The organism is Paenibacillus thermotolerans, from assembly GCF_028745515.1.
GTDB lineage: Bacteria > Bacillota > Bacilli > Paenibacillales > YIM-B00363 > Paenibacillus_AE > Paenibacillus_AE thermotolerans.
The window spans coordinates 115,344-173,014 of the sequence record NZ_JAQZSG010000001.1 but is presented as its reverse complement, the minus strand read 5'-3'; the positions used below and the strand labels follow the sequence as shown (position 1 = coordinate 173,014).

At 53.9% G+C, this 57,671-nt stretch carries 59 protein-coding genes and 1 tRNA gene (1 of these 60 only partly in view); 48 read left to right on the top strand and 12 right to left on the bottom strand.

Annotation, left to right across the window (positions count from 1 at the left end; all coding sequences use genetic code 11):
• The 26 genes from PT964_RS00820 to PT964_RS00695 all read left to right on the top strand — a co-directional run.
• Positions 1-1,358, top strand: the 3' portion of a protein-coding gene (locus PT964_RS00820; protein ID WP_274361402.1) for an FtsK/SpoIIIE family DNA translocase. The gene continues 1,279 nt to the left of window position 1, outside the view; the window shows 1,358 of its 2,637 coding nt (coding positions 1,280-2,637); the start codon falls outside the window, past its left edge; the stop codon is at positions 1,356-1,358.
• Positions 1,359-1,450: 92 nt separating this feature from the next.
• Positions 1,451-2,221 carry a spore cortex-lytic enzyme gene (sleB, locus tag PT964_RS00815; RefSeq protein ID WP_274361401.1) on the top strand — a complete coding sequence of 257 codons (771 nt, stop codon included), beginning with the start codon at positions 1,451-1,453 and terminating at the stop codon, positions 2,219-2,221.
• A gap of 95 nt (positions 2,222-2,316) precedes the next feature.
• A complete protein-coding gene (gene yfmF, locus PT964_RS00810; RefSeq protein ID WP_274361400.1) occupies positions 2,317-3,603 on the top strand; it encodes an EF-P 5-aminopentanol modification-associated protein YfmF in 1,287 nt (428 codons plus the stop codon).
• A gap of 3 nt (positions 3,604-3,606) precedes the next feature.
• Entirely contained in the window at positions 3,607-4,887 is a 1,281-nt protein-coding gene (gene yfmH / locus PT964_RS00805) for an EF-P 5-aminopentanol modification-associated protein YfmH (protein WP_274361399.1), read from the top strand.
• 7 nt (positions 4,888-4,894) lie between these two features.
• Positions 4,895-5,644 carry an elongation factor P 5-aminopentanone reductase gene (gene ymfI, locus PT964_RS00800; RefSeq protein ID WP_274361398.1) on the top strand — a complete coding sequence of 250 codons (750 nt, stop codon included), beginning with the start codon at positions 4,895-4,897 and terminating at the stop codon, positions 5,642-5,644.
• A gap of 88 nt (positions 5,645-5,732) precedes the next feature.
• The gene (locus tag PT964_RS00795) at positions 5,733-5,981 is read left to right on the top strand and encodes a DUF3243 domain-containing protein (RefSeq protein ID WP_274361397.1); all 249 of its coding nucleotides are present in this window, start codon (positions 5,733-5,735) and stop codon (positions 5,979-5,981) included.
• Positions 5,982-6,160: 179 nt separating this feature from the next.
• Complete coding sequence (locus PT964_RS00790) at positions 6,161-6,925, top strand: YmfK family protein (RefSeq protein WP_274361396.1); 765 nt, start codon at positions 6,161-6,163, stop codon at positions 6,923-6,925.
• Positions 6,926-6,943: 18 nt separating this feature from the next.
• On the top strand, positions 6,944-7,852 hold the full coding sequence (locus PT964_RS00785; RefSeq protein ID WP_274361395.1) for a helix-turn-helix domain-containing protein: 909 nt from the start codon (positions 6,944-6,946) through the stop codon (positions 7,850-7,852).
• A gap of 75 nt (positions 7,853-7,927) precedes the next feature.
• Positions 7,928-8,098, top strand: a complete 171-nt coding sequence (locus tag PT964_RS00780; protein ID WP_274361394.1) for a hypothetical protein — start codon at positions 7,928-7,930, stop codon at positions 8,096-8,098.
• A 126-nt stretch (positions 8,099-8,224) separates the two neighbouring features.
• A complete protein-coding gene (locus PT964_RS00775) occupies positions 8,225-8,713 on the top strand; it encodes a YajQ family cyclic di-GMP-binding protein (RefSeq protein ID WP_274361393.1) in 489 nt (162 codons plus the stop codon).
• 135 nt (positions 8,714-8,848) lie between these two features.
• The gene (rimO, locus tag PT964_RS00770) at positions 8,849-10,180 is read left to right on the top strand and encodes a 30S ribosomal protein S12 methylthiotransferase RimO (protein WP_274361392.1); all 1,332 of its coding nucleotides are present in this window, start codon (positions 8,849-8,851) and stop codon (positions 10,178-10,180) included.
• Between the two features lie 2 nt (positions 10,181-10,182).
• The gene (gene pgsA, locus PT964_RS00765; RefSeq protein ID WP_274361632.1) at positions 10,183-10,758 is read left to right on the top strand and encodes a CDP-diacylglycerol--glycerol-3-phosphate 3-phosphatidyltransferase; all 576 of its coding nucleotides are present in this window, start codon (positions 10,183-10,185) and stop codon (positions 10,756-10,758) included.
• Positions 10,759-11,000: 242 nt separating this feature from the next.
• The gene (locus PT964_RS00760) at positions 11,001-12,251 is read left to right on the top strand and encodes a competence/damage-inducible protein A (protein WP_274361391.1); all 1,251 of its coding nucleotides are present in this window, start codon (positions 11,001-11,003) and stop codon (positions 12,249-12,251) included.
• Positions 12,252-12,434: 183 nt separating this feature from the next.
• Complete coding sequence (gene recA, locus PT964_RS00755; RefSeq protein ID WP_274361390.1) at positions 12,435-13,490, top strand: recombinase RecA; 1,056 nt, start codon at positions 12,435-12,437, stop codon at positions 13,488-13,490.
• Positions 13,491-13,565: 75 nt separating this feature from the next.
• Positions 13,566-14,246, top strand: coding sequence for a RecX family transcriptional regulator (locus PT964_RS00750; RefSeq protein ID WP_274361389.1), 681 nt, complete (start codon positions 13,566-13,568; stop codon positions 14,244-14,246).
• Positions 14,247-14,476: 230 nt separating this feature from the next.
• Positions 14,477-16,021, top strand: a complete 1,545-nt coding sequence (gene rny, locus PT964_RS00745; protein WP_274361388.1) for a ribonuclease Y — start codon at positions 14,477-14,479, stop codon at positions 16,019-16,021.
• Positions 16,022-16,081: 60 nt separating this feature from the next.
• On the top strand, positions 16,082-16,885 hold the full coding sequence (locus tag PT964_RS00740) for a TIGR00282 family metallophosphoesterase (RefSeq protein WP_274361387.1): 804 nt from the start codon (positions 16,082-16,084) through the stop codon (positions 16,883-16,885).
• A 138-nt stretch (positions 16,886-17,023) separates the two neighbouring features.
• Positions 17,024-17,284, top strand: coding sequence for a stage V sporulation protein S (locus PT964_RS00735; protein ID WP_006286829.1), 261 nt, complete (start codon positions 17,024-17,026; stop codon positions 17,282-17,284).
• 92 nt (positions 17,285-17,376) lie between these two features.
• Entirely contained in the window at positions 17,377-18,339 is a 963-nt protein-coding gene (locus PT964_RS00730; protein WP_274361386.1) for a dipeptidase, read from the top strand.
• A 189-nt stretch (positions 18,340-18,528) separates the two neighbouring features.
• Positions 18,529-20,265: a 2-oxoacid:acceptor oxidoreductase subunit alpha gene (locus PT964_RS00725; protein WP_274361385.1), complete on the top strand. Its 1,737-nt coding sequence runs from the start codon at positions 18,529-18,531 to the stop codon at positions 20,263-20,265.
• 3 nt (positions 20,266-20,268) lie between these two features.
• Positions 20,269-21,135 (top strand): 2-oxoacid:ferredoxin oxidoreductase subunit beta, encoded by an 867-nt coding sequence (locus PT964_RS00720; RefSeq protein WP_274361384.1) that lies wholly within the window; start codon positions 20,269-20,271, stop codon positions 21,133-21,135.
• Between the two features lie 89 nt (positions 21,136-21,224).
• Complete coding sequence (pduL, locus tag PT964_RS00715; RefSeq protein WP_274361383.1) at positions 21,225-21,794, top strand: phosphate propanoyltransferase; 570 nt, start codon at positions 21,225-21,227, stop codon at positions 21,792-21,794.
• Positions 21,795-21,938: 144 nt separating this feature from the next.
• Positions 21,939-23,426 (top strand): tRNA (N6-isopentenyl adenosine(37)-C2)-methylthiotransferase MiaB, encoded by a 1,488-nt coding sequence (gene miaB, locus PT964_RS00710; RefSeq protein WP_274361382.1) that lies wholly within the window; start codon positions 21,939-21,941, stop codon positions 23,424-23,426.
• 15 nt (positions 23,427-23,441) lie between these two features.
• Positions 23,442-23,891, top strand: coding sequence for a YlbF/YmcA family competence regulator (locus PT964_RS00705; RefSeq protein ID WP_274361381.1), 450 nt, complete (start codon positions 23,442-23,444; stop codon positions 23,889-23,891).
• A gap of 275 nt (positions 23,892-24,166) precedes the next feature.
• The gene (rsgA, locus tag PT964_RS00700; protein WP_274361380.1) at positions 24,167-25,231 is read left to right on the top strand and encodes a ribosome small subunit-dependent GTPase A; all 1,065 of its coding nucleotides are present in this window, start codon (positions 24,167-24,169) and stop codon (positions 25,229-25,231) included.
• A gap of 62 nt (positions 25,232-25,293) precedes the next feature.
• Positions 25,294-26,385: an undecaprenyldiphospho-muramoylpentapeptide beta-N-acetylglucosaminyltransferase gene (locus PT964_RS00695; RefSeq protein WP_274361379.1), complete on the top strand. Its 1,092-nt coding sequence runs from the start codon at positions 25,294-25,296 to the stop codon at positions 26,383-26,385.
• Here PT964_RS00695 and PT964_RS00690 read toward each other — a convergent pair.
• The 3 genes from PT964_RS00690 to PT964_RS00680 all read right to left on the bottom strand — a co-directional run bounded on the left by PT964_RS00690 (position 26,339) and on the right by PT964_RS00680 (position 28,422).
• Entirely contained in the window at positions 26,339-27,625 is a 1,287-nt protein-coding gene (locus PT964_RS00690) for an MFS transporter (RefSeq protein WP_274361378.1), read from the bottom strand. The two genes, PT964_RS00695 and PT964_RS00690, sit on opposite strands and share 47 nt — an antisense overlap.
• A 152-nt stretch (positions 27,626-27,777) precedes the next feature.
• Positions 27,778-28,032, bottom strand: coding sequence for a hypothetical protein (locus PT964_RS00685; RefSeq protein ID WP_274361377.1), 255 nt, complete (start codon positions 28,030-28,032; stop codon positions 27,778-27,780).
• Between the two features lie 3 nt (positions 28,033-28,035).
• Positions 28,036-28,422, bottom strand: coding sequence for a DUF1540 domain-containing protein (locus tag PT964_RS00680; protein ID WP_274361376.1), 387 nt, complete (start codon positions 28,420-28,422; stop codon positions 28,036-28,038).
• Positions 28,423-28,557: 135 nt separating this feature from the next.
• Here PT964_RS00680 and PT964_RS00675 point away from each other — a divergent pair, with 135 nt between their 5' ends.
• On the top strand, positions 28,558-29,529 hold the full coding sequence (locus tag PT964_RS00675; protein ID WP_274361375.1) for a C40 family peptidase: 972 nt from the start codon (positions 28,558-28,560) through the stop codon (positions 29,527-29,529).
• A gap of 38 nt (positions 29,530-29,567) precedes the next feature.
• Positions 29,568-30,389, top strand: a complete 822-nt coding sequence (locus tag PT964_RS00670) for an MBL fold metallo-hydrolase (RefSeq protein ID WP_425262650.1) — start codon at positions 29,568-29,570, stop codon at positions 30,387-30,389.
• A 13-nt stretch (positions 30,390-30,402) separates the two neighbouring features.
• Here PT964_RS00670 and gluQRS read toward each other — a convergent pair whose 3' ends face one another.
• Together gluQRS and PT964_RS00660 are read right to left on the bottom strand one after the other, a co-directional pair.
• The gene (gluQRS, locus tag PT964_RS00665; protein WP_274361373.1) at positions 30,403-31,365 is read right to left on the bottom strand and encodes a tRNA glutamyl-Q(34) synthetase GluQRS; all 963 of its coding nucleotides are present in this window, start codon (positions 31,363-31,365) and stop codon (positions 30,403-30,405) included.
• A 97-nt stretch (positions 31,366-31,462) separates the two neighbouring features.
• Positions 31,463-31,539, bottom strand: a tRNA-Asp gene (locus PT964_RS00660).
• Positions 31,540-31,701: 162 nt separating this feature from the next.
• On the opposite strand from PT964_RS00660, the gene PT964_RS00655 reads away from it, so the two are divergent.
• The 11 genes from PT964_RS00655 to PT964_RS00605 all read left to right on the top strand — a co-directional run bounded on the left by PT964_RS00655 (position 31,702) and on the right by PT964_RS00605 (position 44,229).
• Complete coding sequence (locus PT964_RS00655) at positions 31,702-32,868, top strand: alpha-hydroxy-acid oxidizing protein (RefSeq protein WP_274361372.1); 1,167 nt, start codon at positions 31,702-31,704, stop codon at positions 32,866-32,868.
• Positions 32,869-32,964: 96 nt separating this feature from the next.
• Complete coding sequence (tlp, locus tag PT964_RS00650; RefSeq protein ID WP_274361371.1) at positions 32,965-33,186, top strand: small acid-soluble spore protein Tlp; 222 nt, start codon at positions 32,965-32,967, stop codon at positions 33,184-33,186.
• A gap of 377 nt (positions 33,187-33,563) precedes the next feature.
• The gene (locus PT964_RS00645; RefSeq protein ID WP_274361370.1) at positions 33,564-34,736 is read left to right on the top strand and encodes an acyl-CoA dehydrogenase family protein; all 1,173 of its coding nucleotides are present in this window, start codon (positions 33,564-33,566) and stop codon (positions 34,734-34,736) included.
• Between the two features lie 101 nt (positions 34,737-34,837).
• Positions 34,838-35,152: a pyrimidine/purine nucleoside phosphorylase gene (gene ppnP, locus PT964_RS00640; RefSeq protein WP_274361369.1), complete on the top strand. Its 315-nt coding sequence runs from the start codon at positions 34,838-34,840 to the stop codon at positions 35,150-35,152.
• A gap of 229 nt (positions 35,153-35,381) precedes the next feature.
• The gene (locus tag PT964_RS00635; protein WP_274361368.1) at positions 35,382-36,434 is read left to right on the top strand and encodes a YheC/YheD family endospore coat-associated protein; all 1,053 of its coding nucleotides are present in this window, start codon (positions 35,382-35,384) and stop codon (positions 36,432-36,434) included.
• 19 nt (positions 36,435-36,453) lie between these two features.
• Entirely contained in the window at positions 36,454-37,593 is a 1,140-nt protein-coding gene (locus PT964_RS00630) for a glycosyltransferase family 4 protein (protein ID WP_274361367.1), read from the top strand.
• Between the two features lie 180 nt (positions 37,594-37,773).
• Complete coding sequence (locus PT964_RS00625; RefSeq protein ID WP_274361366.1) at positions 37,774-38,745, top strand: alcohol dehydrogenase catalytic domain-containing protein; 972 nt, start codon at positions 37,774-37,776, stop codon at positions 38,743-38,745.
• A 167-nt stretch (positions 38,746-38,912) separates the two neighbouring features.
• On the top strand, positions 38,913-39,788 hold the full coding sequence (gene rarD / locus PT964_RS00620) for an EamA family transporter RarD (protein ID WP_274361365.1): 876 nt from the start codon (positions 38,913-38,915) through the stop codon (positions 39,786-39,788).
• Positions 39,785-42,292, top strand: coding sequence for an ATP-dependent helicase HrpB (gene hrpB, locus PT964_RS00615; RefSeq protein WP_274361364.1), 2,508 nt, complete (start codon positions 39,785-39,787; stop codon positions 42,290-42,292). Before rarD ends, hrpB begins: the two co-directional genes overlap by 4 nt.
• Positions 42,293-42,571: 279 nt before the next feature.
• Positions 42,572-43,846: a serine--tRNA ligase gene (gene serS / locus PT964_RS00610; RefSeq protein WP_274361363.1), complete on the top strand. Its 1,275-nt coding sequence runs from the start codon at positions 42,572-42,574 to the stop codon at positions 43,844-43,846.
• Positions 43,843-44,229, top strand: a complete 387-nt coding sequence (locus PT964_RS00605) for a globin domain-containing protein (RefSeq protein WP_274361362.1) — start codon at positions 43,843-43,845, stop codon at positions 44,227-44,229. The genes serS and PT964_RS00605 overlap by 4 nt, the downstream gene beginning before the upstream one ends.
• A gap of 39 nt (positions 44,230-44,268) precedes the next feature.
• Here PT964_RS00605 and PT964_RS00600 read toward each other — a convergent pair whose 3' ends face one another.
• Complete coding sequence (locus PT964_RS00600) at positions 44,269-45,798, bottom strand: carboxypeptidase M32 (RefSeq protein WP_274361361.1); 1,530 nt, start codon at positions 45,796-45,798, stop codon at positions 44,269-44,271.
• A 143-nt stretch (positions 45,799-45,941) separates the two neighbouring features.
• On the opposite strand from PT964_RS00600, the gene PT964_RS00595 reads away from it, so the two are divergent.
• Both PT964_RS00595 and PT964_RS00590 read left to right on the top strand, forming a co-directional pair.
• Positions 45,942-47,318: a S41 family peptidase gene (locus PT964_RS00595; RefSeq protein WP_274361360.1), complete on the top strand. Its 1,377-nt coding sequence runs from the start codon at positions 45,942-45,944 to the stop codon at positions 47,316-47,318.
• A gap of 28 nt (positions 47,319-47,346) precedes the next feature.
• Entirely contained in the window at positions 47,347-47,868 is a 522-nt protein-coding gene (locus PT964_RS00590) for a GNAT family N-acetyltransferase (protein ID WP_274361359.1), read from the top strand.
• 41 nt (positions 47,869-47,909) lie between these two features.
• Here the strand turns inward: PT964_RS00590 and PT964_RS00585 are convergent, their stop codons facing one another.
• Positions 47,910-48,143, bottom strand: coding sequence for a hypothetical protein (locus PT964_RS00585; RefSeq protein WP_274361358.1), 234 nt, complete (start codon positions 48,141-48,143; stop codon positions 47,910-47,912).
• 53 nt (positions 48,144-48,196) lie between these two features.
• On the opposite strand from PT964_RS00585, the gene PT964_RS00580 reads away from it, so the two are divergent.
• Positions 48,197-48,394, top strand: a complete 198-nt coding sequence (locus PT964_RS00580) for a YwbE family protein (protein WP_274361357.1) — start codon at positions 48,197-48,199, stop codon at positions 48,392-48,394.
• Between the two features lie 3 nt (positions 48,395-48,397).
• Here the strand turns inward: PT964_RS00580 and PT964_RS00575 are convergent, their stop codons facing one another.
• From PT964_RS00575 to PT964_RS00565, 3 genes are read right to left on the bottom strand one after another with little or no spacing between them, the layout of a single operon-like run.
• Positions 48,398-48,613 carry a hypothetical protein gene (locus tag PT964_RS00575; RefSeq protein WP_274361356.1) on the bottom strand — a complete coding sequence of 72 codons (216 nt, stop codon included), beginning with the start codon at positions 48,611-48,613 and terminating at the stop codon, positions 48,398-48,400.
• 11 nt (positions 48,614-48,624) lie between these two features.
• Positions 48,625-49,140 (bottom strand): hypothetical protein, encoded by a 516-nt coding sequence (locus PT964_RS00570; protein ID WP_274361355.1) that lies wholly within the window; start codon positions 49,138-49,140, stop codon positions 48,625-48,627.
• Positions 49,121-49,609 carry a hypothetical protein gene (locus PT964_RS00565; protein ID WP_274361354.1) on the bottom strand — a complete coding sequence of 163 codons (489 nt, stop codon included), beginning with the start codon at positions 49,607-49,609 and terminating at the stop codon, positions 49,121-49,123. The genes PT964_RS00570 and PT964_RS00565 overlap by 20 nt, the downstream gene beginning before the upstream one ends.
• Before the next feature lie 171 nt (positions 49,610-49,780).
• Here PT964_RS00565 and PT964_RS00560 point away from each other — a divergent pair, with 171 nt between their 5' ends.
• From PT964_RS00560 to PT964_RS00550, 3 genes are all read left to right on the top strand, one after another.
• Positions 49,781-50,488, top strand: a complete 708-nt coding sequence (locus tag PT964_RS00560; protein WP_274361353.1) for an ABC transporter ATP-binding protein — start codon at positions 49,781-49,783, stop codon at positions 50,486-50,488.
• Positions 50,472-51,800 (top strand): ABC transporter permease, encoded by a 1,329-nt coding sequence (locus tag PT964_RS00555; protein ID WP_274361352.1) that lies wholly within the window; start codon positions 50,472-50,474, stop codon positions 51,798-51,800. Before PT964_RS00560 ends, PT964_RS00555 begins: the two co-directional genes overlap by 17 nt.
• 94 nt (positions 51,801-51,894) lie before the next feature.
• Positions 51,895-53,889 carry an elongation factor G gene (locus PT964_RS00550; RefSeq protein ID WP_274361351.1) on the top strand — a complete coding sequence of 665 codons (1,995 nt, stop codon included), beginning with the start codon at positions 51,895-51,897 and terminating at the stop codon, positions 53,887-53,889.
• Positions 53,890-53,891: 2 nt separating this feature from the next.
• Here the strand turns inward: PT964_RS00550 and PT964_RS00545 are convergent, their stop codons facing one another.
• Complete coding sequence (locus PT964_RS00545; RefSeq protein WP_274361350.1) at positions 53,892-54,119, bottom strand: hypothetical protein; 228 nt, start codon at positions 54,117-54,119, stop codon at positions 53,892-53,894.
• A 116-nt stretch (positions 54,120-54,235) separates the two neighbouring features.
• On the opposite strand from PT964_RS00545, the gene PT964_RS00540 reads away from it, so the two are divergent.
• Both PT964_RS00540 and PT964_RS00535 read left to right on the top strand, forming a co-directional pair.
• Entirely contained in the window at positions 54,236-54,721 is a 486-nt protein-coding gene (locus PT964_RS00540; protein ID WP_274361349.1) for a cytochrome c biogenesis protein CcdC, read from the top strand.
• A 19-nt stretch (positions 54,722-54,740) separates the two neighbouring features.
• Positions 54,741-55,526 carry a trypsin-like peptidase domain-containing protein gene (locus PT964_RS00535; protein ID WP_274361348.1) on the top strand — a complete coding sequence of 262 codons (786 nt, stop codon included), beginning with the start codon at positions 54,741-54,743 and terminating at the stop codon, positions 55,524-55,526.
• 72 nt (positions 55,527-55,598) lie between these two features.
• Here the strand turns inward: PT964_RS00535 and PT964_RS00530 are convergent, their stop codons facing one another.
• Entirely contained in the window at positions 55,599-56,336 is a 738-nt protein-coding gene (locus PT964_RS00530) for a C40 family peptidase (RefSeq protein WP_274361347.1), read from the bottom strand.
• A gap of 157 nt (positions 56,337-56,493) precedes the next feature.
• Here PT964_RS00530 and PT964_RS00525 point away from each other — a divergent pair, with 157 nt between their 5' ends.
• On the top strand, positions 56,494-57,573 hold the full coding sequence (locus PT964_RS00525) for an acyltransferase (RefSeq protein ID WP_274361346.1): 1,080 nt from the start codon (positions 56,494-56,496) through the stop codon (positions 57,571-57,573).
• Positions 57,574-57,671 lie beyond the last annotated feature (98 nt).

Below are 57,671 nucleotides of genomic sequence, written 5' to 3'. Positions count from 1 at the left end.
ATCAGCAGGCGAGGGAAAACGCCCGCAAGCTCGAGGCGACTTTGGAGAGCTTCGGGGTGCGTGCCAAGGTTCTACAGGTTGTCCGCGGACCGGCCGTTACCCGCTACGAAATCCAGCCGGACATCGGCGTCAAGGTAAGCCGGATCGTATCGTTAACGGACGATATCGCGCTTGCGCTTGCCGCGAAGGACATTCGGATGGAGGCGCCGATCCCCGGCAAATCGGCAATCGGCATCGAGGTGCCGAACACCGAGGTTTCGGTCGTGTCGCTTCGCGAAGTGATGGAGACGTCCGCCTTCCGTGAATCGGACTCCCGGCTTACGATCGCGCTGGGGCGCGACATTTCCGGGCAGCCGATCGTAGCCAATCTTGCCAAGATGCCTCACTTGCTTGTGGCGGGGGCTACCGGCTCGGGTAAATCGGTCTGCATCAACGGGATCATAACGAGCATTCTGTATAAAGCAAAGCCGAACGAAGTGAAGTTTTTGATGGTCGACCCGAAGATGGTCGAACTGAACGTATATAACGGCATCCCGCATTTGCTGGCGCCGGTCGTGACGGATCCTAGACGCGCTTCGCTGGCGCTCAAAAAGATCGTCGTCGAGATGGAGAAACGATACGAAGCGTTCTCGAAGTCGGGTACCCGAAACATCGAGGGCTATAATGCGCAACTGGTCGAAAAAGGCGAAGAGCCGCTGCCTTACATCGTCGTCATTGTGGACGAGCTTGCCGACCTGATGATGGTTGCCGCCGGGGATGTAGAGGATGCGATTTGCCGCTTGGCGCAAATGGCCCGCGCGGCGGGCATCCATCTCATCATTGCGACGCAGCGTCCGTCCGTAGACGTCATTACGGGGGTTATCAAAGCGAACATTCCGTCCAGAATTGCCTTCGGCGTATCCTCCCAGGTCGATTCCCGTACGATTCTCGATATGGCCGGCGCTGAGAAGCTGCTCGGCCGAGGGGACATGCTGTTCATGCCGGTCGGAGCCTCGAAGGCTATGCGCGTGCAGGGAGCGTTTTTGTCGGACAACGAGGTGGAGGCGGTCACTGCGTTTTGCCGCGACCAAGAGAAGGCGCAATACAACGACGAGCTCGTCCCGGAAGTCAACGACTCGGCCGACGAGCAGGAGGAGCAGCTGGACGAGCTGTTCGATCAGGCGGTAGGCATTGTGCTGGAAGCGAAGCAGGCGTCCGTGTCGCTGCTGCAGCGGCGCATGCGCATCGGTTATACGAGAGCGGCGCGGTTGATCGATCAGATGGAATTCAAAGGCGTCGTCGGCCCATATGAAGGCAGCAAGCCGAGAGAAGTGCTCATGTCTTACGAACAGTACCGCGGCGGCCGGATGAGCTCCTAGCCGAGACGGAATCGGCTGCATAGAAAAAATTCACCTTTCTCATACTAAATGCAAGAATGCCACTTCTTGCAGAGAAAGGTTGAATACGACGTATGCGAACCCGACTTATCATTATTACCATTTGCCTCGTCGTCGGACTCGCCTTCACCCTTCAATGGAAAATAACGGAACAAAAGCAAGGGGTCGAGGAGACGTTCAGCAAGACGACTCTTAAATACGGCGCCGTCGGCCAGGACGTCAGAGAGCTGCAGGGGCGCTTGAAGTTCCTTGGCATGTACGGCGGCGCGGTAGACGGAGATTTCGGTTACAGGACGCTTACGGCCGTCAAGAGATTTCAAGGCGAATTCGGCATGACGGTGGACGGCGTCGTCGGCGCGAAGACGAAGCTTAAGCTGTATAACGCAACGAAGCACTGGAGACCGGGGATGGAGGGCGGCGGAACGACCGAAACCGCCAAATCGACTCCGGCGAAACCGGCAAACATCCCGGCATCGTCCCACAGAGGATATTCGAGCAACGAACTGCGGATGATGGCCAACGCCGTTTACGGCGAATCGCGAGGCGAGCCTTACCTCGGCCAGGTAGCGGTGGCGGCGGTCATTCTGAACCGGGTCGAACACGCGAGCTTTCCGAATACGCCTTCCGGCGTCATATTCCAGCCGGGCGCCTTCACGGCAGTCGCGGACGGTCAAATTTGGCTGGAGCCGAACGCAACGGCCAAAAAAGCCGTCCAGGATGCAATTAACGGCTGGGATCCCACAGACGGCTGCATCTACTACTTTAACCCGGCGACCGCCACTTCCAAATGGATTTGGAGCCGGCCGCAATACAAAAGGATCGGCGAACACATTTTTTGCAGATAAACCTCGGGGAAGAAGCAACCGCTCCGGTTGCTTCTTTTCCTATTCTTGGAGTTATCGGATATAATATAAGAAAATGAATTGGAAGGGGCTACCGTATGAGCGCAACCTTGTTTGAGCGGGACACGGTGAAGGGTATCCGGCTTCACGTTCTCCCAACCGATCGGTACAAAACTACGGCCATATCCGTCTTTATCGGGCATTTGCTGGAGGAAAATACGGTAACGCCGATTGCGGTGACGCCGTTCGTGCTGCGCAGGGGCACCGCCCGTTATCCGGAAACGAAGCAGTTTCGCGAAGCGTTGGACCTGATGTACGGCGCAGGCTTCGGCTTCGATATTTACAAACGGGGCGACTATCAGATCGTCAACTTCCGAATGGATGTCATTCAGGATGAGTTCGTTTCTTCCGGAACGTCTTTGCTGAAAGAAGCGTTGACGTTTTTCGGCGAGACGCTGACAAAGCCGGTGCTGGAAAACAACCGGTTCCGCGAGCGCTATGTGGAAGCGGAGAAGGATACCGTCCGCAAGAAGCTTGAAGCGATCGTTAACGACAAGGCGCGGTACGCAGCCGAACGCTGTATCGAAGAGATGTGCAAGGACGAACCGTATCGCCTGCATCCGCTAGGCACGAAGGAAGGACTCGAGTCCATAACGCCGGAGTCGCTTTACTCGATATACCGCGCCTGGCTTAGCGAAGCGCCGATCGATCTGTACGTCGTCGGAAACACGTCCCTTGAAGAAGTGAAGGCGCTTGTCGAGAACGTGTTTGCTTTCGAGCGGAGCACCGTCGCCAGCGACAAGTATTCGTTCACCCGCCGCGAGAAGCAGGTCGCTGACATTCATACCGTCGTCGAGCGAATGGAGGTCGGCCAAGGGAAGCTCAATATGGGTTTGCGCGTCCCAACATCGTATGGGGATGCAAATTATGCGACCGCTCTTGTCTATAACGGAATTCTCGGAAGCTTTCCGCATTCGAAGCTGTTCACGAACGTTCGGGAGAAAGCAAGCCTCGCTTATTACGCTTCCTCAAGACTTGACGGCCACAAGGGCATCCTGACGATTCAATCCGGAATCGAGATTGCCAATTACGAGAAGGCCGTCGATATCATTAAAGCGCAGCTTGCCGCGATGAGGTCGGGCGAAATCAGCGAGCTGGAAATGAGCCAAACGAAGGCGATGATCGGCAACCATTTGAAGGAACTGAACGATAACGCCTACGAGACGATCGCTTTCGACTTTAACTCCGTGCTTTCGGGCAAGGAACGGACGGCCGAGCAGCTGTGGAGCGAAGTGAGTTCCGTATCCGTCAATGACATTGTTCAGTTCGCACCGGGTGTGCAGCTGGATACGATTTATTTCCTGCGCGACCGGAAGGAGGCGTAACCTATGCAAAAACACGAATACCCGCATGTGAAAGAGACGGTCTACTCCGAGACGCTCGACAACGGACTAGAGGTTTATATTTTGCCGAAGCCGGGATTTACGAAGACGTACGCCACGTTTTCCACGAAATACGGTTCCATCGACAATCACTTCGCGGTCGCGGGCGAAGAGCCTGTCCGCGTTCCGGACGGCATCGCGCATTTTCTCGAGCATAAGATGTTCGAAGAGCCGGAAGGCGACATATTCGCGAAGTTCGCTTCTTTAGGCGCCTCTGCGAATGCTTACACGAGCTTTGACCGCACCGTCTATTTGTTTTCCGCCACAGGCAACATTAAGGAAAATGTGAAGACGCTGATCGATTTCGTGCAAAATCCGTATTTTACGGACGAGAACGTCGAGAAGGAAAAAGGAATTATCGGCCAAGAAATAAAGATGTATCAGGATAACGCCGACTGGCGCGTTTATTTCGGCCTGATCGAGGCGTTGTACCACGTTCATCCGATCCATATCGATATTGCGGGCACGGTGGAGTCGATCGGAGAAATTACGAAAGAAACGCTGTACCGCTGCTACCATACGTTTTATCATCCGACCAATATGTCCTTGTTTATTGTCGGAGGCGTCGATCCCGAAGAGATGATGGAGCTCGTCCGCAGCAATCAAGCGGCGAAACGGTTCCCGCCTCAAGGAGAAATTCGCCGAATTTTCGATGAGGAAAAGCTTGAAGTGAAGCATGTGCGCAAGGAGATCAACCTGCCGGTTTCTCTCCCCAAATGCTTGTTCGGCATTAAAGAAGCGGCTCCGAATATGAAAGGCGAGGAGCTGCTGCGCAAAGAAATCGTTACGAAGCTGCTGTTCGATATCCTGTTCAGCCCAAGCTCGGAATTATACCAGAAGCTGTACGACGATAAACTCATTACGGACAGCTTCGGGGCGGAGTACAATTGCAGCGAACAGTACGCGTTCTCGATCTTCGGCGGCGATACGCACGACCCGGACCGGCTTATCGAGACGGTACGAGGAGCAGTGGATGAAATGAAGCAGAAGGGGATCGATTCCGACGTCTTCGAAAGAACCCGAAATAAGAAGATCGGCAGCTATTTCCGGATGCTGAATTCGCCCGAGGCGATTGCAAGCGAGTTTACGAAGCACCGTTTCCGCGGGACGAATCTGTTCGACATGCTGCATTTGTATCAAAATGTGACCGTCGAAGAAGCGGAGGCGCGTTTTAAGGAACATTTTCAATGGGAGCGGATGTCGGTTTGTATCGTAAAAAGCGAGTGAAGTCTTCATGCTGAAGCCGTTGCGCGATACCACCGTGTTGGTCACAGGGGGAAGCCGGGGCATCGGAGCCGCGATCGCCGAACGGTTTGCGACGGTGGGCATGAAGGTGGCAATTCATTATTTGGAGTCGCACGAGTCCGCTAACGAAACGGCGAGGCGCTGCCTGCGTCACGGCGCCGAGGTGCTGACCGCGACGGCGGATTTGCGGTCCAAGGAACAAATTTTGAGAATGAAAGAAAAGCTGGAAAAGCACGGCATGGTCCCGGATATTCTCGTCAACAACGCCGGCATCGCTCATTACGGCATGCTGTCCGACGTATCCGAGGAGGAATGGGATCAGGTCATGAACGTAAACTTAAAGGGAATGTTTTTGACGACGCAGGCGTTTATGCCGAGCATGATCACGCAAAAATACGGAAGAATCGTCAACGTATCGTCCGTGTGGGGAATTGCGGGGGCATCTTGCGAGGTCGTGTACTCCACGGCTAAAGGGGGCATGAACGCATTTACGAAGGCGCTCGCGAAGGAGCTCGCTCCCTCCGGCGTTACGGTAAATGCGGTCGCGCCCGGCCCGGTCGAAACGACGATGATGGAACGGTTCGAGCCTGCGGAGAAACACGCGATCGCCGAAGACATTCCCGCCGGCCGCTTTGCACATCCCGAAGAGATCGCATCGCTCGTTTATTTTTTGGCATTGCCGGAATCGGGCTATATTACCGGCCAAATCATTTCCCCTAACGGCGGATGGCTTACGTAACGCGGCGTCAAAGCGCCAAAAGCGCATAATTTTCTCCTCGGCCGCGAATATTAACAATGCACACACACTGCCTGAGGAGGAGAATACATTGACGCAAACCGTATTGAGCACTTACGATAAGTGGAAGCAATTTTTGGGCGAACGTGTGAAAAATGCGCGTTCGGCAGGCATGAGCGATACGACAATCCAGAAGCTCGCAACCGACATCGGCGACTTCTTGGCAAACAAGGTGGATCCGAAAAACGACGAGGAGCGTGTGCTTCGCGAGCTGTGGGCCGTCTGCGACGAGAACGAAAAGCGGACAATGGCCGGGATCATGATGAAGCTGGTTGACTAATCGAAGCCATTATTTAGCAAAGCCTTCTGTGCAGATGCTCCGTTGGACACAGGTTCGTTAGAACTTGCGCGGCTCCTTCGGAGCTTTTCTGTGTTTTTTCTTTCCAGCGGCAGGAATGACGCGAAAATTGTAGAATATAATCGAAACAGACGAGAGAACAACGAAATGGGTGTACAGCGATGGAACCGAAACAATGGTATATGGAATACAAAATTTTTAAAAACCGCCCCGGTTTGCTTGGCGATATTGCATCTCTTATGGGGATGTTGAACATAAACATTATTACGATCAACGGCGTTGAGGACAAGACGCGCGGAATGCTGCTTCAAACGGACGACGACGAAAAAATCGAGCTCTTAGGAAAAATGTTGAAGAAAGTGGACAACATAACAGTGTCGGCGCTCCGCGCGCCTAGGCTGGTCGATATTTTGGCCGTTCGTCACGGAAGGTACATAGAGCGTGACTCCGACGACCGAAAGACGTTCCGTTTTACCCGCGACGAGCTGGGCTTATTGGTCGACTTTTTGGGAGAAATTTTCAAGAGGGAAGGCAATCAGGTGATCGGGCTTCGCGGCATGCCGCGGGTCGGAAAAACCGAATCCATCATTGCCGGCAGCGTATGCGCCAATAAACGATGGACGTTCGTCTCTTCGACGCTGCTGCGCCAGACCGTGCGAAGCCAGCTTTCCGAGGACGAATTCAGCCCGAATAACGTGTTTATTGTCGACGGGATCGTAAGCACGATCCGTTCCAATGAAAAGCACCATTCGCTTCTGCAAGAAATTATGGCGATGCCGTCAACGAAGGTCGTGGAGCACCCGGATATTTTCGTGAAGGAATCGGGCTTCGATTATTCGCGGTTCGACTATATTATCGAGCTGCGGAATACGCCTGACGAAGAAATTTCTTACGAAACGTTCACTCATAACTATGAAGGATTCTAACCGATTGGAGGTGAGCCGGTGTCGAATTTAGGCCAGCTGCTGCGAAAGGCAAGAATGGAACGGGGCATGTCGCTCGAAGATTTGCAAGAATCGACGAAAATTCGCAAGAGGTACCTGGAGGCTATTGAAGACGGCAATATGAACGTACTGCCGGGAAATTTTTACGCAAGAGCCTTTATTAAACAATATTCGGAAGCCGTCGGGCTCGATCCCGACGAATTGTTGAAGCTTTACTCGTCCGAAATTCCTTCCGTCGAAACGGAGTCCGCGGCGGAGCCGATTCGGATGAAACGCAGAGCGGTGGCCGCGCCGGAAAGATCCGGCAAGTGGGCTTCCATTCTGCTTATGATCGCTTTTCCGCTTCTCATTATCGGGGTTATTTATTATTACTCCTTCAACAACGCTGAACCTAAAAACAACGTACTTGAAAACCCGCCGCTTACGGACCAGAAGGAATCGGAGCAAAATAACGGCGCAAGCGGCGACGGAACCGCTCCGGAAACCGTGGAGCCTCCGGCTCAGGAGCCGACGAACCCGGTCGAGGAAACTCCTCCGCCGGAGGAAACGGCGTCCAACGTCGTGTTCGTCGAAACGTTTCGGGCCGGCAGAGAGCAAGCGGACCGCTATGAGGTTAAAGGTAACGGCAAAATAAAGGTGGAAATGAAAGTCATCGGCAACGAGTGCTGGGTCGGGATCCGCAACGGCAACTATAAAGGCGATTACCTTTACCAAAAGGGTTTGCGTAAAGACGACACTTACAGCGCCGAATTCGATCATAACGTATTTGTCAATATCGGAAGGGCAAATGAGCTTGAACTGAAAATTAACGGCGTTCTTATCGATCTCGGCACCGAACCGGATCCCCGGAAGTTTCAGTTCGATTTAGCCGCCGCAGGTTCGGCAGCCGCCGATACGGTATCGGAATAATATTGGAAAAATAGGGAACTCTACGCTTAAGCAGTAACTGTAGTAGTGACTCATACTGCAAAGCGAGGGAAACCTATGACCGTCAGCTGGATTGTTACCGGACTCGGCGTCGTCGTCAGTCTGATCGGCTGGTACTTAACGCCGGATCCGTGGGGATACGGCATTTTCGGGTTCGGGCTGGCGCATATCGTGCTCGGCATACTGGATATGTTCCGCGACCCGGAACGAACCGACGCCGTAAGGTAAGGTTGAAATACGACAGGCATCGAAGGCACCCTTTCTCCGAACGGATGCCTTTTTGCCGTGTTTTGGCATTATGGACGCTTTTTTGTATAATAGAAGCATGTATAGAAAGCGGAAGGAGATTCGCTCATGTCGGAATATTCGTTTGACATCGTATCGAAGGTCGATATGCAGGAAATGAACAACGCCATTACGCAAGCCGAGAAGGAAATCGAAACCCGGTTTGATTTCAAGGGCAGCAAGAGCAGCATCGCATTGGAGAAGGAAGAGCTCGTCATCGTCTCCGACGACGATTATAAATTGAAGAGCGTCGTCGACATTCTTCAGGGCAAGATGATGAAGCGCGGCGTTTCGATCAAAAATATGGAGTTCGGCAAAATCGAACCGGCGTCGGGCGGTACGGTCCGCCAGCGCGTGAAGCTGAAGATGGGCATCGGGCAGGAGGATGCGAAGAAAATCAACGTCATGATCCGGGATTCGAAGCTGAAGGTGAAATCCCAAATTCAAGGCGATCAAATTCGCGTAACGGGTAAGAGTAAAGACGATCTGCAGGCGGTCATCGCGATGCTTCGCGGAGCGGACCTGCCTCTGGATTTGCAATTCGTAAATATGAAGTAGCTGTTCACGCCAACATGAAAGTTCCTTGAAACGGCTTTTCCGATGCGGTTTTAGGGAACTTTTCCTCTTTGACTCGGGTGTTGGGCTTGTATTATAATTGCAACGATTGAAAGGTAAAATTGGGGGACTTGCGGCATGACAGAAAAAATAAAAGTCGTTACTCTCGGCTGCGAAAAAAACTTGGTCGACTCGGAAATTATGTCCGGCCTCGTTTCGGAGCGCGGGTATTCGCTTGTAGATAATAAGGAAGACGCAACGGTTATTATTGTAAATACGTGCGGCTTTATCGATGCCGCGAAGGAGGAATCGGTCAACACGATCCTCGATATGGCGGAACTGAAGGAAACCGGCAGCTTGAAGGCGCTGATCGTTTCCGGATGCTTGACGCAGCGCTACAAAGAAGTATTGATGCAGGAAATGCCGGAAATCGACGGCATCGTCGGAACCGGCGATTTCGATAAAATCAACGATATTATCGACGAGGCGCTGCGCGGCAAGAAGCCGATTCTCGTCGGAAATCCCGTGTTCAATTACGATCAGGCGCTGCCGCGGAAGGTTGCCACGCCGCGCTATACCGCGTATGTCAAAATTGCGGAAGGCTGCGACAACAACTGTACGTTCTGCTCGATCCCGATCATGAGGGGCTCGTTCCGCAGCCGTTCTATGGAATCGATCCTTGCGGAAGTGGCCGTTCTGGCGGAACAGGGCGTGAAGGAAATTTCGCTGATCGCTCAGGATTCTACGAATTACGGCACCGATCTTTATGACGGCTTTATGCTTCCGACGCTGTTGAACAAGGTAAGCGAAGTGCCGGGCATCGAGTGGGTTCGCCTGCATTATGCGTACCCGGGATTTTTCACGGATGAGCTGATCGATACGATCGCATCGAATCCGAAAATTTGCAAATATATCGATATGCCTTTGCAGCATAGCGAGGACCGGGTGTTGAAGCGGATGCGCCGTCCGGGAAGACAGCGGGACGTTCGCGAGCTTGTCGGCAAAATTCGCGCGCGAATTCCGGATGCCGTGCTGCGGACGTCCATCATCGTCGGCTTCCCGGGAGAGACGGAAGAGGAATTCAACAATTTGGTCGAGTTCGTCCGCGAATTGAAGTTCGACCGGCTCGGCGTGTTTACGTATTCGCAAGAAGAGAATACACCGGCCTCCCGTTTGCCGGATCAGCTTCCGGAGGACGTGAAAGAGTTCCGGGCCAATACGCTCATGGAAGTGCAGCGCGAGGTATCGAAGGAAGCGAACAGCCGGTTTGTCGGCAAAGAGATTGACGTGCTGATCGAGCGCTATGACGGCCGGAACGACGTTTATATCGGCCGCTCGCAGTATGATGCGCCGGAAATCGACGGCGAAGTGTTCGTATCCGGCTGCTCTCCTGAGATCGGACGGCTGCAGAGGGTGCGCATTACGCACTCGATGGATTTCGACTTATCCGGCGTCGGTGTTTCGGCATGAGCATGAATTTAGCGAACCGCATTACATTGGCGCGAATCTTTTTAGTCCCGATCATCATGTTTTTCCTGCTGGCAGAAATCAACGTACCGGAGCTCCGGTTCGGCGATTTCTCCATTACATACAATCAGCTGATCGCCGCCTTCATCTTTATCGTCGCTGCGAGTACGGACGGTTTAGACGGCTATATTGCGCGTTCCAGAAAGATGGTGACGAACCTCGGCAAGCTGCTCGATCCGCTGGCGGATAAGCTGCTGGTCGCGGCGGTGCTGATTTCGCTGGTAGAGATGGATAAGCTCGACGCTTGGATCGCCATCGTAATCATTTCCCGCGAGTTCGCGGTAACGGGACTTCGGCAGGTCGCCCTGCTCGAAGGAACCGTTATGGCGGCCAGCGCCTGGGGCAAGTGGAAAACCGCCATCCAAATTACGATGATCGTAGATTTGCTGCTGAACAATTTCCCGTTTTCTTTATTCGGGGTGCCGTTCGACGTGTTCATCACTTGGGCCGCGGCGCTCATAACCGTCTATTCGGGGATCGATTATTTCGTAAAAAATAAAAATGTAATAGAAAACGCCTAATGCGCGTTACGGGAAGGTGCCGGGGAAACGATTGTTTTCGGCGCTTTTTTGTATTTCTTGCAGCGGAGGCAAGCTCCGTTGGAGGTAGCTAGTTTGGCAGTGTGTGTGGCGGCAGCGGAATTAAGTTCCGTTCGAGGTGGTCGATAAGTGAGTGAGGCGCTCTGCAACGGAAAGATGTTCCGTTGGAATAGCCTGGTTGGGAATTGGGCATCTGTAACGTTATTTACCAGGAGGAGATCACTATGAAAGCGGAAATTATTGCGGTAGGGACGGAGCTGCTGCTCGGGCAAATCGTCAACACGAACGCGCAGTTTCTATCGCAGGAGCTGGCAGGGCTCGGCATCGACGTATATTTTCAAACCGTGGTCGGCGACAACGAAACGAGAGTTCGCCAGGCGCTGACGATCGCGAAGGAACGGGCGGATCTCGTCTTATGCACCGGCGGGCTCGGCCCGACGATGGACGATATTACGAGAGACGCGCTGGCAGCTCAGCTCGGCAGGGGACTCGTATACGACCAAGAGGCGCTCCGCCGGATCGAGGCGTATTTCACGGAACGCGGCATCGTCATGACGGAAAACAACCGCCGCCAAGCGCTCATGGTGGAAGGGGCCGACCCGCTCGCCAACGATACCGGCATGGCGGTAGGCAGCGCGCTGACGCACGGGGGCACGCATTACATCTTGCTGCCCGGGCCGCCGCGCGAGCTGAAGCCGATGTTCACGCGTTACGCCGTCCCTTGGCTGCGAAGCGTAATGGGCGAGAAGCTGCCTCTCTATGCGCATATTTTGAAGTTTGCCGGCATCGGCGAATCGATTCTGGAAGATCGGCTGATCGATCTGATTAAGAACCAGACGGACCCGACCATTGCCCCATATGCGAAAGAAGGCGAGGTCATGCTCCGCCTCGCCACGAAGGCTGCAAGCCCCGAAGAAGCGGAATCGAAGCTTTCCGCGCTCCGGAGCCGCATCCTGGAGCGGGTCGGGGAGTATGTCTACGCCGAAGCGGACGTGGGGCTGGAAACGGCTGTATTAAAGGCGTTGACGGCGAACGGCCAAACGCTGTCGCTCGCGGAAAGCTGCACCGGCGGCATGATCGCCGACACGATTACGGGCATTCCCGGCAGCTCCGCGGTACTCAAGGGCGGAGTGGTATGCTACACGAACGCGGTGAAGCACGGCGTCCTTGGCGTTCCAATGGAGCTCCTGGAGGGTGACGGCGCTCCGGGAGCGGTCAGCGAGCAGACGGCGCTGGAGCTCGCCAAGGGCGTACGCAAGCTGACGGGCTCGGACTGGGGCATATCGGTCACTGGCGTCGCAGGGCCTTCCGAGTCGGAAGGGAAGCCCGTAGGGCTCGTCTATATCGGCGTAGCCTATCCCGACGGCAATGCCCAGGCATTCCGTCATCAGTTCGCGGGCAATCGGGAAATGGTGAAGGTTCGGGCGACCAAAACCGCATTATTTCATCTGTGGCGCAGCATACATCTTGCCTAATGACAGGATCGGATTATATAATGAAAAAGTAATCATTATAGCGGAAGCACCGCGGCGACGTTCGTTTGCTGCGGTTTTTTTATGCGCTCGTCACAAAAAAACGAATGTATGTTCGAAAAAAATCTTGGCAACGGCGTCAAAACAAGGTATGATTCAATTATAAGGAAAAAAGGAAGTGTTCTTGTGAGCGACCGTAAAGCGGCTTTAGAGAATGCCCTTCGCCAGATTGAGAAGCAATTCGGCAAAGGGTCCATCATGAAATTGGGAGAATCGGCACACATGCAAGTGGAGACGGTGCCGAGCGGCTCCATCGCGCTTGATATCGCGCTTGGGGTAGGCGGTCTTCCGCGCGGCAGAATCATCGAAGTATACGGGCCGGAATCGTCCGGTAAGACGACGATCGCCCTCCACGCCATCGCGGAGGTACAGAAGCGCGGCGGACAAGCAGCGTTTATCGACGCGGAGCATGCGCTGGATCCGGTGTATGCGTCAAAGCTCGGCATCAACATCGACGAACTGCTCTTGTCGCAGCCGGATACGGGCGAGCAAGCGCTCGAAATCGCGGAAGCGCTCGTACGCAGCGGCGCCGTTGACATTATCGTCATCGACTCGGTCGCTGCGCTCGTTCCGAAGGCGGAGATCGAAGGCGAGATGGGCGATTCGCATGTCGGCTTGCAGGCGCGCTTGATGTCGCAGGCGCTCCGGAAGCTGGGCGGCGCGATCAGCAAATCCAAGACGATCGCGATTTTCATCAACCAGCTGCGCGAGAAGGTCGGCGTCATGTTCGGCAATCCCGAGACGACGCCGGGCGGCCGCGCCTTAAAGTTCTACTCCTCGGTCCGCTTGGAAGTGCGCCGGGTGGAGACGATCAAGCAGGGCAACGATATGGTCGGCAACCGGACGCGCATCAAGGTCGTGAAGAACAAGGTGGCGCCTCCGTTCAAGCAAGCCGATGTCGATGTCATGTACGGCGAAGGCATTTCGAAAGAGGGCAGCATCATCGATATCGGAACCGAGATGGACATCGTTCAGAAGAGCGGAGCTTGGTTCTCGTACAACGGCGACCGCCTCGGTCAAGGCCGCGAGAACGCGAAGCAGTTTCTGAAGGATAATCCGGCGGTTTCGGCGGCGATCGAGAAACAAATTCGCGAGGCGGCGAACTTAGTCGGCTCCGTTCATCCGATTACCGGCAACGATGATGAAGACGAAGATTTCGATGATTTGGAAGAGGCAGAATAAAGCAATGTACAGGGCACCCGCTGCGCTTCAGCGGGTGTCTTTCCATATAGACGGAGAGAAGGAGGCGGCGATGCCGTGCGCGAAGGCGTAATTACGGCCGTGGAACGGCAAGCAAAGCAGAAGCAGCGGTACAACATATTTATCGACGGGGAATTCGCGTTCGGGGTCCATGAGGACGTGCTCATTAAGCATCGGCTAATGAAAGGCGCAACGGTTCACCCGGGCCAGCTGGAAGAGGTGCTGCGGGAGGACGAGCTGCAAAGCGCGTACTTGAGGGTGCTGCGTTGGCTCGGGAGCCGGCAGCGTACCGAGAAGGAAATCAAACGATACTTGAACCGGCACAAATATGAAGCGGCGATTGTGGACGAGGTGATCGCTAAAGTCCGCGCCCAAGGCTATGTGGATGACGAGCGATTCAGTCAAACGGTCGCTGAAGAACGACTTGTTTCTCACGGGAAAGGGAAAAACTGGATTCGCCAGGAGCTCCTGCAAAAAGGGGTCGACCGTTCGATCGTACAGACGACGCTCACGCAAATCGATGAGGAAGCAGAGCTCGCTTCGGCGACGGACATTGCGCGCAAGCGCTGGAGAACGATGGGGCATAAGGGCGATCCGCGAGAAGCGAAGCGCAAGCTGACGGCCTTCTTGGCCCGGCGAGGATATACAGCGGGCATCGTCAAGAGTGCGGTAAGCAGCGTAACGGCGGATACGGGCGACGAATGGGACGATGCTGTGGAGGATTGGTCTTGGGAATAGGTTCCGGGCGCCGGCTTCTGGGAATAGTCGGTTGCTTGACATTTTTCTCGGCTGAAAGCTACAATGAAATAGTATATTCACATTTTTACTCGCCAATTCATCATCTGAACGCTCGAACTATGAACAACAAAGCTTTGGATTACGAAATGGACAATTGAACAACTAGGACACATCGTTGGGCCGTAACGCCTAAGCTCAACCGTTGTGTGGCAACGAGGAGGTGAACTGGGATGGTAGAACCATGGGTCACAATCGTCATCGCTCTCGTTGTTGGCGCAGCATGCTTAGGGATCGGTTACTTTATTCGCAAGTCCTTAGCCGAAGCAAAAATTTCGAGTGCAGAAGAGGCAGCTCGGAACATACTTGAGAATGCGACGAAGGAAGCCGAGGCGCTGAAAAAAGAGGCGGTTTTGGAAGCGAAGGACGAAATTCACAAGCTTCGCTCCGAAGCCGAACGAGACATTCGTGAACGTCGGAACGAAACGCAACGACAGGAACGAAGGTTACTGCAAAAAGAGGAAACGCTGGATAAAAAACTGGATTCCCTTGAACGCAAGGAAGAGCAGCTTGCCAACAAAGAGAAGCGTGTCGAAGAAACGCAAGCGAACATCGACAGTCTCTACCGCAAGCAGGTTGAAGAGCTGGAGCGGATTTCCGGTTTGACCACGGAAGAGGCGAAAAATATTATTCTCAGCAATGTGGAGAATGAGGTTCGTCTTGAGACAGCGCAAATGATCAAAGAAATCGAGCAGCAGGCGAAGGAAGAAGCCGACAAGAAGGCAAGAGAAATTATTTCGCTTGCGATTCAACGTTGTGCAGCCGACCACGTCGCAGAGACGACGGTATCCGTCGTATCGCTGCCGAACGAAGAGATGAAGGGCCGTATTATCGGGCGCGAAGGCCGCAATATCCGGGCACTGGAGACGCTGACCGGCATCGATCTTATTATTGACGATACGCCGGAGGCCGTCATTCTTTCCGGCTTCGACCCGATTCGCAGGGAGGTTGCGCGCAACGCGCTTGAGAAGCTCGTTGCCGACGGACGCATACACCCGGCACGGATCGAAGAAATGGTCGAAAAGTCCCGTAAAGAAGTGGACGAACGAATCCGCGAGTACGGTGAACAAGCGACGTTTGAAGTGGGAGTACACGGTCTTCACCCCGATCTTATCAAAATTTTGGGCCGCTTGAAGTTTCGGACAAGTTATGGCCAGAATGTGCTTAAGCATTCGATGGAGGTCGCTTATTTGTCCGGGTTGATGGCCGGAGAACTCGGGGAAGATATCACCCTAGCGAAGCGTGCAGGCTTGCTGCATGATATCGGTAAGGCGCTCGACCACGAGGTTGAAGGTTCTCATGTTGAAATTGGCGTGGAAATTGGGAAGAAATACAAAGAGCATCCTGTTGTTATCAACAGTATCGCTTCGCATCACGGCGATACGGAAGCGACATCGGTCATCGCTATGCTGGTAGGCGCCGCGGATGCATTGTCCGCCGCGAGACCGGGAGCGCGCCGCGAAACGCTTGAGACGTATATTAAGCGTCTGCAGCGTCTCGAAGGAATTTCCGAATCGTTCGAAGGTGTCGAGAAATCGTATGCGATTCAAGCCGGACGCGAAATTCGCGTCATGGTGCAGCCGGATAAGATTGACGATACCGAAGCGTTCCGTTTGGCGAGAGACATTACGAAGAAGATCGAGAGCGAGCTCGATTATCCGGGCCATATCAAGGTCACCGTAATTCGCGAAACGCGGGCGGTTGAGTACGCAAAATAATACGCAAACTACGAAAAGTGGCTTATCGTAAGCCACTTTTCTTCTTTAACACTAGAGGTGATGACGAGCGTGAAGGTGTTGTTTGTTGGAGATATTGTAGGTTCGGCGGGCCGCAAGGCGCTGAAGGAAAATTTGCCGCAGCTCAAATCGAAGGTTCGCCCGGACATTATTATCGTGAACGGCGAAAATGCGGCGGGAGGCAAAGGCATTACGGCAGCCATCGCCAATGAATTTTTCGAGCAGGGCGTTCATGGCATTACGATGGGAAACCATACGTGGGATAACAAAGATATTTTCGATTGGATCGATTCCGAGCGCCGCATCGTTCGGCCGGCCAACTATCCGGCGGGCACGCCCGGTAATGGGTATATGACGGTTGCCAACGGATCGAAGGAGCTGACTGTCGTGAATGTGATGGGCCGCTCCTTTTTACCGCCGCTCGATTGCCCGTTTCGGACGATGGACGACATTTTGACAAAAATTAAGAAAAAATCGAAGTGCATTCTGGTCGACGTGCATGCGGAAGCGACATCGGAAAAGCTGGCTCTCGGCTGGTATTTGGACGGTAAAGTATCCGCCGTTGTCGGCACGCACACGCATGTGCAGACGAACGATGCGCAGCTGCTCCCAAGCGGCACCGCATACGTTACGGACGTCGGCATGACGGGATCGCGCGAAGGAATTCTCGGTATGGAGCGCGAAGCGGTCATTCGCAAATTTATAACGCAATTGCCGGTTCGCTTTACGGCGGACGACGGGAAGTACCAGTTTCACGCGGCGGCGATTGACATGGATGAAGCGACCGGACGCGCTTCCAAAATTCAGCTCATCCGAATCTATGAAGACGAGTTCCGGATGGAGTAAACCTGCGATCATAACTTTTCTGAATTGTGTGTAATATTTCGAATGTTCCGATCTCTACGGGAGGAATTATTCTGTACCTAGGCGAATAGATATAGGTACCAGAGTAATTTTTTAGCTTTCCCGAGGAGGTCCATACCTATGGAAGTATTAAAAGTGTCAGCAAAATCCAATCCTAACTCGGTGGCAGGCGCATTAGCTGGTGTATTGCGCGAACGGGGAGCGGCAGAATTGCAAGCGATAGGAGCGGGGGCGCTCAATCAAGCGATCAAAGCGGTAGCGATCGCCCGGGGTTTCGTTGCTCCGAGCGGCGTCGACTTGATATGCATCCCTGCCTTCACCGACATTGTGATCGATGGAGAAGACCGGACGGCGATTAAGCTTATAGTGGAGCCAAGATAACGAATGATGCGAAAGGTTTTTCATATTCCATGAACCTGTTTACACAGTAGACAGGTTTTTTTATGCGTATCCGGATAAGGGAGGAATCGACGATGGTTATGAAGCGGATGGATTTGCATTGCGACGCTTTGAGCAAAATGCTCATTTACCCGAATACCCGCTTTGAAGACGACGCGCGGCTGGACGTTACGTATCAGCGGTTGAAATCGGCAGACATGGCGGTTCAAGCATTCGCCATCTATATTCCGGAGGAATGGAACGGCAGGCCGTTCGACGCCGTATTAAGAAGCGTCGATCTGTTTAGGCGGCATGTAGCGGCTCACCCCGGGATGCGCTTTATTCAAACCAAGGAGGATTTGGAGCAGGTGCTTCAACCGGCGGAGACGAAAATCGGAGCGCTGCTTACGCTTGAAGGCGCGGACGGCTTGGAGGCGAATTTCACCTATTTGCGCATCGCTTGGGATTTGGGCGTAAGGACGCTGGGCCTGACATGGAATTTCGCGAACTGGGCTGCGGACGGTGCGCGGGAGGCGCGCGGCGGCGGGTTTACCCATGCCGGCAAGAAACTGATCGAAGAATGCGATTCGCTTGGCTTGACCTTGGATGTGTCGCATTTGTCGGAGAAGGCGTTCTGGGAGCTGACCGAGCTCGGCAAGCGGCCGTTTATCGCCTCCCATTCGAATATGCGCGCCATTTGCGATCATCCTCGCAATCTTACCGACGAGCAAGTGAAGGCGATCATCGCCTTGGACGGCCGAATCGGAATTACGTTCGTTCCGTATTTTTTGCGGAGCGACGGCAAAGAAGCGGGGATCGACGATGTATTAACGCATATTGAGCGGGTATGCGAGCTGGGCGGGGTTTCCAAGACGGGCTTCGGGTCGGATTTTGACGGCATTTCCGAATGGGTGAAACACCTCGAGCATCCCGGAAAACTGCATTTATTGGAAAATGAGCTTCATAAGCGGTATTCGCCGGAGCAAGTGGAAGGATTTATGGGAAAAAACTTTACATCCTTTTATATAAAATGGCTTCCGGAAGCTAATAATGGATAAGAGGCATCCATCTAATTTTGCTATGAAAACCATCGAAAAATACTATATTTGAAGAACGGTCAAATGGCTTGCTTTTTATTTGTTTAAGACATAAACTTAACATGATTTAAGTTGATGTTTTACCAAATATTAATATTTTGTCTCACTTCAATCTTCACTATTATTTGCCACTAAAGGAGTGGACCTCAGTTGATTAGTCAATTGTCTTGGAAAATCGGCGGACAACAAGGCGAAGGCGTTGAAAGTACCGACCGGATTTTCTCGACGGCGCTGAACCGATTAGGGTATTACCTGTATGGCTATCGTCATTTTTCCTCTCGGATTAAGGGCGGCCATACGAACAACAAAATCCGAATCTCCACAAAACCGATTCGCGCAATTTCGGACGATTTGGACATTCTTGTCGCTTTCGACCAAGAGTCGATCGACTTTAACGCTCACGAGCTGCGTAAAGGCGGCGTCATCGTGGCGGACGCGAAGTTTAATCCGACGGTCCCGGAAGGGGTCGACGCGAAGCTGTTTGCGGTTCCGATTACGGCGATTGCGGAAGAACTCGGCACGTCTTTGTTTAAGAACATGGTTGCTTCCGGTGCGTCCTGGGCTTTGCTCGGACTTCCGCTGGAAGTATTTAATAAAGCAGTTGAAGAAGAATTCAGCCGCAAAGGTCCTGCCATCGTAGAGAAGAACATCGAAGCGGTGCGCCGCGGTGCGGAGAACGTCCTGGAGCAAGCGGGCGGCTCTTTGAAGGAATTCCAATTGGAGCCTTCCGACGGCAAACCGAAGCTGTTCATGATCGGCAACGACGCGATCGGCCTTGGCGCCGTAGCCGGCGGCTGCCGCTTCATGCCGGCCTACCCGATTACGCCTGCTTCCGAAATTATGGAATACCTTGTGAAAGCTCTATCCAAGTTCGGCGGCTCCGTCATCCAAACCGAGGACGAGATCGCGGCCGTTACGATGGCGATCGGCGCCAACTACGGCGGCGTTCGGGCGATGACCGCTTCGGCGGGCCCGGGTCTTTCCTTGATGGTGGAAGCGATCGGCCTTGCGGGCATGACCGAAACGCCGGTCGTTATCGTCGACACACAGCGCGGAGGACCGTCCACAGGCCTTCCGACGAAGCAAGAGCAAAGCGATATCAACGCCATGATTTACGGAACGCACGGTGAAATCCCGAAAATCGTCATCGCGCCGAGCACGGTGGAAGAGTGCTTCTACGATACGATCGAGGCGTTCAACCTTGCGGAAAAATTCCAATGCCCGGTCATTCTCGTAACGGACCTTCAATTGTCTCTCGGCAAGCAAACCGCCGAAGAGCTCGATTACAACCGAATCGTTATCGATCGCGGCGCATTGGCAGCGGGCGAGCTTCCGGCTCTCGAGGATAACAAACTGTTCAAACGCTACGAAGTTACTGAAGACGGCATTTCGCCGCGCGTCATTCCGGGCATGAAGAACGGCTTGCACCACGTGACGGGCGTTGAGCACGACGAGGAAGGGCGTCCTTCCGAGAGCCCGGCCAACCGCAAGAAGATGATGGATAAGCGGATGAAGAAGCTCGAGAGCGTCCGCATTACGAACCCGATCCACATCGACGTGAAGAGCGATACGCCTGACGTATTGATCGTCGGAATGAGCTCGACGGGCGGAACGATCGACGAAGCGCGCGAGCGTTTGGCGAAGGACGGCATCACTACGAACCATATGACGGTTCGCCAGCTGTTCCCGTTCCCGACGGATCTCGTTGCTCCGCATGTCGAGAAGGCGAAAACCGTTATCGTTGTAGAAAACAACGCAACCGGCCAGCTTGCCGATCAAATCAAGCTGCATGTCGGTCACGGAGACAAAATTAAGAAGTTCTTGAAATACGACGGAACGCCATTCTTGCCATCTGAAATTCATACCGGCTGCAAGGAGTTGATATAATCCATGGCAACATTTAAGGATTTCCGTAACAATATAAAACCGAACTGGTGCCCGGGCTGTGGAGACTTCTCCGTACAAGCAGCCATTCAACGCGCCGCTGCCAATATCGGCCTCGAACCCGAGAGCTTGGCAGTCGTTTCCGGGATCGGCTGCTCCGGCCGTATTTCCGGTTACATTAACGCCTACGGCTTCCACGGCGTTCACGGCCGCGCGCTGCCGATCGCGCAAGGCTTGAAGATGGCTAACCGCGAGCTTACAGTTATCGCCTCCGGCGGTGACGGAGATGGCTTTGCGATCGGTATGAGCCATACGATTCACGCGATTCGCCGCAACATTAACGTTACGTACATTGTCATGGACAACCAAATTTACGGATTGACGAAGGGCCAAACTTCGCCGCGAAGCGGAGAAGGCTTCAAGACGAAATCGACCCCGGAAGGCTCGATCGAATCGACACTCAATCCGCTTGAGCTTGCACTGTCCGCTGGCGCTACGTTCGTCGCTCAGTCGTTCTCCAGCAACATTAAGCAGCTTACGGCGTTGATCGAAGAAGGCATCAAGCACGAGGGCTTCTCCATCATTAACGTATTCAGCCCTTGCGTAACGTTCAACAAGATCAACACGTACGATTGGTTTAAGGAGCACATCGTCGATCTCGACGAGCAGAACGATTACGATCCGTCGAACCGCATCGGCGCCATGACGAAGCTGATGGAAACCGGCGGCATGCTGACCGGCTTGATTTATCAAGACAAGTCGAAGAAATCGTATGAAAATCTTTATAAAGGCTTCAAACAAGAAGCGCTTGCGAAGCAAGATATTAAGCTCACGGAAGAGCAGTTCAACAAACTGGTTGCGGAATTCCGTTAATCCAAATACGGCATACGGTCTCAACACCGTATGCCTCTTTACATATAAGAAACAGGGTAAAGTAACACTCATCTAAGGAGGAGACTGCATTGGCAACGATTCCGATTGGTGTGTCGGCAAGACATATTCACTTGTCTCCGGAGCATTTTGAAAAGCTGTTCGGCCCTGGTTATCAATTGAAGGAGATGAAGCCGCTGTCTCAACCGGGACAGTTCGCCGCGGAAGAGACGGTCGCTGTAGTCGGCCCGAAAGGCAAATTCGACAAGGTCCGAATTCTCGGTCCCGCTCGAGGCAACACGCAGCTTGAAATATCCCGCAGCGATGCTTTCGCTCTCGGCGTGAATCCGCCGGTCCGGTTATCCGGTAACATTGACGGAACGCCAGGCATCACCATTGTCGGTCCGGCAGGCGAAATTACGATCGAGCAAGGAGTTATCGTCGCCGCACGGCATATACACTTTCATACCGACGATGCGGCCAGGTTCGGCATATCGGACAAGCAAACCGTGAGTGTCCGGGTGGAAGGCGAGCGGGCGGTCGTATTCGAAAATGTAGTTTGCCGCGTATCCGATCAGTTTGCGCTGGATATGCATATCGACACGGACGAGGCGAACGGCGCCGGCGTCAAGAACGGGGATACGGGAACGATTATGTTGTAAGCCATCTCGAACGATTTCCGGAATGGTCCAATCCATTACTGGGAATCGTTTTTTTTCGGTTTTCATAAGAGTTATGCTATAATAATGAAATGTATGCGTTACTGATACGATTTCTAACCTTTGAAGTTAAGAGGTGAACGATAGATGACAAATACCAATACGAAACAGAAGGATTATTCGAAATATTTCCAGCCTCCTTCCTACAAAGATGCGAAAAAACGCGGGAAAGAAGATATACAGGTACATTACGACTTTGAGCTTCCGGAAGAAATGAAACATTTCGGCGAAGGCAAAAAGTATTTGATCCGCACCTACGGCTGCCAAATGAACGAGCACGACTCGGAAACGATGAAGGGCATGCTCGAAGCGATGGGCTACGAAGCGACGGAGGATAAGCAAGAGGCCGACGTCATTCTATTGAACACTTGCGCCATTCGTGAGAACGCGGAGGATAAAGTATTCGGAGAGTTGGGCCATCTAAAGGGCTTAAAGACACAAAGACCGAACCTGGTGCTAGGCGTATGCGGCTGCATGTCTCAAGAAGAGGGCGTCGTGAACCGGATATTGACGAAGCATCCGTTCGTCGACCTGATCTTCGGCACGCACAACATTCACCGGCTGCCGAATTTGCTTCAAGAAGCTTACTTCAGCAAAGAAATGGTCGTTGAAGTGTGGTCGAAGGAAGGCGACATCGTCGAGAATTTACCGAAAAAGCGCGAGGGCATGAAAGCTTGGGTCAATATTATGTACGGCTGCGACAAATTTTGCACGTACTGCATCGTACCTTACACTCGCGGCAAGGAGCGCAGCCGCCGTCCGGACGATGTCATCGCCGAGGTGCGCGAGCTCGCGCGTCAAGGCTATAAGGAAATTACGTTGCTGGGCCAAAATGTGAACGCGTACGGCAAAGATTTCGAAGATATCGAGTACCGGTTCGGCGATTTAATGGAGGATATCCAGAAGATCGACATTCCGCGCATTCGGTTTACGACGTCCCATCCGCGCGATTTCGACGACCATCTGATCGAGGTGCTCGCGCGCCGCGGCAATATGGTCGAACATATCCACCTGCCGGTACAATCGGGCAATACGGAAATTTTGAAGAAGATGAGCCGCAAATATACGCGAGAGCAATATTTGGACCTTGTGGCCAAAATTAAGCGGGCGATCCCGGACGTCGTGCTGACGACGGACATCATTGTCGGCTTCCCCGGAGAGACGGATGAGCAGTTCGAGGATACGATGTCGCTTGTCCGGCAAGTTCGGTACGATTCGGCATACACGTTTATTTACAGCCCTCGCGAGGGAACGCCGGCTGCCGCGATGCAGGACGACATTCCCGAGGAAGTAAAGAAGGAGCGGCTACAGCGGTTGAACGCCCTTCTGGCCGACATCGGCAAAGAGGCGAACGACCGGCTCCGCGGGCAAACGGTTGAGGTTCTCGTAGAAGGCGAGAGCAAGACGAATCCGGACGTGCTATCGGGCAGAACTCGCACGAATAAGCTCGTTCATTTCAAAGGTCCGAAGTCGTTGATCGGCCAGTTTGCGCAAGTGACGATTACCGAACCGATGACATGGTTCATCAAAGGCGAGTTGGCGAACGAATCGGCACCGGCTGCGGCCAACATGTAAAGGAGACTCAGTCCAATGGCTAACAAATGGCACCATGACGGCGACCACGGCAGCGGTTGCGCGATCGAATCGTATCAATTGAAGGATTTGCTCGTTAGGGAAGATATTATGAAGATGGCGAAGGACTTGGCGGCTGCCATTTCCACATCGGATGAGGTTGAAATTTTTCGCAAAGCGGAGAAGCAAGTGAACCAGCATGCGGAAATTCAGCAGTTGATTTCCTCGATTAAGAAGAAGCAGAAGGAAATCGTCGCCTTCGAAACGACGTTCAAAAATAAGGCGATGGTCGAGAAGATCGAAGCCGAAATCGAGCAGCTGCAAGACCGGCTCGACGCATATCCGGTAGTCGGCCAGTTTCGGCAGTCGCAGGCGGATTTGAACTACCTGCTCCAAACGATCTTCAACGTTATTCGCGACACGCTTTCGGAAAAAATTGCATTGGATTCCGAAAGCTCCGCCTCTTAACGGAAAGCGCCTGCTTAAAGCCGTATTTCGGTTCATGGACCGAAGTGCGGCTTTTTTACTTTGGAGTTGAAAAAGGTCCGGCTTTACACATATAATGAGAATGTTTGGAAGCTAATATGAAGGAGTGATGTTGTATGGTGAATGTTTGGAACGTTACACGTAACTGCCGCACAAGTCAACAACGAAAAGAGGCTGCGGAGCTTCACCGGTAATCACGACACATCACTTTTACGATACCGGGTTTTCCGCGGCTTTCATGCCAAGGAGGATCCTATTTGAAGCTGAAGGAATACGGATGGAATGATGCGTGGGAGCGGCAATGGGAACCGTACCGCGCGGAAGGACTGGAGCCGGGGCGTGTCGTGCTGGAGCACAAACGAATGTACCGGGTCCGGACGCAGCACGGAGAGCTGCTCAGCGAGCTGTCCGGCAAGCTGCGGTACCAAGCGGAGGCGCGCGGAGATTTGCCCGCCGTCGGCGATTGGGTGGCGGTTGCCGCGCGGCCGTCGGAAGGCAAGGCGACGATTCACGCCGTGCTTCCGAGAAAGAGCAAGTTTTCAAGGAAAATCGCCGGGAATGAAGCGTCGGAGCAAATCATTGCGGCGAACGTGGACACCGTGTTTCTTGTAAATGCGGTAAATCAAGATTTCAACCTGCGCCGGCTGGAGCGGTATTTAATCCTCGCTTGGGAAAGCGGGGCCGAGCCGGTTATTATATTGAGCAAGGCGGATTTGGCCGCCGATCGGCTCGACGATTATATCGCCATGGCCGACTCGGTTGGGATGGGCGTTCCGATTCACGCCGTTTCGGCGGAAGCGGGAGCGGGGCTCGATGCGCTGCTTCCGTATGTATCGGACGGAAAAACCGCAGCGCTGCTCGGATCGAGCGGCGTCGGGAAATCGACGCTCGTGAACGCGCTGCTTGGCGCAGCCGTCCAGAAGGTGAACGATATCCGCGAAGAGGACGGCCGCGGCAGGCACACGACGACGCATCGCGAGCTGCTGGTCGCCCCAACCGGCGGCATCGTCATCGATACGCCGGGCATGCGGGAGCTTCACTTATGGGAAGCGTCGGAGGGGCTGTCGGGAGGCTTCGAGGATATCGAATCGCTCGCCGCGCAGTGCCGTTTTGCCGATTGCACCCATGAACGGGAGCCGGATTGCGCGGTTCGTAAGGCGGTTCGGGACGGAAAGCTCGAAGCGGGGCGGTTCGCCAATTATCGGAAGCTGCTTGCGGAGAACGCCTATATCGCCCGCAAGGAAGATCAAAGATTAAGAATGCTGGAGAAAAAGACGCAAAAAAAGCGAAGCCAATTCGCCCAAACGATAAAACACGAGTAACAGCAAAAACCTCTGAGGCGCTCTCAGAGGTTTTGTATTGACGAAAGGGGAGCGACTTGAGCGTGACAAGGACGATTGTATTTACGGGCGGGGGCTCGGCGGGGCATGTAACGGTTAATCTGGCGTTACTCCCTCATTTTCGAAATGAGGGCTGGAATATTCATTATATCGGTTCGGCGGGCGGAATCGAACGGGAGCTTACGGAGGGTCTTCCGGGCGTAACGTACCATTCCATTGCCACGGGTAAGCTGCGAAGGTATCTTGACTGGAACAATGTGAAGGATCCTTTTAAGGTGGTAAAAGGGGTATGGCAATCGTACCGGTTGATGAAGAAGCTGAAGCCGGATATCGTGTTTTCCAAAGGGGGCTTTGTGTCCGTTCCGGTGGTAATGGGAGCTTGGATGAACAAAGTGCCCGCGATTATACACGAGTCGGATTTGACGCCCGGCCTTGCCAATAAACTGTCCATTCCGTTCGCCAAGCGGGTATGCACGACGTTCCCGGAGACAAAGAAGCATATTTCCGGCGACAAAACGGTTCATGTCGGCGCCGTCGTTCGGGAGGATCTATTCAAGGGCAAGGAAGAGAAAGGGCTTCAAGCTTGCGGTTTCACAAAAGGTAAGCCGGTCTTGCTCATTATGGGGGGGAGCCTCGGGTCGCAGCGGATTAACAAAGCGGTGAGAGACAATTTGGCTGCGCTGTCGGAACAGTTTCAGATCGTGCATCTTTGCGGCAAAGGAAACGCGGAGCCTGCGCTTGAATCCGGCAGCTATCGCCAATTCGAATATTTGAAGGATGAGCTGCCGGACATATTGGCGATGACGGATCTCGTTATTTCGAGGGCGGGCTCGAACTCGATTTATGAGTTTTTGGCGCTGCGCAAGCCGATGCTGCTCATTCCGTTATCGAAAGCCGCCAGCCGCGGGGACCAAATATTGAACGCGGAATCGTTCCGTTCGCGCGGGTTTGCATCGGTGCTGGAGGAAGAATCGCTCACGAACGAAACGCTGCTCAAGGCCGTTCGCTTTCTTGCGGCGAATAAAGAAAACTACCTTGAAGCCATGCGGCGCCAAGGGGAGACGGATGCGCTCGCGAAGCTCATTCGGCTTATTGAAGAGACCGCCCGTTCTTCTCATGACGGCGGAAAACGATGAAAAACAAAACGGACGTTGCGGCATAAACCGTTGCCGTAATGCTGAATACGTACACATAACCCCAGTACGGTCCTTGGGCCATGACGATGTAGCTGCTGATCGGCGCCGCGATAAACCAGCCGAGCTGAAATACGGCGTCGCGAATGCTGTTGGCCAAGCCCCGCAGCGATTTTTCCACGCGGCCCATCATTAGCGACATATACATCGGATTAGCTGCGTTCATAAGGGCTTGCCGAAATAAGTACCCCGTACTGGCAAACAAAAATTGAGTGGAGAACGCGGTGATGAGCATGAACGGAATCGAAGCGAGCTGAAGTAGAGCGACCGCTTTTACGTCGCCCAATGCGTTCGCGATTCTCGGACCAAACAGGAACGCAACGCCCGTCGCCGCTTGTCCGAGCGCAATGAGTATGCCGATCGTCGTGCTCGACGAGTGAAACCGGTCCGAAAAATACACGTTTAAATACGGAACGATCAAGCCCCCTGCGATCGAAGTCATCAAGCCGATCGTTGCGAACCAGGCGATGATTTGCAGCGACGCTTTATGATTTCGCATATGGTTCCTCATCCGCTCGATGCGTCCTTCGGAAGGCTTGAGCGAATCGGCATTCCGCCCGGATGCCGATTGTCCTCGGCCGGGAACGGAAAGCATCGGCAAAATGCCGAGAAACGATATGGCGATGCCGAGCAGCAAACTGAATCGTAGTCTCGATGCAAGCGGCCAGCCGAACCAGGCTTGCAAAGCGTCCGTTAAAGCGCCTCCGCCGACGTTGCCGATGACATTCGCAAACATGACGAGCGCTTGGTGAAAGCTGAACAGATGCGTGCGCTGCTCCGGCGTCGAATTTTCCGCCAGCAATGGCAGAGCCGCCACTTGCACGAAGGCGGCCGGCAAGCCGGAGAGGAAGGCGGTTGCGATGAGCGACGGCTCGGAGACGGCTATGCATCGCAGCGTAAAGGCCGCCGTCGCTCCCAGCAGGCCTGCGAGCACAACGGGCTTCGCGCCCAGACGGTCGAAAAGGACGCCTGCGGGGACAAGCATCAGCGCGGTTGCGATCGTAGTCGCCGCTACAGTATGCCCGACGGTCGCCTGCTCAAAGCCAAGCGAGCGTATATATAAATTATAAAGGACGCCGAAGACGCCCATACCGACATTCCAAAGCAGCGAAAACATCATGAACCGCTTTATGTTCCAGTGAAAGCCCCGGTACGATTGCAGCCATTCCGTGACGAGAGACAAGGTCATACCACCTTAGAAGCATATAGTAATCGTAAAATCTATGAATAGAGCAAACTATTCTATTATATCACCTCTTTCATCATTCTCGATAAAAGAACGCGCACAAAAAATACGCCCGGCTGCATGATTTCCCGCAGCAGGGCGAATCGCCGTTACCGGTCTTCGACTTCCATTACCGGGTATTCCGTTTTTTGCACATCGATGATGCCGCCGACCGAGCGGGCCCAGTCCAAAAACTGCTTGCCGTTCACTGTTTGTTCGCCGCGCTCGTTCATCCGAAACGAAATGTTTCCTTCGCGTTCGAGCTTGCGAATCGTATCGAAGCCGAGTCCGGTCATACCTGCCAGCACGTCAATCGGATAATCGGCGCCGTCGTCCAGTTCTTTCGTTTTCATGTTATATTCCATGCGTTACGCCCCTTCTCTCTTGGTGAACGTCAGGCAATTTGTATCCTGGCACTCATTGCTGTTCATTCCGGTTACTTCGATCGCTTCGGCGACGCACTTTGCGCCTTCACCCCAATATTTGCAGGAGGATACCGTACAAGAGATCGACGGGCTCACCTCGTAATTCGGATTGAGCAAGCCCATGGCCGTACCGCCCCAGTTCATATTGTCGGCGGATCCGAGATAGTTCGCAATCCCGTTCGCATGGGAGAAGCTTTTGCACATTGTTTGTTCAACGGACTGCGACATCGACGTTTCTTCTTCGTGCATAATGTCGATATTTTTGGCGCCGCACCGGTCGCCGTACAAATAATGGGTGCACGTATCGACCACGCATTTCACTCCAGGCACGGAACAACCCTTCTTTCATTACATATTTCGAACTAGTTTGCCCGAACCATTTTCCAATTATTTAAATGGGTATTCCGTAATGCAACTTTATCGGCGGCTTGCAGCGTTGTTATTGGTAATGACGGGAGGGACTTCATGATGAAACGAAAAATTGCGGGATGGGTTGCCGGCGGCATGATCGCCTGTTCGTTGGGGTACGGGGCCGCGGTAGCTTCGACAAGCTGGCCGAAGGCGGAGACGCTCCTCGTTCCGTTCCAATGGTCCGTTAACGGAAATGTAATGTCGTCGGACAAGCCGTATTACAACGGAACGGAATGGGTGCCCAGCAGCATGAATTACAAAGGCACCACCTACATACCGATTCGCTTGGCTGCGGAGTCGTTAGGTTTCAAGCTTCTATGGGATCAAGCGGTTTCGACCGCCACCCTGGTCGATTCGGAAAGCGAAGAGGATCCCGTATCCGACCTGCCGGGCAAATACCCGAGTGCCTCGATTACGACAAGCGCTCAAATCAAACAAAGCACGTGGGTCATGGATCAAACCGATAAAGACGGAAAACGGTTGAAAGAGGTAAAACCGGGGACAAGCGTCATCGTAATGGGAGAGAGCGGGGAACGTTGGATTCGGGTAATTGCCGGGAACACGATCGGCTTCGTGGACATCGGCTCAACGGATTATATACTTGCCGCGCAGCGTCCGAAGTGGGAGCAGACGGCCGACTCGATCATGGCGGTCGGATTGAAATTTCTCGGCACGGAATATGAATTTGATGCCAAGCTTGGGCAAACGAATACGTTCGACTGCTCTTCCTTTGTAAATTTCTTGTACAAGCTTCATGGAACGGACATGCCGCGAAACTCCAGACAGCAAAGCGCGGTCGGGAAAACCGTTTCGTTTGAGGAGCTCCGTAAAGGCGATCTGCTGTTTTTCACCACTCCCAAACGGGAGAAAAATACCGGAGTCGCCCGGATCGGTCATGTCGCCATCTACGCCGGCAATAACAAGCTGCTGCATACATACCGCAAAGGAATCGGCGTGACAGTCACCGATATGGACGCCAATTGGAAGAAGCGCTTTATACAAGCGCAGCGAATTATACCGGAGTGACGGAATGGTTACCCTAACCTCATCATGCAAAGAAGGGGATGAGGAACGTGCTGGCGGAATACGTGACGCACGATGTGTTTTGGAAGCGGCTGATCATGGTAAACGTCGTTTTTGTCGGCAGGCCCGGTGCGGATGACGGGGAGTGGGTGCTTGTCGATGCGGGGCTGAAATTCAGCGCGAATGCGATCGAGAGGGCGGCAAGGGAGCGCCTGGCTTACCATGGACGTCCTGCGTGCATCGTCATGACGCACGGGCATTTCGACCATGTCGGCGCACTGCAGGAGCTTGCGGAGCGGTGGGATGTTCCCGTGTACGCGCATGAGAAAGAGCTCCCGTACTTGACCGGCTCTGCCGCTTATTTGCCCCCGGATCCTTCCGTCGGGGGAGGAATGATGAGCGCCGTTTCCCCGCTGTATCCGAACGGCGCGATCGATCTGGGAGAGAGAGCGCAGCCGCTGCCGGAAGACGGAACCGTTCCTGGGCTTGCCGGGTGGAGATGGGTCGCGACCCCCGGTCATACTCCGGGACATATTTCATTGTTCCGGGAAGAGGACCGGACGCTGATCGCCGGCGATGCGTTCACGACCGTTAAACAGGAATCCGCGCTGCATGTCATTACGCAGCACAAAAGCATTCACGGGCCGCCGATGTATTTTACGCCCGATTGGAAGTCGGCGAAGGCATCCGTCCAAGCGCTTCGGGAGCTTCGGCCGGCGGCGGCCGTTACCGGACACGGGCTTCCGATTTTCGGCGGCGAGCTGGAGCATCATCTGGAGGTGCTCTCCGACCGGTTCGAACAGGTCGCGTTGCCGGAGCATGGCAAGTATGCGGACGCTTACCGCGAACGTCAGCTGAAATGATGCGTTCTGCTTTTCATCGCCCCGTTAGGAGATCATAATGATTTGCCGTGAGCTGAAGCGGCCGGTTCGGAACGGTTTCCAGCTTGAACTTGTCGACGAGCTCGGAAGGACGCAGCGGCTCGGGCTTCTCGATCCAACCGATTACGTGCGCGATCATTCCGACGACCGTTTCCGCTGCGAGTCCGTGTTGTCTGATCGCTGCGGCGGTAAGCGAGGCGTCGCGCTTCGATAATCGGCGGCCGTCCGGACCGAGCAGGAGGGGGACGTGCGCGAAGCGCGGCGCGGGTAGTCCGAGCGCATCGTAGAGTGCCAGCTGCCGCGGGGTGGAATCGAGCAGATCGGAGCCTCTGACGACGTCGGTTATGTGCATGGCCGCATCGTCAACGACTACAGCCAGCTGATAGCCGATCACGGCGTCGGCTCGTTTGACGACGAAATCTCCGCCTGCTCCCGCTGGAAACCGCTGCGTACCGGCGATTCCGTCTTTGAACACGAAAGGCTTATCCGGCAGCGCAAACCGGTACGAGGGGCGTTTCAACGCCTCATGGGACCGTCGCTGCTCGTCCGTTAACGCCCTGCAAGTTCCCGGGTAAACCGGACCCTCCGCATGAAGTCCGTGCGGAGCGGTCGCCAGTGCGGCGAGGTCCGCGCGGCTGCAGTAGCAGGGGTACAGCCAACCGCTATATTGAAGCTTCCGGAACGCTTCCTCGTAATAGGCTTCCCGCAAGCTTTGCAGATAAGGGGCGTAAGGGCCGCCCTCGCCGGGACCTTCATCCCAATCCAGTCCGAGCCAGCGCAGATCCTCTATAATTTGCCGCGCCAGCTCAGGTTTGGAGCGCGGCTTATCGATGTCCTCCATGCGCAGAACAAACCGGCCGCCCGCTTTGCGCACTTGCAGCCAAGCAAGCAGCGCGGTGGATAAGTTGCCGATATGCATAAAGCCCGACGGCGTCGGGGCAAAGCGTCCGCGGATCATAAGGGGTTTCCTCCGGATCATTTCTTTCATTCCATCATAGACAAATCAAAAAAGCCCCGCAAGGAACGATCCCGCGAGACTAAGATTTCTATGCAAATGGCGGAGCTGACGGGATTCGAACCCGCGGTCTCCTGCGTGACAGGCAGGCATGTTAGGCCTCTACACCACAGCTCCGTGTTTTGAGGACAAGACGTATCTTACCATATACGGGTAGTTTTGCACAATTGAACATTGTGTGAACAAAAAGAGCGCGAAATAAATGTTTTGCTGCAAAAGCGCGCATCCTATTTTCATAACGACAGCACACTATGCTTCAGCCGAAGAAGGGATGAAAGAATGGGTTCGGTCCGTATAGAAGGCTCAAAAATCCAAATGAATTATTACGAAGCCGAAACGAATATAAACGCCTTCCTATCGGTGGAGGATTGGGAGGAGGAGGCGCGGCGCAAGCTTGGCGCGGGACCATTCGGATATGTGCATGGCGGCGCCGGAGCGGGACATACGATGCGAGCCAACTTAGAAGCGTTTTATTCGTACCGCATCGTCCCTCGCATATGCTCCGATATTTCGCACCGGGATCTTAGCGTCGAGCTTCTTGGGATGAAAGTAGGAAGTCCTTTCTTATTGGCGCCGATCGGCGTGAATTCGATACTTCATCCCGACGCGGAGCTGGCTCCCGCGAAAGCGGCCGCTAAATTCGGCATCCCGTACATTCTAAGCAATGTGTCGTCCAAATCGATGGAGGAAGTAGCGGAGGCTGCGGGCGATTCCTTACGGTGGTTTCAGTTATACCCGCCCAAAGACCGCCGACTGACGGCAAGCTTGTTGAGCAGGGCCGAAAAGTCGGGTTATGCCGCGATTGTCGTCACCGTCGATTCTACAATGTTAGGATGGCGGGAAACGGATTTGCACAATTCGTATTTGCCATTCCTTAAAGGTCACGGCATGGGCAATTATTTTACCGATCCCATATTTAAAGAAATGCTGGAGCAGCCGCCGGAGAAAAACCTCAAGCATGCGGTTCTTAAAGCGCTGGAAGAAGGGAATAATACGTGCTTTACATGGAAAGAGTTTGACTTTATCAAAAGCAATACACGGCTTCCCGTTCTCGTCAAAGGGCTGACGCATCCTGAGGATGCAAGAGAAGCGTTGCAGCACGGCGTAGACGGCATTGTCGTATCGAATCATGGCGGCAGGCAGCTGGACGGGGCCATCGGAACGTTGGAGGCTCTTCCGGAAATTATTAAAGCCGTTGACGGAGCCGTTCCGGTTCTGCTCGACAGCGGCATCCGGCGGGGAGCGGACGTCATAAAAGCGATTGCCCTGGGGGCTGCCGCCGTCTTAATCGGGCGTCCTTACGCGTACGCGCTCGCTGTCGCGGGACAAGCGGGAGTAGAGGCCGTCATTCAGAAATTGTACGCGGAAACGGAAATCCAGTTAGGCGTTTCGGGGAAAAGCCGGATCCGGGATCTGGACGCCAATCTTTTGCAAAAAATGCCGTAGCAAGCCCCGATCGATATGTTATCAAATGAATAAAACCGCATTCCTCGTGGAATTCTTTTTACGTACCATCGATTACCTCAAAAGGAGAATTCGACCATGGCAAAACCCGATAATCGCGCGGATAACGTGGAAAAATTGCAGAACAACGTACAAAACACGCTGGAAAATTTCCATGAGGCGGAAGATTATTTGCAGGAGCATGCGGGTGAAATATCTCCGCAAGAGGCAAGCGACATTCGCGAGAAAAACGAGCGCCGTCTGGAGAGCGTAGAAGGAAACCGGGAAGAAATCAAAGACGAAGCGCGCGCACAAAAGTAAGTTGAACTTTTCCGGCAGACGGAACACCGTTTGCCGGTTTTCTTTTATCGACTTACTTCTTCGCTCGGCAGTTGCCAATAGCTAACGGAAAGGGATGTCCGCTAAAATGGGCTAGTTTACATAATTCGGCGATGTAACGGAAGGCGTTGTCCGCTAACACGGTGTTTTCTCTCGATTTTTTGACTTTTCAACAAATTAGCGGACATCTTGTTCCGTTATTTCGGGGGATTCCGCCATATGCCGGGAAATAGCGGACATTGTGTTCCGCTGGGATTTCGCTCGAAATCGCAACAAGTGATTTGAACGATTTCTGTGGTACAATACGTTAATATATATTACATAATCCATCGCCAAGCGTTCGAAAGGGGATGACGCTCATGAAGCGCTTGATCGATCAATACGTCCGAAGTGAAGAAGAGATGAAGCGGGCGCGGAAGGTCGAGGAGCTGGCGGCTCGGTTTGCGGAAAGAGCTGGCGTTCATGACCGGGAAGGGACGTTCCCGTTTCCTAATTTTGCCGACCTGCGTGAGGCGGGTTATTTGAAGCTTACCGTTCCGAAAGCATTCGGGGGAGACGAAATATCGCTGTACGAAATGGTAATGCTTCAGGAGCGGCTTGCTTACGGAGACGGCTCCACCGCCTTATCCGTGGGCTGGCACTTAGGGCAGATCATGCATTTGCGAACGACAGGCAGGTGGCCGGAGGAGCTGTTCGGCGAGTTGTGCAGGGACATCGTGCGAGACGGCGCGATGATCAACACGTTTGCGAGCGAGGCCGCATCCGGGAGTCCGAGCCGCGGCGGCCGGCCGGAAACGACGGCGAAGAAGGCGGACGGCGGTTGGGTGCTGACGGGGAGGAAGACGTTCAGCACGCTTTCACCGATTCTTGACCGTTTCGGTGTGACCGCTTATGTCGAGGAGGAGCAGCGGGTGGAAGAATTCCTCGTCTACAAAACGGACGGCGTGTCCATCGTAGAAACGTGGGATACGATCGGCATGCGCGCAACGGGGAGCCACGATGTGGTGCTCGACGGCGTTACGGTCGGCGAGCAGGCGCGAATATCCCGGGAAGCGAAACCGGCGATCGACGATGCCGGCGGCTGGCTTCTGCACATACCCGCCTGCTATATGGGAATTGCATTTGCCGCTCGGGATTTTGCGGTTCGATTCGCAGCGGCGTATCGCCCGAACAGCCTGCGGGGGCCGATCGCCGAGCTTCCGGCCGTACAACAGCAGATCGGGCAGATGGAAGCAGAGCTGCGCACGGCGCGCAGCTTGTTGTACTCGGCGGCCGATCGGTGGGATCGGGAGCAGGACAATCGTCCGGCTTTAAAGCCTGAGCTTGGACTGGCAAAGTACGTGGTAACAAACAGCGCCATTAAAATCGTCGATATTGCCATGAGGATCGTAGGCGGAACGAGCCTAAACAAGTCGTTGCCTTTGGAACGGTATTATCGTGATGTCCGTGCAGGGCTGCATAACCCCCCGATGGACAGCAACGTCATTCAAATGCTGGCTGCGGACGCATTATCCGAATGGAAGGATTCCTAAAACGGACGTTTTTCTGCAATGTTTTGTATTTCATAAAGGCGGCTATTTGTGTTACATTGAGCAAATATAACGTTTGTACATTTAGAAAGGATGGGAGCGGCTTGTCGCAGTTTACCGATGTAACGGTCTTGAAGCATGCAAACATTTATTATGACGGCAAAGTGACCAGCCGAACGGTCTTATTTCCGGACGGAACGAAAAAAACGCTAGGCATTGCGCTTCCGGGTGAATATGAGTTTTCCGCTTCGTTGAAGGAAGAAATGGAAATTCTCGCCGGAGCAGCGGAATATAAGCTGAAAGGCGAAGACTGGAAGCGGATCGAGGGAAGCGGCGTTTTCTTTGTGCCGGCCAACGAGAGCTTCCTATTCAAAGTGCATACTACCGTCGATTACTGCTGTTCGTACCATAAGGAGTAAAAAGGGTTAGCACCAAAAGTTGGTGCAAACGCACCCGGCCGAAGCGCCGCCCCGCATAAAGCATCCCGTACCTAAACGGTCCGGGATGCTTTTTTTGTGTTACGGCCATTCGATCGCCTCCGGTTCAATTTTCATCGCGGCGGATGCTCGCGATTTCCACGATAACCCATGCAACCCCCGAGGCGGATGAGTATGATACACAAGAATGCGATGAAGGAGGACGGGGCGCTTGAAAACAGTAGGCATTTTGCTCGATCGGTCAACTTTCAGGGGAATCCCTGGAGGCCGGACCGGCTATGAACAGATATCCCTATACAATGCAGCGGCCAGAAGTCTTAGGCTGACGCCGATCTACATGTGCTTGTCCGGGATCCGGCTTTCCTCCCGCAGGGCGGTTGGATTCGTTCCGGTATCAAGCGGGTACAAAAAGGTGTCGGCTTCTCTTCCGAAGGTTATCCACAACCGGTCGCTGCCATCCTCCTCCGCACATAAAGCGAAGCTATCGGCTTTGGCGAGAAAAGCGCTCGTCTTTAATCGCGAAAGATACGGGAAATATACGGTCCAGCGGAAGCTCGCCCGAACGGAAGCGGACTGGTATCTTCCGTCGACTAGGGTGTTCAACGCCGCAACATTGAAATACATGACACGCCGTTTTAATGAGCTGTATATCAAGCCGAACATCGGCGGAGTCGGAGTCGGGATTATAAAAATCGGCAAAATACCGGGAACAACCTGTTGGAGCATTCAAAGAAGAAGCGGCAAACCGAAGGTCGTGGATCAGGGAGCGCTGTACCGAACATTAAGACGCATGACTAGCGGGAAGCGTTACATCATCCAAGAGAAAATACATTTGGCGACATATAAAGGGAATCCGTATGACATCAGGGTAAGCGTGCAAAAGGGCGAAGGCGGCCAATGGGGCGTTACGGGAATGGTCGGAAAGGTTGCCAAAAAAGGAAGTCATGTAACGAATGTGGCAAGAGGCGGGCGCGTGCGAAGGTGCGAGTTGCTTTTTAGGCATGCCGGATTGGATTCACAAGAAGTAAAACGGAAAATTAAAACCGCATCGCTTCAAATCGCCCGACTGCTGGGCCGCAAACTGCCCGGCGTTGCGGATCTCGGGCTTGACGTCGGCGTTACGTCCCGCGGTACGCCTTACTTGATAGAGGTGAATTTCAGAGATCAACGCTACTCGTTCAGAGAAGCCGGCTTGAACCGCGAATATTTTGCATCCTATGAAAATCCTTTGAAATATGCTCGATATTTGTTGCGAAAACGGTAACGGAAAGAGGCTGATCGTAGTGAAGGTACTGGTCATCGTTCCCGAGCAGCTGCCTGTTCCCCCGATTATGGGGGGGTCTGTCGAAAGCTGTACGCATAACGTGTTTTCCCGCATGGCTCGTTCGGAGCGAATAACACTGATCAGCCGCACCCACAAACGGCTTCCGCGTTCCACCGTACTGGCGGGAGGCAGTTACCGCATAGTGCGCGTCTCCGGCGCAAATCGAAGAAAGGCTTATATCCGTGCCGCATTGCGCGCAGTAAAAGGACAATACTTCGATATCGTTCAAATCGAGAACCGGCCGACGTTCGTGCCTGACGTTAGAAAAGCGTTCCCGAACAGCACGATTGTTTTGTCATTGCATTCCCTCACCTTCATGTCGCGGCTTTCCTACCGGAAGGCGAATGAAATATTGAATCAGACGGACGGTGTAGTTACGGTCTCATCCTTCTTGTCGAGAACGATGAAGCAAACATATCCGAAGCATGCGCACAAATTCAAGCCGGCTAAATCGGGAGTCGATACGGAGAAGTTCCGGCCCAGAACGCAAGCCTACAAAGATCAACTGCGGCAAAAGTGGGGCGTAGGAGGGACGTTTAACGTGCTCTATGTCGGCCGCATTGTACCGAAGAAAGGGCTTCATACGCTCGTTTCCGCCGTCGCCAAGGTCAAAAAGCATGCCCCCGGCGCAAGGTTGATCGCTGTCGGAGCGTCTTGGCCGGGAAAAAGTCAACAAACCCCTTATATTCGGAAGGTTCGATTCTTATCGAAAAAACTCGGCGTGCCGATTACGTTCACGGGATATATTCCGCCCGCGGAGGTCCACGAAATGTATCATTTAGGGGATGTATTCGTCTGCCCGACGCAATTTCGGGAAGGTCTCGCCGCAGTCAATGCGGAAGCTTTGGCTTCGGGGGTTCCGGTCGTCGCATCGAGAAAAGGCGGCATTCGGGAGGTTATTTCTCATGGAAAAAGCGGGTTGCTTGTCTCTAATTGCAAAAGTCCCGATGCGTTTGCCTCGGCGATTTTAAGGATCATGCGATCGAAGGAGCTGGCCGGCCGGCTGTCGGAGTACGGGCGAAACGCCGCGAAGCAAAAGCTAAGCTGGGATTCAACCGTCGGCAAGCTGAAACGCCGCTATGCCGAATGGAGGAACTGAAAGACATTTAGGTCCTATCGGGAGCCCGGAGCGGCGAAGAGCGGCGCAGGATGCTGCTGAACCGCTCGGGCGAACAGGCGGACTTTAAATAATGCTATGGTAAAGTGAAGCGGCTTAGCATAAAATTGTTTTAGAAGTTTTGAAAACGTTACCATTTTAAAAATCGAGGAGGTAGTCCGCATGAAAGCAAGCGTCATGGTCGGACAGCGGAAGAGCGAGGTTCGTGACGTAGCGATACCGCAGATCGGGGACGAGGAGGTGCTGATCCGCGTCATTGCATGCGGCGTTTGCGCGTCCGAGCTGCATCCGTGGCTGTCGGGAAGCACTTGGTTGGAAGCGAAGGAAACCGAGCGTTTGATTTTTGGCCACGAGCCTGTCGGCATTATCGAAAAGACGGGCTCCCGCGTACATGGATTCCAAAAGGGAGACCGTGTAACCGGGCTTGTCCAGCATGCGTTTGCCGAATATACGAAGGCGGACTATCGGAATATCGTCAAGGTGCCCGATTCGCTCCACGAATATGAATCGCTTGGAGAGCCCTTGTCGTGCTTAATGAGCGGGGCGCAACGAACGCCGGTAGCTCTCGGAGACGATGTGGCGATTGTCGGGGCCGGGTTTATGGGACTTGGGTTTTTGCAGTTGATGAAGTTGAAGGGGGCGGGACGCACGATCGTCGTCGACGTCCGGGAAGAAGGGTTGGAGCATGCACGTACTTACGGTGCCGTCGAAACGTATACCCCCGATAGCGTTCCGCCGGATTATAAGGTTACCGAATGGAACCAGATGGACCGGGGAATTGCCGTGACGGTGGAAGCGACCGGCTCGCAGGGCGGATTGCAGCTGGCAGGCGAAATGACGGCGGTGCACGGGTCGTTGTCCGTCGTCGGCTACCATCAAGGCAACGGAGGGCTGCGAAGCGTCAATATGGAGCTGTGGAATTGGAAAGCCATTACGGTCATCAACGCGCACGAGCGCCGCAACGACGTACATATGAAGCAAATGCAGCACGGTTTGAAGCTCATTGAGGCGGGCTTGTTCGATATGAAGAGCATGGTGACGCACGTATTCGGGCTGCACGAGGTGGACAAAGCGTATGAGGCGCTTCTTACGAAGCCGCCCGGTTTTATAAAAGCCGTCGTTCGGATCGATTGAACAACAATGGAATAACGGGTTCCGCACGCCCGCTGACGGAAAGCGATCCGGAAGCGGGTTTTTCATGCTCGGATTTCCTGTTGACTTTACTAGGCAACGGCGTAAAATTGATAAAAGTCGGCTTTTTGGCCGTTACGTTTATCAGTAATCATACGGAGATGAGAAACTTGTCAACAGGAGTTATTTACGCGCTGTTCGCTTATATAGCATGGGGACTGCTCCCTTTGTTTTGGAAATTGTTCGACGGTCTGCCGGCGGAAGCGATTCTCGCCCACCGGATTATATGGTCGGTCGTGTTTGTTGCGGGCTTGCTTGCGGCGAAAAAGAGACTGCATGAATGGAAACGGCTTTTCGCATCATGGGCGGTGTTCGGCGCTGCGGCCCTATCGGCGCTTCTGATCAGCATCAACTGGCTCGTTTATATTATATCGGTAAACAGCGGGCATATCGTGGAAGCCAGCTTAGGATATTATATTAATCCGTTGATCAGCGTCCTTCTCGGTGTATTCTTCTTGAGGGAACGGCCGTCCAAGCTCCAATGGACGGCGCTTGCGCTGGCGGCGGCTGGTGTCGTCGTGTTGACGGTGTCGTACGGGAAATTCCCTTGGATCGCTTTAACGCTAGCGTTCTCCTTCGGTCTGTACGGACTCGCAAAGAAGAAGACGAACGTGGACCCGCTGCTCGGCTTAAGCTGGGAGACGATCATCCCGCTCCCGGTTGCAATCGGATATTTGGCATATGCCGGCGGCTTCGGCGCCCCATTCGAAAGCGCGGCTTCTCTCCCGCTGCTGCTTGCCGGGGCTGCAACGGCCTTGCCTTTGTTATGGTTCGCCGAAGCGGCGAAACGGCTTCCGCTATCGACCGTCGGGTTATTTCAGTATGCAGCCCCCACGATCTCATTGATTCTCGGAATCGCTCTATATCATGAGCCGTTCAGTTCCGTTCACGTGGTCAGCTTTGCGTGCATTTGGGGCGCTCTTTTGCTGTATACCGCCTCTTCATTCCGGATTCGAGCGATACAGAAGCAGGAGGCTGCTCAATGAGCCGTACGGCCCTCCCGATCGAAACGGCCATTCCCGCGCTTAAAGTAGCGCTGCGAACGCACGCGAATGCCGTTCTGACGGCGGCCCCCGGGGCAGGGAAGACGACGCGCGTTCCGCTGGCGCTGCTGGATGAGCCTTGGCTGCAGGGCAAAAAAATCGTCATGCTTGAGCCGAGGCGGTTGGCAGCCCGTATGGCGGCCCGGTATATGGCCGCGTCGATCGGCGAAGCGGCGGGGGAACGCGTCGGTTATCGCGTACGGCTCGACACGAAGGTAAGCGCGCGAACGAAAATTGAAGTCGTGACCGAGGGCGTACTGACGAGAATGATTCAAACGGATCCTGCGCTCGAGAATGTCGGCTTGCTTATTTTCGATGAGTTTCATGAGCGCAACATACATGCGGACGTCTCTCTGGCGTTCGGCCTGCAAGCCCAGTCGCTGCTTCGCGAAGATCTGCGCATCCTCGTTATGTCGGCAACGCTGAATGCAAGGCCGGTGGCCGAGCTGTTGGGGGATGCGCCGATCATTGCGAGCGAGGGCAGACAATTTCCGGTGGAAACCCGTTATGCGGTACGTCAGCAAAGCAGAGACCGGATCGAAGATAGAGTCGCGAGAGCAGTGACGGATGCGCTCGCAGCGCATGCTGAAGGCGATGTTCTCGTATTTCTCCCCGGAACCGGGGAAATTCGGCGCACGGAAGAGCGGCTGCGGGAAGCATGCCGCTCTTTGCCGGTACATATTGCGCCGCTGCACGGCGGCTTAACGCCGGAGGAGCAGGATCGCGCCGTATCCCCGGCGGAGGGCGGCAAGCGCAAGGTCGTGCTTGCGACCTCCATCGCGGAATCGAGCTTGACGGTCGAGGGCGTGCGCATCGTTGTGGACAGCGGGCTAATGCGGGTGCCGAAATTTTCGCCGCGCACCGGCATGACCCGGCTCGAAACGGTGCCCGTCTCCCGCGCGTCGGCGGACCAGAGGCGAGGCCGTGCCGGCCGGCTCGGCCCGGGCGTTTGCTACCGGCTGTGGACGGAGCAGGAGGAGACGCTGCTGCCCGCACAGGGCACGCCCGAAATCGCCGAATCCGACCTCGCCCCGCTAGCCTTGCAGCTGGCGGCTTGGGGCGTTGCGGACCCGGGGGAGCTGCGGTGGCTCGATCCGCCGCCCGCAGCCGCGTTCGCGCAAGCCCGCGAGCTGCTGCAGCGTCTCGGCGCGCTCGACGCCGCGGAGGCGCTTACGCCGCTCGGGCGCCGCATGGCGGAGCTGCCGCTGCACCCGCGCCTCTCCGGCATGGTGCTTCGCGCCATGCCGATCGGCCTCGGGGCGGCGGCGTGCGAGCTAGCGGCGCTGCTTGGCGAGCGCGACATCCTGCGCGGCGGCGGTGCCGGGCAACCCGATGCCGACGTGCGGCTAAGGCTCCGCGCGCTGCGGGCTGCAACCCGCTCTGCCGGCCTCGAGCCTAACGAAGCCGCCGTCCGCCGTGTTCGGCTGGAGGCGCAGCAGCTGCAGCGGGAATGCGGCGCAGCCGGAGCCGGCGGCGAACGCGACGCGGACATGGCCGGAGTGCTGCTGTCGTTCGCGTATCCCGACCGAATCGCGGCGCGCCGCCCGAACGGCAAATATTTGCTGAGCGGGGGACGCGGAGCGGCATTCGGGCCTGACCAGCCGCTATCACAGCTGCCGTACGTCGTCGCGGCCGAGCTGGACGATGCCGGGACGGACGGCCGCATTGCGCTTGCCGCTCCGATCACGATGGAGCAGCTGGAGGAGCACCATGTCGATCGGATCGTCGAGCGGCAGGAGCTGAGCTGGGACAGGCAAACGCAAAGCGTCAGAGCGCGGAAGCGCAAATGTTTGGACGCGCTTGTGCTGTCGGAGGCGCCGCTGCCGCATCCCGATCCCGAGCTTACTGCCGCCGCATTGCTTGACGGCATCGTGCAGGAGGGGCTGCAAATACTCCCTTGGACAAAGCAGGCCAAGCAGCTTCAAGAGCGCATCGTGTTTTTGCACCGCATCGATAGCGATTGGCCGGATGCGTCGGACGAGGCGCTTACCGCCTCGCTAACCGATTGGCTCGCTCCGTACATCGGCGGCATGAAGAGCCGCGCCGATCTGCAGCGGCTGAACGTGACGGAGGCGCTGCTATCGCTGCTGCCTTGGGAACAACGCCGAATGCTTGACGATTGGGCGCCGACGCACATTACCGTCCCGAGCGGCTCCCGTATTCCGATCGATTACAGCGACCCGGCGTCGCCATCGCTGTCGGTCCGCTTGCAGGAAGTGTTCGGCCTGCAACAAACGCCGCTTATCGCGGGCGGCCGCGTGCCGATCGTGATGCATCTTCTTTCGCCGGCGCAAAGGCCGGTGCAGGTGACGCGCGATCTGTCCAGCTTCTGGCGCGACGCATACTTCGAGGTGAAGAAGGACTTAAAGGGCAGGTATCCGAAGCATTATTGGCCGGACGACCCGAACGTCGCACAAGCGACGAACCGCGTCAAACCGCGAACGTAAGCAACAGTTGCTTGCAACTTGGCAATGTTTGACGTATAATGTTGTGCAACTACAATGCCGATGAAGAGCATCCAACTCGGAGGCGCCGGTGAACGAAGATGAGCTGCATGCAAGATGAGCCTTCCTAAGTCGGACGGGAATCGCCCGTTACAGCAAGCGATAAGAGGACACCCGCGCAACGAGCCGGCTGTCAACTTGGGTGGCACCGCGAGCGAACCGCTCCTCGTCCCAATGGGATGAAGAGCGGTTTTATTATTTTTTCGCGAGGAGTGCATATCCATGATTGACATCGGGCAAATTCGCAGTAACCCGGAGCTGTACGAGCGAACGGCGAAGTGGAAGGGAATCGGGTTTTCCGTCGAGCGGCTACTCGAAACGGACGACAAGCGGAGGCAGCTGGTGCGTGAGGTTGAACCGCTGAGGGCGCTGCGAAACCGGCTGTCCGAGGACATTCCCGCACTGCTGCGTGAAGGCAGGAACGGGGAAGCCGAAGGCAAGAAGAAGCAAGCCGTCGCCGTTAAAGAGAAGCTGGCCGAGCTTGAGGCACGGCTTCAAGCCGTAGAGCGGGAGTTTGAGCAGCTAATGCTGCTCGTTCCGAACCCGGTGTCCGCCGATACGCCAATCGGCGCGTCCGACAAAGACAATGTGCAGCTGAGAACGGCGGGGAGGCTGCCGGCATTCGATTTTGAGCCGAAGGACCATATCGCGTTAGGCACGTCTTTGCGGCTGCTCGATCTCGAACGGGGCGTCAAAATCGCAGGATCGAGAAACTATGTGCTTACCGGAATGGGGCTGCACCTGCATCGGGCGGTGCAGCAGCTTGCGATCGATCTCCTGTGCGAACGCGGCTATACGGCGATGGACGTGCCGCTCATGGTCGGCAAGGATACGCTCGTCAATTCCGGCTTCTTTCCGACCGGCGTGGAGCAAACGTATGCCGTCCACGGGGAGGACAAATGGCTTGTCGGCACGTCCGAGGCATCGTTGATCGCATATTACGGCAACGAAATCGTGGACGTTGGCGCGCCAATCCGTCTCGCCGCCGTATCGAACTGCTTCCGCAAGGAAGTCGGTTCCGCCGGCCGTGACGTGCAAGGCTTGTATCGCGTTCATCAGTTCGCTAAAGTAGAACAAGTAATCATTTGCAAAGCCGACCCGGCGATTGCGGAGGAGCTGCATGCCGAAATTACCCGCAATGCGGAGGAGCTGCTGGAACTGCTTGAGCTGCCGTATCGGGTCGTGGCGGTTTGCACCGGGGACATGTCCCAAAAAAATCATAAGCAGTACGACATCGAAACATGGATGCCGAGCCGGGGCGGCTATGGGGAAACCCATTCGTCGTCCAGCCTTCTTGATTTTCAAGCGAGACGGTCGAACATCCGGTACCGCGACGAGACCGGCGCTTTGCGCTATTGCTATACGTTAAACAATACGGCAGTCGCGTCGCCGCGCATCTTGATTCCGCTGCTGGAAATTCATCAGCGGCAGGACGGCAGCGTGCGAATTCCGAAGGCGTTGCAGAAATATATGATGGGGGCTGAAATCATTTCATGAGCGAAACGATTTATGAGCAGCTTGGCGGGGATGAAACGTTGACTCGGCTCGTGGAGGCATTTTATCCGCGAGTGGTGAAAAATCCGGATTTGGCGCCGCTGTTTGCCGGTAAAGACATTCAAGAAACCGCGCGCAAGCAAAAAATGTTTCTGACCCAGTTTTTCGGAGGACCGATGCTGTACTCGGAGGAATTTGGCCATCCGATGCTCCGTTACCGGCATTTGCCGTTCGAAATTACGCCCCGCCGTGCGGAGGCATGGCTGAGCTGCATGAAAGAGGCGTTGGACGAAGCGGGGGTTGCCGGCGAGCTGCGGGAATTCGTCATCCATCGATTGACTCTGACGGCGCACCATATGATCAATTCCGAAGCGCCGGAAAACTAAAACACGGGCTCTCCGCCAATAACGGAGAGCCCGCTGTTTTTACAAGCCGTATACTTCGGCAACCTTTTCTTCCAAGTATTCCACCAAATAGTTCGGATTCAGCCCTTCTCCGGTTACGCGTTCGATCAGCTCGGCCGGAGGATAGACGCAGCCGTGCTGATGAATGTTTTCGCGGAGCCATTCGCGGATGACGCTGAACTCGCCGCCGCGGATCAAATCATAGAAGTTAGGGAACTGTTTCAAAATCGTCTTGCGGATTTGTGCGGCGTACAAATTGCCGAGCGAGTAAGTCGGGAAGTAGCCGAACGACCCGTAAGACCAGTGCACATCCTGAAGCACGCCGAGCGTATCCGTCGGAGGCACGATACCTAAATACTCGCGCATTTTTTCGTTCCATACGTGCGGTAAGTCTTTTACTTCAAGCGTTCCTGCAATAAGCTCCTTCTCGATCTCGTAGCGGATCATAATATGCAGGTTATACGTGACCTCGTCGGCTTCCACGCGGATGAACGACGGATTGACGATATTGACCGAACGGTAAACGTCCTCTACGGAAACGCCGTCGAATTTGTCCGGGAAAAACCGCTTATAATCGTCAAAATACCGCTCCCAGAACGCTTTGCTGCGGCCGACCATGTTTTCGAGAAACCGCGACTGGGACTCATGTATGCCCAGCGACACGCCGTCGCTGATGACGGAGCCTTCGAATTCCGGGTTAACGCCTTGCTCGTAAATCGCATGGCCCGCTTCGTGAATGGTGGCGAACAGCGAGCTTTTCGGATCGTTCTCGGAATAGCGGGTCGTAATGCGCACGTCATTGCAATTCACGGTAACGGCGAACGGATGAGCTGTCACGTCCAGTCGTCCGGCCTCCAAGTCGTAACCGAGAGAAGGCAAAAGATGAAGGTTGAACTTTTCCTGTTGACCTACGTCGAAGCCGCCTTCGAATACGTTTTTCGGAGGATTGGCCGAGCTGCGGATCCGCTCCAGCAGCGCGACAGTCTTTTCGCGCAGCGGTCCGAAAATCCGATCGACCTGCTCCACCGTCAAATCGGGCTCGAACAAATCAAGCAAAGCGTCATAAGGATGCTTCTCGTAGCCGAGCCGCTCGGCATACTCCCGAATGAGCTCGACAGTGCGCTCCAGCGTCGGGCGGAACTTCTCGAAGTCGTTTTCCTTTCTTGCTTCTTCCCAAACCGTACGCGCATTGGCCGTATGGATCGTAATCTCTTTATGTAATGACTCCGGTATTTTTTTGTCCTTGTCGTAATCGCGCTTCCGCATCCGAACCGCCGCTTTCGTCGGCGCGTCCAGCTTGTCCTGAACCTCAGGCTGCGTAAGGGCTTCCAAAAGCTCGCCCATTTGGTCGGACGTGGAAAGCCTGAACAGCTCCGTCGACAGCGTTCCGCGCGCTTTCGCGAAATACGCCTTTCCTTTCGTAGGCGCCTTGACTTGGCTATCCCAACTCGCCAGGCTGAGCATGTCGGAATAGTGGGTCATTTTTTCATCCAGCTCTTTAAACTGCTTCACGATCGTCTCCAAATTTTCGAGTTGGCGAATGTTTGTCATCGGTATCATCCTTTGCTAATTATTTCTAAATATATAATACTCGATGCACGGTTCGATGAGAATAGAAACATTCGATTCGATTTCTGAGCAGGAGGCTTGTATAATAAGCTAATACAGCTACAGCACCGATTGGAGAGAACCGTATGAAGAAAATAACCGCGATACCCCTCCTATTGGCCGGTGCGCTGATCGGCGGCGTTGCGACCAATATGATTACGGAAAACCGGAACTCGGAATATGATAAATTTCAAACGGCGTTACGAACGCTCGAGAAAGGCTATTATAAACCCGTTGACCGCACGAAGCTGGTGGACGGCGCGATTAACGGCATGCTGGAATCGTTGGACGATCCGTATTCGGACTATTTGAACCAAGAGGAAACGAAGGAATTCAACAATTTTCTTTCGCCGTCATTCGTCGGAATCGGCGCAGAAGTGAAATCGGAGAACGGTAAAATTACGATTGTCGCTCCGATCAAGGGCTCGCCCGCGGAAAAAGCAGGTCTGAAGCCGGGGGATCATATTACGAAGGTCGACGACAAATCGACCGAAGGAATGAGCGTGAACGATGCGGTGAAGCTGATTCGCGGCGAAATCGGCACGAAGGTGCGTCTGACGATTCAGCGTCCGGGCCAGGAAGCGCTCATCAATCTGACGATTGTAAGGGACAAAATACCGATCGAAACGGTTTACGCGGAAATGGCGAACGACCGCGTCGGCGTCATCACGGTTTCCACCTTCTCGGAGCCGACCGCGCAGGAGTTCGAGAATGCGGTTTTGGAGCTGGAGAAGCAGGGAATGAAGGGGCTTGTCATCGATTTAAGGCAAAATCCGGGAGGCTTGCTGGACACGGCGCTAGAGATCGGCAATCTGTTTTTGCAAACCGGCGATGTGATCGTCCAGGCGGAAGACCGTTACGGAAACAAGCAGCAGTATAAGGCGAAGCATAAAGATATCGGCCTCGATCCGATGCCGATTGCCGTTCTGATCGACAAAGGGTCGGCCAGCGCTTCGGAAATTTTATCCGCGGCGCTGAAAGAGAAGCGAGGGGCGACTCTAGTAGGCGAGACATCGTTCGGCAAAGGCGTCGCTCAAGCGGTGAACCGGTTTTCCGACGGATCGAATATGAATTATACGATCGCCAAGTGGCTGACGCCGAACGGCGAATGGATTCACGAAAAAGGCGTCAAGCCGGATGTGCCCGTCAAGCTGCCCGCATATGCAAGCCTGCCGATTTTGAATCCGGAGCAAGCGTTAAAGGTCGATTCGTTCGGGCCGGAGGTCAAGACGCTTCAGGACATGCTCCAAGCTCTCGGATACGATCCGGGCCGCAAGGACGGGTTATTCGACGAAGGGACTAAGAAAGCCGTCCTCGCATTCCAGAAAGCCGCAGGCTTGGAGCAAACCGGTACGGCGGCCGGAGAGACGACAAGCCGGCTTATCCTTCAGCTGCGGGAAAAAATAATCGCGAACGATACGCAGAAGCAAGAAGCCGTAAAATTGGTGGAAGAGAAGCTTTAATTTACCCGGAAGATGTGGATGTTGAGAGATGAAGTCGGCCGTCAGGGAAGCAACCGATTCGGATTTGCCGGACATACTGGAAATATATAACGATGCGATTATGAATACGACGGCGGTTTATCATTATTTCCCTCATACGCTGGAGCAGAGAAAAGAATGGTTTCGCCAAAAGCGGGAAGAAGGCTCGCCCGTGCTCGTATGCGAAAGCGGAGGGAAGGTGGCGGGCTTTGCGACGTACGGACCGTTCCGCCCGTGGCCCGCTTACAAATATACGATCGAGCATTCCGTTTACGTTCGTTCGGATGCAAGAAGACAAGGCGTCGCCACCTTATTGCTGAAGGAGCTGCTTCGAATTGCCGAGGAGCGGGGATTCGCGACGGTCGTTGCCGGGATCGACGAGGACAACGCTTCAAGCATCCTCATGCATGAGAAGCTTGGGTTCTCCCACGCCGGGACCGTAAGAAAAGCGGGGTATAAATTCGGCAGATGGCTCAATCTTCGCTTTTACCAGCTGGAGCTGAGCGGCCCGTCCCACCCGACGGAGGGATAGCCGCATAAGCAAAGTTCGCCGCATTCACAACTCGTTGTCTGCTATTTTCTTATTCTCGAGCTGGCCAGCAAATAATCGGCGTCGGCATCCACAATCGTGATCCGGCTGTGGCAGCAAGGAAAGACAAGCAGCTTTTTCTTGCCGTCCCGTATGTCGGTCAGCTCCTTGCGTTTCATCGGCAGCAGCACGTTGCTATTTTTGCAAAAAGGGCATTCCAAGACGTACATGTCGTTGCCGACCGTCTCGTACGGCCACGTATTTTCGAAGGGGATCATTCGTTGCTCTCCTTTTGGCATTACAATTTCGATAAGGAGCGGTATAACCGATCATGAACGGACAACGAAGAGACGACATTAAGCCCGGCGCCGAGGTGCACATCGTGCTGAAGCAAGATCAAAGAACCGGAAGGCTGACCCGCGGCGTCGTGAAGGATATATTGACGAAATCCGCCGCGCATCCTCACGGAATCAAAGTAAGACTGACGGACGGGCAGGTCGGCCGCGTGAAGGAGATCATCCAAAGCTGATCTTTACCTCTTGTTCATCTCGAAGAAGTCGCATTCCCGGCGGTCGTGATAAGAAATGTCGCTGACGCCCGATTGCGTAACGACGACAGAGTCGTCAAACCGGATAATGACTACTCCGGCATCCACCACGTGATCGTCTCGAAACACGCGGATGCCGGTTTCGTTCAACATTGCCTCTTGAAAATCCTGATCCGTAATTAAACGGCGGTTTCCAGCCATAAGCCCTCTCCTTACCGATTGACTATCCTCCTAGTGTAATACGTTCTAAAGAGCATGTAAAACGTCCCCAAATGAATGCTTTCCACAATCAAATAAATTGGTGCGGAATAAAGAAGCTTATAGCCGTGCTTATAGTGAAATATTCCGACAATTGTCCCGACCCATTCGACCATTACTCCAAGCCCCGCCCAAACCGCAATGTACAAAACAATTGCGAATCCGCGAAGCTTAAACGCTTCCAATACATAAATAAACAAATACCCGAACGGGGCGTACATCGCGTAAGAGAAAACGTCGAATAGCTGATACTTCGCTTCATCGCCGAGATCGTAGTAATCGAAGGGAGGAATCCCGATCGTATGGTCGAAGAGCAAGCCGAAAAAAACGCCGATCAATACATTGAATGCCGTTTCGTCCCATGTATATCTTTTTGGCAGAAAAATAACGATCAAGGAGCCGATCACGATCATGGCGATGACGACCCACTCGTTCAGATTAAAGCTTTTTTCATAAACGACGTTCTCCATGTCCCCGCCCCTCCTTCGATGCTTTGTTCATGAAAAACCATCCCAGACCGATAGAGACGGCCATATACACGCCAAACAACAGCAAATCGAGAGCCATGTTCCAATGAATATCTTTGAGCACGTGAAGCGCGCGCAGCAGCCGGCTCGTGAGAATCAGAAACAGATACGAGATCAATGCCGCAACGATTTTTTTCTTATTCGAATCGGACGTCAAGAACACATTCGTGAAGGCGATCAGGGCCATCGTTAAAATGATGTTCCGATAAAGGATAAACGATAAAAACTCCGGAATTTTTTTGCTGTAATCATTGATGTTCAGCAATGATATGAAAATCGTTAATCTGTTAATATCGATAATCGACAAACTCAAATAAAGCAGCACATTTGCCGCTGCGGGCAGTTTTTTCGGCAAGCATGAGAAGCAAAGCAAGGTAAGCCATGCCCCTGCCACAAATATTGGTAATACCAACCTATGATCACCCTTGCAGTCCAGAAGATAATCATCATTATTCACTCTCCGCGTTCTCTCTAAACGAATGTTATCGTTCCTTAAGACAATTCTTAAGATTTGCTTTATTCATTATTTATTTCTGTCCGTTACCATGAGATTTGTAGAAACCATGTCAGGAGGGTACGCAGCATGATCGAATTACAAAATGTGAGTCATCAATTTGCGATCGGAAAAAAAGGGAAGGAAAGAAGCGTTCCGGTGCTGAACGACGTTCAGTTAAAGGTGAATAAAGGGGAAATCGTTGCGCTTCTAGGGAGAAGCGGCTCGGGAAAATCGACCTTGCTTCACTTAATTTCGGGCTATGTCCGACCGGCTCAAGGTGAAATCATCATCAACGGCCGGCATGCGACTCGGTTTACCGAGGGAGAGTGGGCGGACTTTAGAAGGAAGCATTTCGGATTTATTTTTCAAAGCTTTCAGCTCATTCCGAGCATGACCGCGTTCGAGAACGCCGAGCTGCCGCTGGTGCTGGAAGGAATTCCGCCGAAGGAGCGGGAGCGCAGAGTGAACGACATGCTGGAGAAGCTGGGCGTTGCAGCGTACAAAGGGCATTATCCGGGGGAGCTGTCCGGCGGACAGCAGCAGCGCACGGCCATCGCAAGAGCGCTCATCCTGCAGCCGCTCATTGTGCTTGCGGACGAGCCTACCGGGAGCTTGGACTCCGAGAACGAGCAGCAGCTGCTCAACCTCATTCGGCAAATTAACCGGGAAGAAGGTACGACATTCTTAATCGTTACTCATGATGAGCAAGTCGCTTCGGCTGCGAGGCGCACGGTCGTAATTCGAGACGGCAAGGTGATACAGGAAGGAGAGTTACGGCATGAAGCTATCCGATAAGCTGCGATTCGTAAGACAAAATATGAAGCGGCATCGAACCAGACTGTTTATGACGATATTGGCTGCAGCAATGGGCTGCGGATTTCTGATCGACTTGGCGTCGATCGGCTTCGGGCTTCAGAAAAGCATCGTAGACGAAATCGTCGGCGACCGGCTTGTCACCGAAATTGAAGTGCATGGCAAGGAGCAAGGGGATCGAGGAGCCGGCTCGTTAACCGAACACGATCTTGATTACTTATCCTCGGTTGCCAACGTAAAGGCCGTGACGCACAGGGCGTACTTGCAGCAAAGCGTTATCCCCGTCGTTGACGGCGTTAAGGGCTTGGGCGGCAGCGCTGTCGTGCTGGATATCGCTTCGGAACAGAAAACAGGTTTCCCGCTTTCCGCAGGGACAATGCCTGCGAACAAACAGGAAGCGCTGATCGGCCCGCATTTTCGGGCGCAGTTTATGAATCCGGACGAGGGAAGCGGCAAGCCGGAGGCGGTTCCCGATGCGGCGGAATGGATCGGTAAGACGGTATCGTTTACGCTGGTGCAGACGTTTCCAAGCGGAAACAAGGAGCAAACGTACCAAGTGAAAATCGTCGGCGTAACGGAAAAGCCGACGAAGGAATGGATGTCGGACAATTATTTGTATATCGGCAGCGACTTGTTGGATGAGATTGAGGCGTTCACTCAAACCCGATACGGGAGGGAGCGAACGGCGGAGGAGGACAACGCCCAAGATGAGTTGAACGAGCCGAGACCGCTCCAACAAGTTAAGGTTTATGCCGATCATGTCAGTCACGTAAAGCAAATTGCCGAGACGATCCGCAAGGAAGGCTACTACAATCACAGCATTGCAAACGAGCTTGAGAACGTCAATATGGTGTTTTTCGTGCTGAAGCTCGGGCTTTTCTTCGTCGGAACGATCGCTGTGCTGATCGCTTCCATCGGCATTTACAATACGATGACGATGGCGGTCTCCGAAAGAGCGCAGGATATCGGGATCATGAAGGCGATCGGCGCGCATCCGAGAACGATTCGCGGCTTGTTTATGCTCGAGAGCGGGATGATCGGATGCTGGGGAGCCTTGATCGGCATTGCAGCCGCGTACGCGATCTCGGCCGGGGCCAATTTCATCGTGCCGTATATTATTGAAAGCTTTATGAACGAAAAGCCTCCGGCATCGTTCGTCATTTCTCACATACCGCTCTATTTGACGATCGGGTGTGCGGTATTGTCGATTGCCGTGGCTGTTTTCTCCGGAATGCGTCCGGCTGCAAGAGCGACGCGGGTCGATGTTCTTTCCGCGCTTCGCAGGGACATTTAACGGAAGACGCCGGAAAGAAAGCCAAGATAGGGCTTGACGCAATGTTCATGTGCGTTACAATGAGCACATGAAAGCGGAAGGGACTATTCTGGCGATGGAATCCAAACTCAACATTAGAAATATAGGAATTTTCGCTCATGTCGACGCAGGAAAGACGACGACGACGGAGCAAATGCTTTTTCTCAGCGGTAAAATCAGAGCTTTGGGAAGCGTCGACGACGGGACGGCTCAGACGGATCACCTGGATGTGGAGCGGGAGCGCGGCATTTCCGTCCGGGCGGCGGTGACGCGTCTAACATGGAAGCATACGGAGTTTAATTTAGTCGATACGCCGGGACACGCCGATTTTTTGTCCGAAGTGGAGCGGTCGCTGCGCGTGATGGACGGAGCCGTCCTCATCGTGTCCGCGGTGGAGGGCGTGCAAGCCCAGACGGAGGTCATTTGGCAGGCGCTGATGGACTTGCGCATTCCGACGCTGATTTATGTCAACAAGCTGGACCGCATCGGAGCGGACGCAGCGGCGGTCGTCGGCCAAATTCGCCGGCTGCTTTCCCCCGGCTGCGTTCCGATTCAAGCGCCGATCGGTGCCGAAGCGGAGTTTCAAGGCTCTGTCAGTTTATTTGACTCCGGCGTCGGTTTTGACACTTTAGGAAATTCCTTTATGGAGCGGCTGATGGAAACGATCGCCGAGTACGATGAGGCCATGCTTGACAAATACGTGGAGCGGGGAACGCTCCCTGCGGATGAAATGCGGAGCGCGATGAAGACGCAAGTCCGAGAGCTGCGCCTGTTCCCGGTGTTATTCGGCGCATCCGGCAAAGGAATCGGCGTGACCGAGCTGATGAACGCCGTTGTGGACTGGCTGCCGCCGCCAAACGCCAAGCCCGACGCTCCGGTTTCCGGAGTCGTATTTAAGCTGGAGCAGAACGAATCGATGGGAAGAATCGCTTACGTTCGTTTATATAACGGGGTGCTTCGCAACCGCGACAGCGTCTTGAATGCTTCGCAAGGAGCGGAACAGAAAATAACGCAAATCCGCAAGGTGTCCGGAGGGAAATACGAGGACACGGGCGTGCTGCAGGCCGGGGATATTGCAGCGGTCTGCGGCTTGGCACAGGTGAAGATCGGAGATATATTGGGAGACCAAGGCAGCGTGCCGGGCGAACGGCGGCTGGCCGTCCCGCTGCTCACCGTGCAGGCGCGGTGGAACAACGAGGCAGAGTATCCCGCCGTCGTCGAAGCGCTTCAGCAGCTTGCGGACGAAGACCCGCTGCTTGATTTGCAGTGGCTCCAGGAAGAGCGCGAGCTTCATTTGAAGGTGATGGGCCCGATTCAAATCGAGGTGCTCTCGCATATATTGAGCAGCCGGTTCGGGCTTCAGGTGACGTTCGACGCTCCGACGGTCATCTACAAGGAAACACCGGTTCAGCCGGGCGAAGGCTTCGTCGCCTATACGATGCCGAAGCCGTGCTGGGCGATCCTGCGTTTTCATATCGAACCGGGGGAAAGCGGCAGCGGGCTTCAATATTCCAGCATCGTTCGTCCCGAGCGGCTCTTGGAAAGCTACCAGAACGAAGTGGCCCGCCGCGTGCCGGAGGCGCTTCAGCAAGGGTTAAAGGGCTGGGAGGTTACCGACCTTAAAATTACGCTGATTGAAGGGGAGCATCACGTCTGGCATACGCACCCTCTTGACTTTGCCGTCGCAACGCCGATGGGCATTATGAACGGACTCGTAAATACGGGAACGAAGCTGCTTGAACCGATTTTGCGGTTCAGGCTGTCTACGCCGGAGGAGTTCGGCGGTAAAATTATGGCGGAGCTGTCCGGGATGCGCGCGCAATTCGATACGCCGTCGCTGCGCAACGGCAGGATGGAGCTCGAAGGAAAGCTGCCGGTCGCTACGTCTCTCGATTTTCCGGCGCGACTTGGTTCAATGACGAAAGGAAGAGGAACGCTGACGACCTTCTTTGCGGGTTACGAGCCGTGTCCGCCGGACGTGCAGGCCGTACGGCAAAGAAGAGGCGTCAATCCGCTTGACACCTCCAAGTATATTCTTTGGGTCCGCAATGCGCTGTCCCGCATGACTTGAAGCTATTCGTCGATAATTTCAAGCAAATGTTGTTCGTAGCTTTCCTCATTCATGTCGAAGATGGCACGCATGAGAGCCTCCTTGCGCTCCGGCGGGGACATCCGGGAATATTCGGCCTCCTCTGCGGAGGCCATTTTGGCTTGGAAACCTTCTTGGCTGTTTTCCGTAATAAAATCTACGACCTGATCCAAAGGCATGTTTTTTAAGTTCCAGATGCTGATATGCTTCATTGCGATGTTCACCTCGATAGTTTATTATGTCCGGCAATTGATGACGAAAGTCAATTCCTTTCCTTATACTTATCTTTTATGATGATAAAAAAACGATGAAAGCGGAGTGTAAGAGAATGGGAGCGTCATTTTACGGAATTGCATTGGCTGTTGCGGCGTTGATTATGTATCGGAGAACGAAAAACATGTACCGCCCGATCAAGGGAGACGGCAGACGAATTTTGATCCCGATCTTTTTTATCGCCATACCGGGTGCCGCGCTCGTCACGAATCCGGAGGCGCATGCGTTGATTTGGGAATGGTTCGCCGCATTGCTGCTGGGCGTTCTATTATCGATTCCATTAATATGGACGACGGATTACGAGATTCGCGAAGACCGGCAAATTTACGCCAAAAAAAATATGTGGTTCGTCATCGCCTTTGTCATCGTGATCGCCATTCGGTTTTTGTTGAGAAATGAGTTGAACATGTTCGATCAGCAAACGAAAGCGGCGCTGTTCATGATGGTTGCCGCCGGCTACATTATTCCTTGGAGGGTCGTATCGTTCATCAAATTCCGCAAGACGCTGCAGCACCGGGAGCTTGCCATTGCGCAACCATAACGATTAAGGGGTGTGAGTATTGGGGGAGAAAGAAGCAGAGAACGCCGGCGAATTTTCGGACGAGGAGCTCGAGCGTTATTTTCAAGAAGCCGAGAACGAGGAGAAGTATATCCCGTTCTGGCAATCCGCCGCGGTCAAGCGAATACTGGCCGGCATAATCAGCGTCATGCTGGTTGCCAACGTGCTCGCCTTCCTGCCGAAGGTGTTCTCGATGCCAGCCGTTCAATTTCTATCCACATCCGCACGTTTGTTTCAATCCGAAACGATTCAAGGCTATAGTAAAGCGGTTGTCGTCGTATCGGCCGGCAATCGAAAAGGGACAGGCTTTCAAATTTCCGGCGAGCAGGGGATTATCGTAACGAATAAGCATGTCGTCGGCGATGAATCAGTCAGCACGATCACCTTCGCGAACGGAGAACGGCGTATAGGAAAGGTTATCGTTCGCGATCCGGACGTCGATATCGCCTTGCTTTCCGTCGGACCGAACGAGCACCCCGTGCTGGAGCCGGCCGATCCGGAGCTTGAGACGACCGGCAAGCCGGTGGTTGTCATCGGTAATCCGTTGTTCTTTAACTGGATCGCGAATGAAGGCAAGGTGCTGAGCTTGCTGGAGGACAGAAATCCTCCGATGCTGGCGCTTCAAGCCCCTATTTACAGAGGCAACAGCGGAAGTCCCGTCATCGGGGAAGACGGAAGAGTGATCGGCGTCGTGTTTGCCACAAGCACCGTCGAAGTGGAGGAGAAAGAAGCGAAAGTCGGGCTTGCCGTCCCCATACGCTGGGTGATCAAGCATCTGGAGCAGTAATGAACGCCGGAAAGCGAAACACCCTTCTCACGCAAGCGCGAGGAGGGTGTTTTTTTACAATAAACGTGGAAATTATCCGACGATATTGCGGGCAGTAACATACGCTTTGGACCAAAAGCCGGAATTGAAGTTGTTCATGCCGACTCCATCCCACGCAGGGTTGGCATGAATGAAATTGCCGTCCCCGATATAAATGCCGACATGATTAATAACGTTGTCGTTGTTCGTATCGAAAAAGATAAGATCGCCGAGCTTCAAATTCGATTTCGATACATATGTGCCTTGCTTGGACTGGTCCCTGCTCGAGCGTTTGAGCTCGATGCCGACTTCGCGATAAACGAGCTTTACGAAAGCCGAGCAATCTGTGTAACGGTTATTGGTCGTCCACGGCTCCGCTCCGAATTTGTAATCGAATTGTCCGTTATAGCTCTTGGCGACCGTCACAATATTATTGCGCAATGTACTGGTGGAAACCGCCGGGGAAGTGCTTTCGCCGGAAGGAGCCGTCGGAGACGTGCCGCCGCCGGTGGTTGCAGCTTTAAAATCCGTATATTTGGCGTTTGCCGATATGTATCCGATTTTGCCTCTTTGATCTTCGATTTTCAACCAGTAGCTGTTCATCTTCTCGATGACGTGAATGTCTTCTCCCCTTGGGATCAAACGGATTACGCTGGAGCCCGTGCTCGGACCGGTTCTGAAGTTAACCCCGGCGATCACTTCCGTTTCATATGACACCGCAGCCGATGCGGAAGCTGCAAATGCCGATGATATCATTACAGATGCGAGAATCGTAGCTAGTTTTTTTCGCACCAACACCACCTCCGTATTACTAGAATAACCCATGGAATTGAGAGGAGACAGGGGCCAAATGCTGGAAACGGATTTGTATCGGCTTGCGGACATGGGGTAAAATGGGGTGAGCATCTATTGCGGCATTAAATTACTAGAAAAGAACGGACGGTTGAAAGTGACAAACGCAAAAAGACCGAAACTGGAATTTCTCGATCTGTATAGAGCCTTCGGAATTATGGCGGTCATCGCCATCCACGTCACTTCGTTCCCTATGGTTCAGCTGGAGAAGGGCACGTGGCAGCAGGCGTTTTATCAATTCATCAATAACGGAAGCAATTTTGCCGTGCCGTCATTTCTTTTTTTAAGCGGTTTGGTTTTGTTCTACAATTATTTCCATCGGTCGGCCGACCGGACATGGATCGTGCCGTTTTATAAGAAAAGGCTGATGTACATTCTCGTTCCTTATTTGATCTGGTCTTTTTTCTATTATTTGATGGCGCAGGTGATGAACGGCTCCGGCGTAATAGGCAATCTTGATATGTATTTCCAGCGGCTCCTGACCGGAAAAAACTATACGCATTTGTATTATTTCATTATCATTTTGCAGTTTTACGTGTTGTTCCCGCTGCTGCTGCAGTTGTCCGCCAAAGCGTTTGTGAAAAAATGGCTCATTCCGTTCGCGGTGCTCGTGCAAATCGCTTTTTTTGCGGCGAACAAGCTGTTTTTCCATTTCGATCAAACGGGCATCTTGTTCATTACCTACTTTCTCCATTTCATTGCCGGGGCTTATATAGGCATTTACTACGAGAAGGCATTCGCCGCGCTGAAGAGAAATACAGCGATTATTACCGCGGTGTTTATCGCAGGGACGCTATTATATGTGTACGCCTCAAAAATGTATTACCAATGGTTGCCCGCCCTGCTTCCATATAAAGCAAATTTGAACTTTGTCATTTATTATGTGTTTACGGTGTCGGCCTGCCTCTTTTTGCTTTTGGCTTCGCAATGGATGTACGGGCTTCGTTCGCTCAAGAGCGTAAATCGGGTGCTTCAGTCCATTGGCATCGCTTCGTTTTTAATATTTTTGGCGCATCCGTTCGTTTTGGCCGTATGGAGACAATACGTCACGTCCCATTTCGGCGCCTATTATCATTATTTGACTTGGCTCGGAGGAGCCGTTTCGCTTGCGCTCTCGTGGGCGGCATTCGCCGTCGCGAGGAAGATACGCGGGTCTTGGATCTTTATAGGAAAATAAGCTTTTAAGGTAAAGCGGCCGAACGGCCGCTTTACCTTTTTTTAACGGGCGGTCGTTAGTCATATGTATATTTTACGGCACATACATTTTATAGCCGT

Excerpts from the sequence above, each read along its gene's own strand:
- sleB (WP_274361401.1), top strand. The coding sequence starts at position 1,451 with ATGCGAACCCGACTTATCATTATTACCATTTGCCTCGTCGTCGGACTC.
- yfmF (WP_274361400.1), top strand. The coding sequence starts at position 2,317 with ATGAGCGCAACCTTGTTTGAGCGGGACACGGTGAAGGGTATCCGGCTT.
- yfmH (WP_274361399.1), top strand. The coding sequence starts at position 3,607 with ATGCAAAAACACGAATACCCGCATGTGAAAGAGACGGTCTACTCCGAG.
- ymfI (WP_274361398.1), top strand. The coding sequence starts at position 4,895 with ATGCTGAAGCCGTTGCGCGATACCACCGTGTTGGTCACAGGGGGAAGC.
- PT964_RS00790 (WP_274361396.1), top strand. The coding sequence starts at position 6,161 with ATGGAACCGAAACAATGGTATATGGAATACAAAATTTTTAAAAACCGC.
- PT964_RS00780 (WP_274361394.1), top strand. The coding sequence starts at position 7,928 with ATGACCGTCAGCTGGATTGTTACCGGACTCGGCGTCGTCGTCAGTCTG.
- PT964_RS00775 (WP_274361393.1), top strand. The coding sequence starts at position 8,225 with ATGTCGGAATATTCGTTTGACATCGTATCGAAGGTCGATATGCAGGAA.
- rimO (WP_274361392.1), top strand. The coding sequence starts at position 8,849 with ATGACAGAAAAAATAAAAGTCGTTACTCTCGGCTGCGAAAAAAACTTG.
- pgsA (WP_274361632.1), top strand. The coding sequence starts at position 10,183 with ATGAATTTAGCGAACCGCATTACATTGGCGCGAATCTTTTTAGTCCCG.
- PT964_RS00760 (WP_274361391.1), top strand. The coding sequence starts at position 11,001 with ATGAAAGCGGAAATTATTGCGGTAGGGACGGAGCTGCTGCTCGGGCAA.
- rny (WP_274361388.1), top strand. The coding sequence starts at position 14,477 with ATGGTAGAACCATGGGTCACAATCGTCATCGCTCTCGTTGTTGGCGCA.
- PT964_RS00740 (WP_274361387.1), top strand. The coding sequence starts at position 16,082 with ATGACGAGCGTGAAGGTGTTGTTTGTTGGAGATATTGTAGGTTCGGCG.
- PT964_RS00735 (WP_006286829.1), top strand. The coding sequence starts at position 17,024 with ATGGAAGTATTAAAAGTGTCAGCAAAATCCAATCCTAACTCGGTGGCA.
- PT964_RS00730 (WP_274361386.1), top strand. The coding sequence starts at position 17,377 with ATGGTTATGAAGCGGATGGATTTGCATTGCGACGCTTTGAGCAAAATG.
- PT964_RS00720 (WP_274361384.1), top strand. The coding sequence starts at position 20,269 with ATGGCAACATTTAAGGATTTCCGTAACAATATAAAACCGAACTGGTGC.
- miaB (WP_274361382.1), top strand. The coding sequence starts at position 21,939 with ATGACAAATACCAATACGAAACAGAAGGATTATTCGAAATATTTCCAG.
- PT964_RS00705 (WP_274361381.1), top strand. The coding sequence starts at position 23,442 with ATGGCTAACAAATGGCACCATGACGGCGACCACGGCAGCGGTTGCGCG.
- PT964_RS00685 (WP_274361377.1), bottom strand. The coding sequence starts at position 28,032 with ATGGAATATAACATGAAAACGAAAGAACTGGACGACGGCGCCGATTAT.
- PT964_RS00675 (WP_274361375.1), top strand. The coding sequence starts at position 28,558 with ATGATGAAACGAAAAATTGCGGGATGGGTTGCCGGCGGCATGATCGCC.
- PT964_RS00670 (WP_425262650.1), top strand. The coding sequence starts at position 29,568 with ATGAGGAACGTGCTGGCGGAATACGTGACGCACGATGTGTTTTGGAAG.
- gluQRS (WP_274361373.1), bottom strand. The coding sequence starts at position 31,365 with ATGATCCGCGGACGCTTTGCCCCGACGCCGTCGGGCTTTATGCATATC.
- PT964_RS00655 (WP_274361372.1), top strand. The coding sequence starts at position 31,702 with ATGGGTTCGGTCCGTATAGAAGGCTCAAAAATCCAAATGAATTATTAC.
- tlp (WP_274361371.1), top strand. The coding sequence starts at position 32,965 with ATGGCAAAACCCGATAATCGCGCGGATAACGTGGAAAAATTGCAGAAC.
- PT964_RS00645 (WP_274361370.1), top strand. The coding sequence starts at position 33,564 with ATGAAGCGCTTGATCGATCAATACGTCCGAAGTGAAGAAGAGATGAAG.
- PT964_RS00625 (WP_274361366.1), top strand. The coding sequence starts at position 37,774 with ATGAAAGCAAGCGTCATGGTCGGACAGCGGAAGAGCGAGGTTCGTGAC.
- hrpB (WP_274361364.1), top strand. The coding sequence starts at position 39,785 with ATGAGCCGTACGGCCCTCCCGATCGAAACGGCCATTCCCGCGCTTAAA.
- serS (WP_274361363.1), top strand. The coding sequence starts at position 42,572 with ATGATTGACATCGGGCAAATTCGCAGTAACCCGGAGCTGTACGAGCGA.
- PT964_RS00605 (WP_274361362.1), top strand. The coding sequence starts at position 43,843 with ATGAGCGAAACGATTTATGAGCAGCTTGGCGGGGATGAAACGTTGACT.
- PT964_RS00600 (WP_274361361.1), bottom strand. The coding sequence starts at position 45,798 with ATGACAAACATTCGCCAACTCGAAAATTTGGAGACGATCGTGAAGCAG.
- PT964_RS00595 (WP_274361360.1), top strand. The coding sequence starts at position 45,942 with ATGAAGAAAATAACCGCGATACCCCTCCTATTGGCCGGTGCGCTGATC.
- PT964_RS00590 (WP_274361359.1), top strand. The coding sequence starts at position 47,347 with ATGAAGTCGGCCGTCAGGGAAGCAACCGATTCGGATTTGCCGGACATA.
- PT964_RS00585 (WP_274361358.1), bottom strand. The coding sequence starts at position 48,143 with ATGATCCCCTTCGAAAATACGTGGCCGTACGAGACGGTCGGCAACGAC.
- PT964_RS00580 (WP_274361357.1), top strand. The coding sequence starts at position 48,197 with ATGAACGGACAACGAAGAGACGACATTAAGCCCGGCGCCGAGGTGCAC.
- PT964_RS00575 (WP_274361356.1), bottom strand. The coding sequence starts at position 48,613 with ATGGCTGGAAACCGCCGTTTAATTACGGATCAGGATTTTCAAGAGGCA.
- PT964_RS00570 (WP_274361355.1), bottom strand. The coding sequence starts at position 49,140 with ATGGAGAACGTCGTTTATGAAAAAAGCTTTAATCTGAACGAGTGGGTC.
- PT964_RS00560 (WP_274361353.1), top strand. The coding sequence starts at position 49,781 with ATGATCGAATTACAAAATGTGAGTCATCAATTTGCGATCGGAAAAAAA.
- PT964_RS00555 (WP_274361352.1), top strand. The coding sequence starts at position 50,472 with ATGAAGCTATCCGATAAGCTGCGATTCGTAAGACAAAATATGAAGCGG.
- PT964_RS00550 (WP_274361351.1), top strand. The coding sequence starts at position 51,895 with ATGGAATCCAAACTCAACATTAGAAATATAGGAATTTTCGCTCATGTC.
- PT964_RS00545 (WP_274361350.1), bottom strand. The coding sequence starts at position 54,119 with ATGAAGCATATCAGCATCTGGAACTTAAAAAACATGCCTTTGGATCAG.
- PT964_RS00540 (WP_274361349.1), top strand. The coding sequence starts at position 54,236 with ATGGGAGCGTCATTTTACGGAATTGCATTGGCTGTTGCGGCGTTGATT.